The organism is Streptomyces niveiscabiei (assembly GCF_033794345.1).
Classification (GTDB): domain Bacteria; phylum Actinomycetota; class Actinomycetes; order Streptomycetales; family Streptomycetaceae; genus Streptomyces; species Streptomyces niveiscabiei.
This window is the reverse complement of sequence record NZ_JARAYJ010000050.1, coordinates 1-51,892: the sequence shown is the minus strand read 5'-3', so window position 1 is coordinate 51,892 and position 51,892 is coordinate 1. Positions and strand designations below refer to the sequence as shown.

Here is a 51,892-nt window from a genome sequence, read left to right as displayed (position 1 = left end):
CGCGCGGGGGACGGGGACCGCCTAGTGAGGGGGGAGGCGTTCAGCGAGTCCGGCTGGACCAACGCCGCCCGGGTCACTTTGCCGGGGCCCCCTATCTACTCCCCCAATAAGCTGTACGTGGGGGCGGGCCTCGACCCCGCCCGCCCGCCCGCGACCTGGAGCGCCTTCACCGACGACTGCGCCACGATCAGGAAGAGGACCGGCGTCGCGTGCGTCGCGCTCGGCAACAAGGAGGGCGCCGGCATCCAGTTCTTCCTCTCCGGCCTCGGCTCCGGCGCGCTCACCGGCCGGGAGTACGACGACTGGATCGCCGGGAAGCGGAACTGGACGTCCCCGCACGTGAAGCGGATCTTCGAGCTGTGGAAGGAGACCGACGCCGCCGGCCTCAACAACAAGGGGGCCAACTCGACGGCGATGTTCAACGACTCCTTCGCGCTCTTCTCCTCCGGCAAGGCGGCCCATGTCATCGGGCTGATGTCGGACGTCGGGCACTGGAAGGACTTCGGCGAGTTCCTCGACCCCGACGACATCGGCGTCATGCGGGCGCCGGTCATCACCCCGGGGGCGACACCGAGCCTGCCGTACGACGGCGGTATCGGCTACGCGGTCGCCAAGTGGACAACCGATCCGAAGCTCGCCGCCGACCTGGTCCGCTCGCTCACCTCGCGGGACGCGCTGGCGGCGTTCCACGCCGACGCGGGCGCCATCGTCTCCGACCCGTCCGTCAACGTGTCGAAGGGGGGCCCGGCCGTCTCCGCGATCGTCTCCGAGATCAAGAGCGGCAGGCCCGCCCTGCACGTGGCGCTCTCCGCGCGGACCCTCGATCTGATGGGGCGGCTGTCCCAGCAGTTGCTGAGCGGGTCGGTCACCGTCGACGAGGCGCTGAGGCAGCTCGCCGCGTCGGACCGGGAGGGCTGACCGGGTGCCGCTCGACGCCACGCCGCCCCCCGTCCGTCCGGCGCCGGCCGGGCGGACGGGGCCGTCGGACGCCGGGGGTGCGCGCCCGGCCGGCCGGGCGAGGTCCCGCCGCCCGAGGGCGGACCGCCTCGCGCCGTACGTCCTGGTCGCCCCGGCGGTGCTGGTGGTCGTCGCCCTGCGGCTGTACCCCCTGGTGCTCGGCGTCAACTTCTCCTTCACCGGGGACGGGGACCTCGACGGCGCCTCGGTCGGGCTGGACAACTACACGGCCCTCTTCGACGACCCGCTCTTCCGCGGCGCGCTGCGCAACACGGGGCTGCTGGTGCTGCTGCTGCCGGTGGCGGTCGCCGTTCCCGGGCTCCTCGCGACCTTCATCCACCTGCGCGTTCCGGGGCACCGGTTCTTCCGCGGCGCCTACTTCTTCCCCGCCGTGCTGTCACCGGTGATCGTCGGCGCGATCTTCAACCTGCTGCTGGCCTACGACGGCCCGGTCAACACGCTGCTGGACGATGTCGGTCTCGGCCGGGTCGACTGGCTCGGCGATCCGGACGTCGCGCTCTACACGGTCGTCGGGGTCCATGTCTGGGCGACGTTCGGGATGGCGCTGGTGGTGTTCCTCGCCGGGTTCGCGACGCTGGACTCCTCGCTGCTGGACGCGGCGCGCATCGACGGCGCGTCGGTGCCCCGGATCATCTGGCACGTGATCGTCCCGGGCCTGTCCCGCACCATCCAGTTCGTGTTCGTGACCACGATGATCGGAATGCTGACGTCGATGTTCGGACTGCTCTACGTGATGACCGGCGGCGGCCCGGGGGGCTCGACCTATCTGCCGGAGTACTACATCTGGATCCAGCAGGGCCAGCTGAACCGCCCGGCGCTCGCCTCGGCCGCGTCCACCGTGCTGTTCCTCGTCATGGTGGTGGTCGGGCTGCTCCAGGTCGGCGTGCTCAGCCGCTCCGGCAGGGCGGAGTGATGTCGGCCTCCCGGGCGGGCCGGTGGCTGGTCGCCGGGGCGATGGGGGTGCTCGCGCTGGCCACGGTCTATCCGCTGGTGTTCACCACGAACGTGGCGCTGAAGACACGGCACGACTACGTCCTCGACCGGTTCGCCCCCGCGCGCTCCCCGCGCCTGGACAACCTCGCCACCGCGTGGGACAGCGCCGGAATGGCACGCTACTTCGCCAACTCGCTGATCGTCGTCACGTGCGCGGTCGTCCTGCTGCTGCTGATCGGGTCGATGGCGGGCTTCGCCCTGGGCAGGCTGCGGTTCCGCGGGTCGCGGGCACTGTTCCTCGGCTGTCTCGCGGCCCTGTTCGTCCCGTTCCAGGTCATCATGGTGCCGCTCGCCCGGACGATGGCCGACCTCCGTCTCATCGACACCCATGCCGGGCTGGTCCTCGCCTATGTCGCGCAGTTCCTGCCGTTCACCGTCTTCCTGATGGCGAGCTACTACGCGCACGTCCCGGCCGAACTCGTCGACGCGGCCCGGGTCGACGGCAACACCCACTTCGGCGTCTACCGGCGGATCATGCTGCCGCTGGGCGCCCCGGCCCTGGTCTCGGTCGGCGTCCTGAACGCGCTGTTCTGCTGGAACGACGTCCTCATCGCCCTGCTGATCATGCCGTCGGCCGAGAACCGCACCCTGATGGTGGGGGTCACCTCGCTGCGCGGGCAGTACGCGGACGACATCCCCACGTTCGCCGCCGGTGTCCTGATCGCCGCCGTGCCGATGCTGCTGCTCTACCTCCTGTTCCAGCGTCACATCGCCGAAGGCGTCACCGCCGGTTCCACGAAGGGCTGACATGCGGATCACCGGATTTCGAACCCTGAACACGGTCCTGGACTGGGGGCGGCCGGTCGGTGACGCCAACGGCGTCTACGCCGACGGGCTCGTCCCCGTGCCGGTCGTCCTGGTGAGTACCGACGTGGGGATCACGGGCGTCGGTCTGGGGCCGTCCGCCGGCGCGGAGTCCGTCTTCGCGGCCCTCGACGGGGAGGACCCGCGCGCTGTCACGGCTCTGTACGACCGGATGCTGCGGCAGACGTTCAAGGCCGGGCACGCGGGCGTGGTGTTCGGCACCATCGGCGCGTTCGACACGGCGTTGTGGGACATCAAGGCCCAGGCCGCCGGGGAACCCCTGTGGCGTCTGCTGGGCGGCCGTGACCGGCGGGTGCCCGCGTACGCCTCGGGTCTGGACATCGGCCTCACCGACGCCGAACTCGCCGCCGTGTACCAGGCGTACGCGGAACGCGGTCTGCGCGCGGCCAAGCTGAAGGGCGGTCTGGACGTCGAACGGGACCGGCGGCGGCTGTCGCTGGTCCGCGAGGTCCTCGCCGACGCCGCCCGGGGAGCGCAGCCCGCGCTGATGCTCGACGCGAACGAGTCGTGGTCGCGCAAACAGGCCGTCCGCCACGTGTGCGCGCTGGAGCGCACCCTCGACCTCACCTGGGTCGAGGAGCCGGTCCGGCGCTGGGACGCCGAGGGGCTGGCCGTGGTCGGCCGGGGGATCCGGGCCTCGGTGGCCAGCGGCGAGAACCTCTCCGGCCTCGAACAGTTCCGGCCGCTGCTCGCCGCGGGGGCGGTCGACATCGTCCAGACGAGCGCGGTCTGGGGCATCACCCACTTCCTGCGGGTCGCCACCCTCGCCCACGCGCACGACCTGCCGGTCAGCTGCGTCGGCACCACCCCGGTCGGCCTCCTGCACGCGGCGACCGCCACCCCGAACCACCTCGCCGGCGAACTCCAGGACCTCCAGCCGCCGTTCGGCATCCACGTCGATCTGCACGTCGAGGGCGGCGAGTTCATCCTCGGCGACTCACCGGGCCTCGGCATCCGGGTCGACGAGGAGACGATCCGCGCAGCGGCCCCCCGCCCCACTCCCCCGGCCGCCGACGGCACAACCGTACGACCGGAATCCGCCGGCCGCCGCCTGCTCCCCACCCCGGACTCCACCCCCGGCCCACACCCGTCCACCCGCCGCCCCCTTCCGCTGCGCCGGACGGACGGGAGGCCCGCACGCAACGACACCGAGCCGATGATCTGACCGGGCGGCGACGGTACGGATGCGGGGCGCGGCGCTCCACGACGGTGGAGAGCGCCCCTGCCTTCAGCTGCCTTCAGCGCCGCGAGGGCGTCGAAGCCCTCGCGGTCCGACCCGGTCGTGGCCGGCCTACCGCCCGCCGGGCACCACCGTGTCCCTCTTCCCGCCCCGGAGGCCGAGGGCGACGAGGACGGCCGCCGCCAGGACGATCGTCGTTTCCACGGCAAGGACCGTGTGAAGGCCCGTCAGCAGGTCCGGCGAGGTGGTGGCGAGGACGCCGAGCAGCGGGATGCCGATGGTGATGCCGACCTGCTGGGTGGAGGTGACCAGGCCGGTCGCCAGGCCCTGTTCCTCGTCCGGTACTCCGGAGGTGACCGTCAGGCCGTAGGAGACGATCACGCCGAGGTGGCACACGCAGGCCAGCGAGACGGCGGCCGTGGCGAGCCACACCGACCAGGCGTGGGTGTCCAGGCCCAGCAGGGCGGCGGTCAGCACGCCCTGCCCGGCGAGCGAGCCGACCAGCGTGCGGCGGGCGCCGAAGCGGCCGACGACCTTGGGGGCGCAGGCCCCGGCGACCGCCGACAGCACGCCGGCCACGCCGAAGACCAGCCCTGTGCGGAAGGCGGACAGGCCCAGGGTCTCCTCGAAGTACAGGGTCAGGACGAACACCAGCGTCGACATCGTCGAGAACGTGACCAGACCGGCCGCGTTGCCCCATGCCACGGTGCGGCGGCGCAGCATCGGCAGGGAGACCAGCGGCGCCTCGGTGCGGGACTCGACGAGCACGAACACGGTGAGCAGTGCCAGGCCCGCGGCCAGGGCGGCGATGACGTCGGCGTGGCCGAAGCCGCGGTCGGCGGCCGTCGACAGGGCGTAGATCACCGACAGCAGGCCGCCGGTGACGGTGACGGCGCCGGGCACGTCCAGGCGCGGGCGCTGCGGGGTGCGGGACTCCGGCAGCAGGCCGGGGGCCAGGGGCAGGACGATCAGCGCGAAGAGGGTGAGCACGCCCATGGTGGAGCGCCAGCCCAGGACGTCGGTCAGGACGCCGCCGGCCACCATGCCGACGGTGAAGCCGAGCGAGAGCAGCGTGCCCGAGATGCCGAGCGCGCGGTCGCGGGCCGGGCCCTCCGGGAACGTCGTGGTGAGCAGGGACATCCCGGTCGGGACGATGGCCGCCGCGCCGATGCCCTGGAGGGCCCGGCCGGTGAGGAACGACGCCGGGTCCCAGGCGAAGGTCGCCAGCAGTGAGGCCGCCCCGAACAGGGCAAGTCCGCTCAGGAACAGCCGCCGGCGGCCGTACAGGTCGCCGATGCGGCCGAAGAGGAGCAGGAAGCCGCCGGAGGGCAGCGCGAACGCGGTGACCGCCCATTGCAGCGCCGACCGGCTCATGCCGAGGTCGGCGCCGAGGACGGGCAGCGCCACGTTCAGCACGGAGAAGTCGAGGGCCACCATGAACTGGGCGGCGCACAGGATGAACAGGACGAGTCTGTCGCGCGCCGGCAGCCGTGGGGTGCCGGTCGGTGCGGGTGCAGCTGCGGGGCCGGTCAGTGCGGGGTCGGCTGCGGGGCTGGTCGGTGCGGGGTCGAGAGTGGTGTCGGTCGCCATGCGCAAGAGCCTGCGGCCGGTGGAATAGCCGTGGGGAGCGGCAAGTTGTCCTGGTGGTCACACCACCAGTCACGAGGAGGACCGGCACATGCCCGTGGACGAGCCCAGGGCCTGGCGGCGCAGCGAACTGCGCGAGTTCCTGATGAGCCGCAGGGCCCGGGTCACCCCGGCCGAGGCCGGACTCCCGGACGGGGGCGCCCGCCGCCGCACCCCGGGGCTGCGCCGCGAGGAGGTCGCCGTCCTCGCGGGGGTCGGCGCCTCCTGGTACCAGTGGCTGGAACAGGGCCGGAACATCTCGGTCTCGCCGCAGGTCCTCGACTCCGTCGCCCGCGTCCTGCGGATGGGCAACGCCGAGCGCCGTCACCTCTACGTCCTCGCCGGGCTGAACCCGCCCGTGCCCGAGAGCGAGCCGGGCGGGCAGCGCGACAGCTGCGAGGGGCTCCAGCGGCTGATCGACACGTGGATGCCGTACCCGGCCCACATCATGGACCTCTACTACAACACCGTGCTGTTCAACGACGCCGCCGCGACCGTCCTCGGAATGCGCCCCGGCGTCACGCAGAACTGCCTCGTCGACTTCTTCACCGACTCGATGTACCGCTCCCGTTCAAGGAGCTGGGAGCAGAACGCCCGCACGGTCGTCGCCCAGTTCCGCGCCGCCTGCCTGGCCAGCCCCGACGACGAGGGCTTCCAGGCGGTCGCGGCCCAGCTCAAGGCGGCGAGCCCGGAGTTCGCCGCCCTGTGGGAGCTGCGGGACATCGAGGAGGCCGGGCAGATCCGCAAGGAGATGGACCACCCCCTGCTGGGGCTCCTGTGCTTCGAGTCCACCGTGATGAGACTTCCGGCCCGCCCGGACCTGTCGATCGTCCTCCACACCCCACTGAGCGAGGCGGACACCGCGAACAAACTGGAGTGGCTGGCATCCCCGGAGGGCCGGCGCGGCGCGATGTACCCCGTGGCCGGCTAGGGCCTGTCCGGCGGACAGCCGCCGCGCCCGGACGGCGTCCCGTCCATCCCGGCTCCGGCCGACGACGGCCCTGGGCCGGAGAAGCTCCTGTGTACCGCCCAACTGCACCAGATCCCACGTGACCTGCGTGGCCCCGTCACATCACCGAACACGACACCGAGCCCCCGCCGGCACCTTGTCGGGCCTACGAAGAGCGCCCGAGGGGTGCCGGCCGCTCCGGCGACGACATGAAGTGGCCCGGGGCTCGGTTGTCGAGGTCTCCGAGGAAACGGGCGCTCTCGATCTGGAGTCCTTGGCCCATCAGGCGGCCGACTACTGGCCGTCACCTCCGCGGAGGACAAGGATGCCAACCCCCGTCACCGCATAGCGGCAACTGCCGAGCGGGCGGGGCGAGTCTCGGCACGAACACAGGCCCCGAAGAAAACGATGACCGACAGCCGGACCCGCTCACGGAACGCACGCTGCCTGGCGTCCAGCCCTCCTGCGTTGTTGAGAGCCAGTTTCGCGGGAACCACAACTCAGCGATCCGCCAGCGGATTGAACCCCTCCGGGAAGCCCACTGCCGTCTCCAGGCCGAACGTGACCAGAGCTGCGAGCGCCAGAGGTGTGAACACCGGCCACCACACCCCCCTGATCAGCTCCTGTGCACGGCCCAGGGCCCGAAACATGCACACGCGGTCGTGGGCCATGATCGACGGAGCAAGCACATACAGCACCCCCAGCCAGGCCAAGAGCGGCGCGAGAGGAGTCAGCAGGACGGGGAACAGGAAGGCGGTCAGCAGGTAGCCGCCGACTGTGCCCGGTATCCGGGGCGCGCTCGCCCCCACGAGCCCGCGCACCGTGACCCGCTCGCGTCCAGCTGCGCCAGAGCGGCTCCAAGGCTCCCCCGGTCCCCAGGACCAGGCAGACGGCCAGGATGAGGGGAAGGAAAACGATCAGAACCATGTCCGTGACGTCGCTTGGATCAGCGCCGCCAAGAGCGGACGTCACGTCCGGCCCAGGACCCGGAGGGCACTGCCAAGGAACGTCCCCGGATGGAGCCAGGGTCCTGACATTGCCTCAGCTTCCTCCAGGCGTGCACCGTGACCGTCTTCTCCGTGTTCGGAGAGTTGGTCGCGGAGCTCGGTGGTCTGTTGTTCGAGGTGGTCGGTTTTGCGCTGAAGGGTGGCGGTGGCAGCGTCGAGGCCAGTGGCGCGAGGTGTCCTGGCCGCATGCTCCGTAAGGCGGATGTCGCGTTCGGTGGGGCTGGTCAGATCCCCGCGGGCACCACCGGTGGCAGGCAGGCAGCCGCTGCGGCGGTCACCGTGTGAGTGACGGTTCGTCGCGTGGGCCGGTCTCCTCGGGTGTCGCGTCGGTGGCGAGGCGTTGCTGGAGTCGCAGGTGGCGGAACTCGTAGTGGGCGCCGGAGCGGCGCAGTACGCCTCGGTGGTGGGCTTCTTCGAGGAAGGCCATGAGCCGCCAGGGTGCCCGTCCGGTCAGGGCCAGCCAGAGGCGGGCGACCCCGGTCCGGCCCCAGGCGCTGAGCGCGGGGGTGAGCGTGCCCATCATCACCCACACCTCGGTGTGCATGGTGCCCAGCGTGCTGTCGCGTCCCGTCGCGGCGATCAGCAGCAGGCAGACTCCCCCCGCGAGCACGGAGGCGATCGCGCTGCGGGCGAGCGCGGCGGCGCGGTCGGTGCGCAGGGTGCTGCGTGGGCCGACGGCGCGGATGGTGTCCGAGGGGGTGTTCAGGGCGCGGTAGACGCCGGAGGCGCAGCCGCCGATGGTGCCGACGAGCAGGCCGAACCCGACGAAGGGGATCAGCGTGTCGATCAGGACGTCGTCGGCGGGGCGCAATGCGAGCCATGCCCTGACGGGTCTCGGGAGGGCGAGGACCAGGTTGTGGGCGTCGACGGGCCGGCCGTGCCAGGTGACGGGGCGGCCGTCGCAGTCGACGACCCAGCGGTCGCCGTCCCGGTGGAGCCGCAACGTCCCTTCGAGGAGCTTCAGTCGCGCGTCGGAGGTGATGCGGGCTCCCTCCATGACGGCGAACGGCTCGGTGAGCGCCTTGCGTTCCACCAGCACGATCTTCTCCGCCGCGGCCGTGTGGACGGAGCGGCTCCCGGCGGCCTCCTGGTGGACCCACCCTCCGATCACCGTGCCGTTCGCGCGCGTCGGCGCCGAGCGGATCTCGTACGCGGCGAACGCGGCGGTGATGCCGCCGACGGCGACGGCGGCGGCGACCCCGATGAGCGTGCACGCGAGGAGCCCCCGCAGCAGCCCCTGCCGGAATCCCCGCAGTACGGCGGCCGGTCCGGCGTAGGCGGCTGCCGTCCGTTCGCCGCGCCGCCTCCCGGCGAGGCACAGCAGCAGCCCGGCCCCCAGGCAGGTGACGGCCGCGACCTGTGCGCCGGACCGGCCGACGAGGGCGAGACCGGCGAGGACGAGCACACCGCCCAGTACCCGGACCGCCGCCGGACCGCTCGGCGCGCCCGCCCACGGCAGGCCCAGCGGCAGGGGCCGCCGGGGCAGTCCGGCGACGGCGATCATCATGCACTGCACCAGCCCGAGGAAGCATCCGTTGAGGAACCAGGACGCTCTCGGCGTGATCGTCGCGCCGAGGCGGGGGCTGATCAGCGGCGGCACGAGCACGCCGACGGCCACGGCGACGACCGAGGCCGCCGCCGTCACGGTCAGGGCGAGTCGCACCAGCGTGCGCGGCCCCCGCGATGCCGCCGCTGTGGCGGGCAGCAGGAAGGCCAGCCCGAAGCACAGGCCCAGGAAGTCGCCCGCGAAGTTGACCAGGGCCGATGTCTTGGTGTCCCAGTCGGCGACCACGCCCGTCCCCGACTTGGCCAGCGGCACCAGCACCGCGGCCGTGGTCAGGAGTGCCAGCGCGGCCGGGCCGAGCACGCGCAGGGTCCTGGGCATCACTTCGGGCAGCTCCCACCACGCGAACCGCCAGACGCCCGGGGAGCCGTCTGCGGGCGCCAGGTCACAGGCGAGCCGGCGCAGCCAGCGGTGCGCCGCCTCCGGCCGCCAGCGCGGGTCCGCGTCGGCGAAGGCCGCCGGGACGAAGGCGTCCAGCAGATACCGCTCGATGTGTCCGGCCGTGGGGAAACGGACGAGGTCCGTCAGCTCGCCGGGGTCACGGGACACGTCCTCGTACACCGTGCGGGCCAGCGCCACCGTCAGCGGAGACGTCAGGGCCTCGGCGAGCGGAGCCGAGGGGCCGTCGAGGACCCCGGTCCATCGGGTGCGCCCGGTCGCGTCCGGGCGTGCGGCGCTCTCCAGGTACGTGCGCGCGGCGGCGTAGGACAGCGGTCGCAGCCGTACGACCGCGGCGGCCGTGAGGACGTCGTCGCGCGTGACCTGCTCCCATTCCGCGGTGCGGCAGGTCAGCAGGACCGGCAGCCGCTCGTCCAGCTCGCGGTTCAGGCACCGCAGGGCTTGTGCGCGCACCGGCCCGGGGAGTTCGTCGAAGCCGTCGAGGACAGGCAGGATCAGCCCGGCGTCCAGCAGTTCACGGGCCAGCGTCCGCTCCTCCCGTACGGTGGCGAGGGCCCGGTACTCGGCGGCGAGCCGCTCCTCCAGCCAGTGCCGCAGCCCGGTGGACCGGGGGTCCCAGTCCGCCAGCGCGAAGAGCACGGGAACGGGTTCGTCGGTCCGCCGGGCCGCGAGCGTGTCGCGGACGAACTCCACGGCGAGGACGGTCTTGCCCGAGCCCGGTTCGCCGAGCACGACCAGCCGCCCGGAGGGGAAGTGTCTGAACGCCTCCCTGAGGGGTTCCAGCGGCCGTTCGCCGTCGCGCGGCGCGGGCAGTGGCAGTCCGCCCCGGATGTTGCGTGCGTGGTCCGCGAGCGGCGGCCCCTCGTTCACCCAGGTCACGGCGAGCGGCGCGGGGTCCTGCAACCGGTGTTGCCGGGCCCGCGTGTCCCACTGCGCCGCGACCGCCTCGGCGAGCGCGTCCGCCGCTCTGCGCCGGCGGTCCGGGTCGTCCGGCGGTGCCTGGGTCGCCTCCCGCAGCAGGTCCAGCGCGAGGACCCCGACCGAGACGAACCCCGAGATCGCGGAGAGCCACATCGATGTCTCTTCGGGGCCGTCCCGCATCGCCAGGACGACGGCCAGCGCGACCAGGGCCACGCCGACCACTCCCAGCCCCGCCCGGCGCCACGCCCGTGGTCCACCCGATGACGTCCGCATGTCCGGCCCCTCATGCTCGCGATCCGTCCGTTCCCGTGAGAACGAGGCGCCTGACATCCGCGTACCGGGACCGGCGCAGGCGCGCGGAAGCACGGCGGAGCGTACTTGGGACATGACCTTCACCAGCACCTCGGAGCCGAACAGGGCGCTCGGACCCCGCGACGACGCCGGTCCAGCCCTGCTACGAGGACAACTTCGAGGCCGACTCGGACGAGAAGCGCACGACCACCGGTCGATGCTCCGCACCTTCGTCACCCCAGCGCCTGACGGCAGCCGCTCTCGCGCTGGCTGGCATCCTGATCGGCGGCAGCCCTGGCGGAGCACACCGTCGGCCAGTTCAACATGGCCGGCGGCAACGACGAGTACGGGCCGAGGGGCGACGAAGTGCCCGACGCCCTCGTCCGCAGCGTCGACGACCGCCGGCCCGCGTTCATGACGCTCTCCGAGACATGCCGCGACTGGAACGCGCGCCTGGAGAGCCAACTGCCCGACTACACCGTCGTGTTCCACCCGGTCACGAACGGAAGCGGCCAAGTCGCCCAGTGCAAGCACCCGTCCGACTTCGGCAACGCGGTGCTCTTCCGCGACGACCTGGGCTTCGACGCGGCCACAGCCGTGCCGCACGGCCTGGAGTCGCCCGCCGGCTACGAGCAGCGCGAGATGCTGTGCGTCCGCTCGGACAGCCGCCGGCTCGCCGTCTGTAGCGCCCATCTGACCGTCGGCGACGACCGCCCCCACCTCGACGCCCGGCGTCACGAGGCAGCGGTCGCCGCCCGGATCCTCGCCACCGAGTACGCCGGATACACCCGCTTCCTCGGCGGCGACCTCAACGACGACCCGCTCTCCGGAGCGACCGACAACTTCTACCACCCGGACTACCGGCGGGACGCACACGGCCAGTTCAAGGAGGTCGACAGCCCCTGCGGCAACGAGATGAAGGCGGGTTTCTGGATCCGGTCCCTGCCTCCTGTCTGGATCTGGTGCCGCTCGGGCGAGTCGACCCACAGCCAGGGAAAGATCGACTACCTGTTCGTCGAACCCTCCCTGCGCGTGACCTGGGCCGACGCCACCCACGCCACCTACTCCGACCACGACCCCCTGTGGGCCGGCATCGAGTTCTGACCAGACCGGGAGCGGACGTCCGGGAGCGGGTCAGTGGCTCCCGGACAGCTCGCCGCTGAGCTTCCCGTGGATGCGGGCGCTGGGCTGGTTGAGGCCGGTGATCTCGACGGTCTTGCCGCGCTGGGCGTACTTGGTCCCGATGGCATCGAGGGCGGCCACGGAGGAGGCGTCCCAGATGTGCGCCGCGCTCAGATCGATGACGACCTGCCGGGGATCGCCCGCGTAGTCGAACTGGCCGACGAGGTCGTTGGAGGAGGCGAAGAACAGCTCGCCGGTGACCCGGTAGACCACGCTCGTGCCGTCGGGGTCGGTGACGGCGGTGACCTCCGCGAGGTGGGCGACGTGCTTGGCGAAGATGACCATGGCGGTGACCGAGCCGACGACGACGCCGATCGCGAGGTTGTGGGTCGCGACGACGACCGCGACGGTGATCACCATGACGGCGATCTCCCCCGCGGGCATCCGCCTGAGGGTCCTCGGGGCGACGGAGTGCCAGTCGAACGTCGCGAAGGACACCATGACCATGACGGCGACCAGCGCGGCCATGGGAATGTCGGAGACCACCGGGCCGAACACGATGCACAGCACCATCAGGAACGCGCCCGCGAGGAAGGTCGACAGGCGGGTGCGGGCGCCGGACACCTTCACGTTGATCATCGTCTGGCCGATCATCGCGCAGCCGCCCATGCCGCCGAAGAACCCGGTGACGATGTTCGCGATGCCCTGACCGATCGACTCCCGCGTCTTGGAGGAGTGGGTGTCGGTGATGTCGTCGACGAGCTTGGCCGTCATCAGCGACTCCATCAGCCCGACCAGCGCCATCGCGAACGCGTACGGCGCGATCGTGGTCAGCGTGTCCAGGGTGAACGGCACGTCCGGCAGACCGGGCACCGGCAGCGAGGACGGCAGGTCGCCCTTGTCGCCGACGGTCGGGACGGCGATGGCGGCGGCGACGGTGATCACGGTCAGGACGACGATGGACACCAGCGGGGCCGGGATCACGGTGGTGACCTTCGGGAAGAACACCATCAGCGCCAGGCCGCCGACGATGAGCGGATAGACCGCCCAGGGCACGTTCCGCATCTCGGGGACCTGCGCCATGAAGATCAGGATCGCGAGCGAGTTGACGAAGCCGACCATCACCGAGCGCGGGATGAACCGCATCAGCTTCGCCACCCCGAGCACACCCAGGACGACCTGGAACACACCGGCCAGGATGACGGCGGCGACCAGGTGGCCGAGACCGTGCTCGCGGTTCAGCGGCGCGATGACCAGCGCGACGGCGCCGGTCGCGGCGGAGATCATCGCCCGGCGTCCGCCGACGACCGAGATGACGACGGCCATGGTGAAGGAGGCGAACAGACCGATCGCGGGATCGACCCCGGCGATGATCGAGAAGGAGATCGCCTCGGGGATCAGGGCGAGCGCGACGACCAGCCCGCCCAGCACCTCGGTGCGCCACACTTTCGGATCGCGCAGCCAGTCGGGCTTCAGGCCCCGCAGGCGTACGGCCGGGGACCCAGCGGCAGAAGAAGACAAGGAAGCAGGTACCTGTCGTGCTCGGGCGCACCCCGTTCGGCAGGCCGGGGCGCGCGGGAGGACGCGGGGAACCGGGCGGCGCCCCGCGGAGACGGCCCCTCAGCGGAGGCGGCCGGAAGACGAAAAAGGGGATCAGGTGAAGGGCCCGCGCGAGGACGCGGTCCCCGCCCGGATTCCGGGGCGAAGCATCACGGCGGGCAGGCGGCGGCGCCGGGCGTCATCAGCTCGCGCACGCGTCTCTCCTGCGGGAATCGGATCTTCGCCGGGGGCGGCATCGGCCCCGACACGGCAACAGCGAGGCGGGCAGACCGTCCTCACCGTCGGCAACTCTACCCTAACGTTAGAGTAGAGATCGGTGAGGCGTACGGGACGCACCCCACCCCGGTGCGGGCGCGAAGTTCGGGAAGCAGGAGCGTGGACGGCAAGCACATGCAGATCGGCGAGGTCGCCACGCGCACGGAGCTGTCGCTGCGCACCATCCGGCACTACGAGGAGACCGGCCTCGTCGTCCCCTCGGCCCGTTCCCAAGGGGGCTTCCGCCTCTACACCGAGACCGACGTACAGCGGCTCATGGTCATCCGCCGGATGAAGCCGCTCGGCTTCACCCTGGATCAGATGCGCGACCTGCTGGAGGCCACCGACCGCCTCGATGCCGACGACCGGCTGACCGAGACCGAGCGGGACGAACTGATCGCCCGGGTCCACGCCTTCGAGCAGGCCGCCACCGCGCGCGTCGCCGACCTGCGCAAGCAACTGGGCCGCGCCGAGGACTTCGCCACCACCCTGCGAACCCGCCTGGAGCGAGCCACCGCCCCCAGGGCCTGACGGGCGTCCGCCCCGTACTCAGAGCTGCGGGCCGGACCCCATCTGCGCCATGAACGTCTCCGGGTCGCTGTCGAAGCCGCGGAGCGCGGGCCGCAGCTCCCAGACGCCGGTCTCCTTGGTGAACTCCGCGACGATGGCGGCGGTAGAGCCAGCGAGTCCGGCGAAGTCGTCCTTCACGAGTTCGGTGTACCCCTCGACGACCAGGACCCCGGTGCCCGTGAGGTGGCCGAAGGTCTTGGGGCCGGTGGTCTGGTGGATGACCACGCCGACGACGACCCGGGCGAAGGAGGAGGCGAGGCGGTCGAGTTCGACGGTCATGGCCTCGACGTAGCCGAAGCCCTGCCCGGTCTGGCTGTGGCGGCTCATGTTGATCGTGCCGTCCGGGGAACGGCTGTCGTAGTGGACGACGTACACCGGTTTCCCGTACGGCGCGTCCGCGGAGTAGGTCGCGGCGACGATGTCGAGGTGGTGCGGGGGCTCTCCGAGGAGGCTGGGGTCCCACTTGAGCCGTATCTCGACCTTCTTCAGCCCTGTGCCGCTGTTCACCGGATGACTGCCTCTCCCGCCGCTGCCTGCTGCGGGGTGCTCCCCCGCATCTGGAGTATGGCTCTGCGCAGGCGCGTTAAAGCATCGTCAAGACAATCACCGTGAGGCCGGCGAGTTCCCGGACGTTCGCCAGCGAGAGCGGCGGCGATCATGCCCTGGTAGAGGGCGAGGACGACGTCGCTGACCCGGCCAGTGACGACGTCGACGGAGTCGCGGAAGCCGTAGCGGTCGTCGTACGCACCGAAGTCCCGGGCGAGCGCCCGGAGATTGGTGAGGGCCTCGTCGGGTGCCTGGGGAAGGGCGAGGAAGGAGGCGTGCGGGGTGACCACGGCGAGGCTGTTGTAGCCGTCCTCCTGCATGCCGATCGCGTAGTGGCCCTCCCAGACCCGTACGCCGTCCACGATGACGTACGCGTCTGCCGGTTCCTGCTCCTGGCCCATGCCGGGCAGCAGGGTGCGGTACAGGTGCCAGTAGTGGTCGGCGGGCAGGGAACCGTCGGCGATGCCGAGGTAGCTGGCCATGCGCGGTTCGGTGTTCAGGGCGCCGTAGTGGAAGCCGGTGGGTTCGCCGTTGCCGGGCTTGTCGGGCCAGTAGCCGCCGAGGAGTTGGCCGGGGCCCGCTACCGGATCGGCGGGGTCGTAGGGGGTGTAGAAGTACGACCAGTCGACGTTGTCGGAGGAGTGCGGTGATCCGTGGGCGCAGCGCGGGGTCCGCGTCGGCGGCGGTCTTGAGGGCGGCCTGACCCGGGGCCCGGCGGGCCGCGCCGCCGGCCAGGGCGCGCCGCGAACGATCGCGGTCATCGGCCCCAACGCCGACAGCCCGCAGGCCATGCTGGGCGACTGGGCGGGAGACTCCGGCCAGGTCGACTGGATGCCCGAAGGACATCCACGCGAGCTGGTGGAGACGGTGCTCGACGGATTCCGCGCCGTCGCACCCGCTGACTGGACGGTCACGCACGCACGCGGAGCCGACATCGAAGTGCTCGCCCCCGACCCCCGAGGGCCGCTCTCGCCCGACGGCCAGGCACGGCCGCCCGTTTTCACCCCCGCCCCCGTCGACCGGGCACAGCTCCGGCAGGCCGCCGACTACGCCGTCGCGGTCGTCGGGGACACCCTCGCCCTCACCGGCGAGGCGTGCTCGACGGCCACGCTCGATCTCCAAGGCGGCCAGATCGCCCTGCTCGACACGGTCGCCGCCACCGGCACACCGATGGTCGTCGCCCTGGTCCAGTCCAAGCCGAGCACCCTCCTGGACTCCGCCCTGAACGCGGCAGCGCTCATCGAGGGGCTCAACCCGGGGATGCGCGGTGGCCGCGCCATCGCCGAACTCGTCCTCGGGCTCATCGAGCCCAGCGGCCGTCTGCCGATCTCCTTCGCACGCCACGTCGGACAGCAGCCGGTCTTCTACAACCAGGTGCGGGGCCAGCACGGCGACCGCTACGCGGATCTCAGCCAGGAGCCCCTGTTCGCGTTCGGCGAGGGCCTCAGCTACACCGCCGTCACCTACTCCGCCCTCACTGTGCACGACTCCGACGTCCGCGCCGACGCCACCGTGCGCCTCACGAACACCGGGCACCGCCCCGCACGCCCGACAACCGCCGCGTGGTCGAACCCGGTGCGTTCTCACTGCGCGTCGGTCCCAGCTCACGGCCCGGGCAACAGCTGATCGCGGAATTCCGCATCCGTACGCCGGGATGCGGGTGACGGCCGGTGGGCACATCCGCCGGGAACCGCGGGCCAGCGGCCCTGTCCCACCGGTCGTCGGTTCAGCGTCGTTTTCCGGTCTCGGGGGCGATGGCGCCCTGGCTGGCGCGGCGCATGGCCTCGTACAGCGCGGCGTCGTCCGGTGGGTCGGGCAGTTGGCTGCGGGCCGGGGTCTGGAAGGACTGGATCATCCAGGCGACGAGGCGGCGCCAGGCGTCCGGGGCGGCGTCGCCGGTGGCGCTGAGGACTCCGGCGTTGGCCATCAGCAGCAGGACGAGGTCGCGGCTGGTGAAGTCCTCGCGCAGCCGCCCGCTGTCCTTGGCACGGCCGATGAGTTCGAGGAAGCCCTCGTACGCCCGGGCGTGGTACTGCTCCAGTTCCGGGACGCCGGGGAAGCTCATGGTCAGGACGTCGGCGAAGCCTCGGTCGGCGGCCTGCATCGCGCAGACGTTCAAGATGTAGCCGGTGAAGCCGTGCCAGGGGTCGGGGTCGGCCAGGGCCTCGGTGGTCGCCTGCGCGTACGCCTTCATGCGGTCGGCGAAGACCTCGGCAACAAGATCCTCCTTGCGGGGGAAGTGGCGGAAGAGGGTGGCGATCCCTACGCCGGCCTCCCGTGCGACCGAGGCCATCGACGCGTTCAGCCCGTCGCGCCCGAAGACCGTGCGTGCGGCGGCGACGATCCGCCCCCGGTTGCGCTCCGCGTCGCTGCGCTTGGGCTGACCTGCGGAATCGGCGGCGCCGGGCTGGGGGGCTCGGGGGCTCATGCGGGCCAGACTAGCAAACCGGAATGGCTTATCCGGTTCCCGTGCTACGGTGAACAACGAAACGGATAGGGCTTTCCGAAAAGGAAACGGATAGCCCTATCCACCTCCCTGACCCTGTTCACGAAAGGCTCCCCCCATGCCCACCATCGCCATCGTCGGCGCCGGCCCTCAGCTCGGCCTCGCCATCGCCCGCACGTACGGCACTCACGGCTACGACGTCGCGCTGATCGCCCGCGACCGGGCCAAGCTCGACGACCTCGCCGGGAAGCTGGCCGCCGAGGGCATCACCGCCGCCGCGTTCCCCGCCGACGTGCTCGACCGCGCCGCGCTCACCCAGGCGCTCGACGACGCGACCGCGCGCTTCGGCCGCATCGACGTCCTGGAGTACTCCCCGGTCGCCGGCCTCCAGACCGTCATGACCACCCCGGCCGCGACCGACCCGGCCGACGTGCAGCACGAGATGGAGTTCCAGCTCTACGGCGCCATCGCCGCCACCCGCGCGGTGCTGCCCGCCATGCGTGAGGCCGGCGCGGGCACCCTGCTGTTCACCACCGGCGCCGGCTCCGTCAACCCTGTGCCGCAGGTCGCCAACGTCAACGCCGCTGCTGCGGCCCTGCGCAACTGGGTGATCAACCTGCACAAGGAGCTGGACGGCACCGGCGTCCAGGCAGCGCACATCGGGATCGACGTGTCCATCGGCACGCCTGCCGTCCCCGGCTTCCCGACCGCCCAGCCAGAGGAGATCTCCCCGGTCTACTGGGACCTGCACACCACGAAGCGCGACCAGGCCGAGCTCGTCTTCAGCCTCTGACACCCATCGCCGTCGACACCTGCCGGGGGCGGCCCCGAAAGCATCCCTCGGGCCGCCCCCAAGCAGGTCGCGCCCTCGCCCTCTACCTCGTGGGCATGGCGGGCCGACCGCTACGGACCCTGGTCCACCTCACCGACGCCCTGCCGTCCTCCCCCGCGTCACCGCCGTCCGGCCGCCGTCAGAACGTGGCGATCGGGTTGACCGGGCTGCCGGACGTACCGGCGAAGCGGACCGGGGCGACGGCGAACTGGAAGTCCCACTGGCCGAGTTCGGCGGCTGTCGCCGCGCACGCCTCCAGGTCGCAGTTGTCCAGGAGCCACAGCCCCATCGCGACGAGGCCCACGGTGTGCACCGGCATCGCCAGGTCTTCGTACCCCGACGGCTGGACGTCCTGAGGGGTGTCGGCGGCGATCAGCGCGACCTGCCGTTCGCTCAGCCACGGCAGGCAGGACGCGTGCCAGCCGGCCTGCGTGACACCGGTGGTCGGGCCGGACTCGTGCCGGGACCGGCCGTAGCCGGTGCGCAGGAGTACCGCGTCGCCGGGCCGTACTCGCACTCCCTGGCGGCGCTCGGCCTCTTCGAGGTCCTCGGGGAAGACGCCCTGTCCCGGTTCCAGCCACGGCACATCGCGGACCTTCGCGATGTCCAGCAGGACGCCACGGGTGACGATCCCGTTCGCCGCCGCCGTGACGGCCGCCCACGCCGATCCCGTCTCGGCCCCGACCAGCGAGTGGGGCCGTCCGTTGTACATCGTGCCGTCCCAGTAGATGTGGCACGGCGAGTCGATGTGGGTGATGGTGTTGCCGTGGAACAGGAGGCCGAGCTTCTCGTTGGAGAAGCCCCAGTGCCGGTCGTTGCGGAATCCGGGCAGCGGCATGCTGTCCATACCCGGCATGTCGGCGGCGCACGGGCAGGTCGTCGTCGACCTCTCCATCTCCTCCGGTACGGCGATCTCCCATGCGCAGGACACGCTTCTGCCGTGGCGTACGGCCCGCGCCGCCGCCAGCCGGACGGCGTCGGTGATGTGGTTCAGCGTGCCGAGTTCGTCGTCGTCGCCCCACCGTCCCCAGTTCGACAGCGTGTCGAAGTAGGCGAGCACGTCGTCCCGTGTGGGGACCGGTCGCCCTGCCGTCGTCCCGGCTGCGGCTCCTCCGGTGGTGCGGTTCGGCTCCATGGTGATTCCTTACGTCGTTTCTCTGGGGTGGCTCGGAGTCTTCCGGCTATCGGGTGATCTCGTAGCGCAGAACCGCGATCCCGTTGTCGAACGAGGTGGCCTCGATCAGCTTCAGGTTCTGCCGGTCCTCGAAGACGCGCCGTCCCCTGCCGCGTGAGACGGGGCAGACCAGCAGGGTGACCTCGTCGACGAGTCCGGCTTTCAGCAGGGAGTCCATGAGGGTCAAGCTGCCCCACAGCCAGATGCCCTTGCCGCTTCGCTGTTTGAGTTCGCGGACGGTGGCGGCCGGGTCGCGCGTCACGGTCGCGGCGGGGAAGTCTCCCCAGGGCGCCTTCTCCAGGGTGGAGGAGGCGACGAACTTGGTGAGGCTGTTGAGCTTCTCACCGTATTCGCCCTGGTCCTCGGCGGTTGCCCAACCCGTGGACTGGGCGTAGGTGTTCGCGCCGAGGAGCAGTGTGTCGACCGCGTCGACGAAGCCCATCACGCGTTCCTTGAACGCCGTGTCGCTGGTTCGGGAGAAGGACTCGGCGGAGACGAAGCCGAGCCCGCCGTCCTCCTCGGCGGCGATGTTGTCGACGGTGACCCACTGCTGGACGATGAGCTTTCTCACGGCTGGCCGCGCCTTTCGTCTGTCGGTCGGATCTTCACAGGAGTGTGCCCATGCAGCCGCAGCCGTGGGCCGTGGCCGTGCCGGTCGTGGAGGGCGGTTCCGAGCCGGCCGCCTCCTCGATCTCCTTCAGCAGGCCCGCCCGCTCCCGCTGAGTGATCAGGCGTCCGTCGACGACCAGCGCGTGGATGCGCCTGGTGTTGCGGATGTCGGCGAGCGGGTCCGCGTCCAGGATCACCAGGTCGGCGAGCTTGCCGCGTTCCACCGTGCCCAGGTCGTGGCCCAGGCCGAACACCCGGGCCGGCTGCTCGGTGGCGGCCCGCAGGGCCTGCATGGGCGTCAGGCCCGCGTCGACGAGAAGCTCCAGTTCGTCGTGGAGCGCGAAGCCCGGCACGACGAACGGGTTGCCGGTGTCGGTGCCCGCGAGGATCCGTACGCCGCTGCGCCGCATCTCCCCCACGAGCCTCTTCTTGTGGTCGAAGATCTCACGGATGCGCCTCGCCCCCTCGGAGGTACGGCCGCCGGTCACCACGTCGGCGACCTCACGCCACCAGTCGGTCATCGAGGCGGGCAGGTACGTCCACTCGTCGGTCTCGTGGTTTCCTTCCGGCATCTCCAGGACGCGGTGGATGACGAGCGTGGGCACGACAGCGCCGCGCCCGCCGGCCAGTTCGGCGTACAACGCGTGCGCCCTGGCCCGGTCGTATCCGAGGACGGCCTTGTACTCCAGCGGATGCACCGCCGCGTACCAGTCGCGGTAGCGGTGGAAGCTGTCCTGGGTCGCGTCGACGGTGATCGCCGCCAGGCCCTCGCGGATCTCCTTCTCGTTCGCCGATGTCGCCAGCATCGGGGAGTCCATGTGCTCGAAGGTCAACTGCCCTGCCTTGACGGCTTCGGGAAGGGTGACCGTGTCCGGGCAGTGCCCGGCGAACGGGATCCGCAGGCGCCGCGCCTCGTCGGCGATCGTGAGATACGACTCGCGGTCGAGCCGCGAGTAGACCTTCACGAAGTCGGCGTTCTCCCGCTTCGCCCGCCGCACCGCCTCCCGCGCCTCCCCCGGGTTCGCGACTTCGATGAGGGAACCCGTGTCGTACGTGTGCAGCGAAGGGCGTCCGTCGACGATCGCGCTGCCGATGACCCACCGGGGGCCCAGCATCCGGCCGCTCTCGATCTCGTCCCGCCACTCGTGGTGCACGACTTCGCCGCGCATCTCCCGTACGGTCGTCACCCCGGCCAGTGCGTACAGCGGGGGCACCACCGCAGTCGGCCCGACGCTGTGGACGTGCGATTCGATCAGGCCCGGTATGACGTACTTGCCGGCGAGGTCCACCACCCGTGCACCGGGCGGGGTCTTGCCGACGGCGGTGATCCGCGCGCCGCTCACCACGACGGTCATGTCGCGCCGGGCCGGGGCGCCGGTCGCGTCGATCACCGTGGCACGGGTCAGCGCGAAGGACCCGTCGGGATCCGCGCTGGCCGGTCGTCCGGCGACCGTCGCTCCCCGCGCCGTCGCCGGCGCCACGGCCGTGGCCGCCAGGGCGGCACCGGCGAGGGTGACCGCCTTACCGAGCACCGCACGTCGCGACCGCACGCCGTCACTTTCACCGTGACGGCCGGCCGTTTTGCTGCTCTCGCTCATGTTCTCTGCCCCCTGTGCCGCGCGGACCTGTTCGGCCGTCCGGATGGCTCCGCTGCGACGGTCCACGTCCGGTTGATCGTGCGTACAACGTATCCGTATCCCGGCACGGCGACCAAGGAATGACCAAGCGTGGTGCGGGTTGTTCGGTGCCAGTTTCTCCACCGTCCTAGTACGGTAGAGGCGTTCCGGGCCGATCGCGGCGTCGGGAGTCGCAGTGCACTAGAACGGTTGGAGTTCACCGCATGGCCGCGTCGCTTCCTCCTCCTTATCTCCGGATCGCGGCGGAGATCCGCGAGCGCATCCTGTCGGGCGAGCTGGCGGCAGGGCAGCGGGTGCCGTCCACGCGGGAGATCGTCCGGGAGCACGGGGTGGCCATGGCCACGGCCGCCAAGGCGCTCGGCGCGCTGCGCGACCAGGGCTGGGTGCGGTCCGTGCCCGGCGGCGGGACGATCGTCCTCGAACGCCCGCCCGCCGAGGGCGGGCTTCCCGGCTCGGACGCCGCCGCCGCGGACAGCGCGGGTACGGCCGGGCCGAGCGCCCGGGGCACGGTCGAGCCGGGCTCGACGCGCGAGGTGGTGATCCGGGCGGCGATCCGGCTCGCGGACCGCGACGGGCTCAACGCGCTGACGATGCGTCGCCTGGCCGCGGACCTGGGCGTCGGCCCCATGTCGCTCTACCGCTACATCCCGGACAAGGAGGAACTCCTGCGCCTGATGGCGGACGTGGCGTTCGGCGAGGAGGAACCGCCCGAGCCCGGCCCGCCCGGCTGGCGCGCCAAGCTCGAACTGTCGGCCCGGCTGCAATGGCGCGCCTACCGCAGGCACCCGTGGCTGCCCACGATCATGCACAGCTCCCTCGTCCGCCCGCCGGCGGTGTTCAGCGGGATCCGGCTGGTCGACTGGGAGATCAGGGCCCTGGACGGACTCGGGCTCACCCCGTACGACAGGCTGCACACCGTGTTCGCGCTCGACGGCTACGTCGGCGGCATCGCCGCGAGCAACGCGCTGGAGGTGCAGGCCGAGCACGACACCGGGGTGACCGGGCAGGAGCGCATCGCCGCCGAGCGGGCACTGCACGCGGACATCTTCGGGTCCGGCCGCTTCCACGCCCTCGCGGCCTGCGTCCCCACCGACGCCACCACCGTCACCGGCCTCGACGAACTCTTCGAATTCGGTCTGCGCCACCAGCTCGACGGCATCGCGGCGATGCTGGCGAGAATCTCCTGAACCCGAACCGGCGGCGGGCCCGCGCTTCGTCGGCTGGGCGGCCGGTTCGCCGCCCCGGTGACCTCGTGCCATGGCGTGTCTCCTCCTCTCGCTGCCGTTCCTCGGAGTGGTTCAGGAAGGTTCGGCCACTGCCCGCAGAGCGGCCGGCTGCGGTGCGGCCGACGGCAGGCGCAGGGCTGGGCTGAGCAGCGCGGTCACGGCGAGCGACGCGCCCGCCATCGCGGCCATCACCGCGCCGGCGGGCAGGTATTGCGCGAGGAGTCCGGCCAGCGTGGCGCCGGCCGCCTGCATCGCCTTCATGCCGGTGACGTGCAGGCCCAGCGCCTGGCCGCGGACCTCCGCGCCGATGAGCGTCATCAGCCGTTCCTGGAGCAGCAGCGTGGACGCGAAGCCGATCGCGGCGACCGCGACGACGCCCGCGGCGGCCGGCGTGCCGAGCGGCAGCGCGAACAGCGGGTACGGCAGCGCGAGCAGGAACCGCAGCGGGGTGACGTACCGCCGCCGCGCCTGTGGCGACATGAACCGTCCGGCGATCAGGTCGCCGAGCAGCATGCCGGACGCCGCCGCGACGAACAGCGCGGCGGCGGACCGCGGCGCGTAGGGCACGAACAGTGCCTCGCAGCCCACCACCAGCCCGTTGGGCACCCACATCGCCAGGTAGACCGCCCGGCGGGCCGGGGTGGCGAGCAGGTGCCGGTTGACCTGCCAGGTGGCCGCGACGGACGGGCGGCCGGACACCCGTGCCGGACGGGCGCCGAGTCCCCGCCACAGGACCAGCGCCGCGCCGAAGGCGAGCGCCGCGCCGATGGCCAGCGTCGCGCGCGGCGACACCACCGCCAGCACGACGCCGCCGAGCGCGAAGCCGGCGATCTGCATCGCGCCGACCGAGATGTTGAGCACCGAGCGGCCCAGCACGTATCCGTCCGGCGGCACGATCTCGTCGAGCAGGCCGTACCGGACACCGCCGGCGACCGAGCCCACCAGGCCCAGTACCGCGATCACCGCGAACATCGCCCACAGCGGCATCCCGGGCAGGGCCAGCGCCAGGCCGCCCAGGCCCACGGCCAGCGCGGACAGTGTCAGCGCCGTGCGCGGTGGCACCCGGTCGGCCACCGACAGCAGCGTGGCCGCGCCGGCCAGTTCGGCGAAGGACGGCCCGAACATGCTCAGCGCGGCCATCAGCGGGGACTCCGTGCGGGCGTACACCAGCGTGGCGAGCGCCAGTCCGCTCAGCGTCGTCGAGGCGACCTGCGCGCAGGACGCCGCGAACAGCGGGGTGAACTCGGGTGTTCGGAACAGTTCTCGGTAGGTGCGCATGGCCGTGGACTCCCCTGTTCTCGTCCGCCGTCGGGCCGCCGGGCCTGGCTCTGCCGTCGTGGTCGGCCCGGTCGTCGAGCCCGTCTCGGCTCACCGGCCATGCTTCCGCCACGAGGTCTTATGCGTCTAATGCCAACTCCGGCGCGAATCCATCGATAACCTTGATGAATGCTCGACATCGTCCGGCTTCGCGTTCTCGCGGCGGTCGCCGCCCACGGCTCGGTCACCGAGGCGGCCAAGGCGTTGCACTACTCCCAGCCTTCGATCAGCCACCATCTGGCCCGGCTGGAGGCGGCGACCGGAGCCAAGCTGATCCAGCGCGCCGGGCGCGGCATCCGGCTCACGCCCGAAGGCGAACTGCTCGCCCGCCGCGCGGCGGAGATCGTCGCCCGGGTCGACGCGGCCGACGCCGAACTCGCCGCCCGGATCGGGCTGAAGACCGGCCGGGTCCGCGTCGCGGCCTTCAGCTCGGCCCTGAGCGTCCTGGTCCCGCCCGCGGCCGTGGCGCTGGCCCGCTCGTACCCGGACATCGAGCTGCACCTGGTCGACGCCCATCCCACGGTGGCCCTGCGGCTGCTGCGCGACGGCTCGGCCGACCTGGCGATCGTCCACCGCTACGACGACGCCGTGCCGCAGGACGGCATCCGCTACGCCCATCTCCTCGACGACCCGATGTACCTGCTCAGCCGGCACCCCGACCAGACGCTCGCCGACCATCGGGACACGGCGTGGATCGCCGGCTGCGAGAACTGCCGCGGTGAACTGCTCCGGTTCTGCGAAGCCGCCGGGTTCAGCCCGCGCATCGCCTACAGCAGCGACGACATCGTCGTCGAGCAGGCCCTCGTCGCCGCCGGGCTCGGAGTCACCACCATGCCCGGCCTCGCACTGCGCTCCCACCATGCGGCCGGGGTCGTCGCCAGCGAGCTGACCGGCTTCCGGCGCCGTATCCACCTCGCCACGTTCGGCGAACCCCCCGACCCGCCCGCGACGACCGCCTTCATCACCGCCCTGCGCGCCACCATCGCCGCCCACGGCTGAAAGGCCGGGACCTCGCCGGCTGCCCGCCTCGGCCGCGCAACCAGCCCGGCACCGGGAGCGGCAACAGGGTCTCCTGGATCTCGGCCGGTGGTCTCGGTGGTCAGCCGGGTGGGCTGCGGCGGGCGTGCAGCGCCAGTACCAGGCACAGTGCGGTCGCGGCGATGGCGAGGGAGGCGGGCAGGCGGGCCCAGGGGGTGTCCGCGACCGGCGCTTGGGCGGCGAGCAGGACGACGGCGGTCGCGGCGGCAGCGGCCAGTGCGGGGGTCGCCCGGGGGCGGCCGGGCGGTGCGGTGACGCCGGTGGTCCACGCGTCGGTGATGAGCAGGTAGGCGGGCAGCAGGGCGGCGATGCAGACGATCAGCCAGGCCGGCGGGCCGGTGGTCGCGGCGACCGCTATCGCCGCGGCCGGGAGCACGGTCGTCCTGCGGCGGGCTGCCACGGTCCGCCACCGCATGGACGTCGAGACGGGGCGGGCGTCGACCATCGGGGCGGCCCACCAGGCGGTCGCCGCCGCTCCCACGGCCAGCAGCCTGACCGGCAGGGACGCGTGCAGGACGGCCGGCGGGTCGCAGGCCGCGACGGCCAGGGCCGTGCCGAGGAGGCGGTCGGTGAGGCGGGAGGTGAGGCGTTCGGCGATCAGGGCAGTCCGGCTGCGGGCGGGGGCGGTCATCGGGTTCCCCCGTGGATGCGGGTGCGCAGCAGCGGCGCGAGGGTGAGGTCGAGGGTCTCGCCGGGCCGGTGGGCGACGACCGCGATGCCGCGTTCCATGAGGGCGAAGCGCATGGCGTCGCGGTCGGCCCGCCACAGCCGCAGCGCGAGTTCCCCCGCGCTGTCGCCGGGTTCGAGGACGGGCTCGCCGGCGGGGATCTCGACCACGACCATCGGGTTGGCCCGTCCGCGCACCTGGTGCAGGACGTCGAAGATCCGCCGGTCGGTCAGCGGCGTGAAGACGTACACCAGCGCGCCCTCGGGCAGCGCGGGCGGGGGCAGCGGGCCGAGTCCCTCCGTGCGGTGGACGGCGTCCTTGCGGACCTCCAGCACGCTCTCGACGATGCGGTAGAAGTACCCCTGGCCGCTGCCCGGCCGCAGCCAGCGGGTCACGCCGCCGACCGATACGACGCCGACCCGGTCGTGGGTGCGCAGATAGGCGCGGACCAGCCCGGCGGCGGCCCGGAAGGTCTCGTCGAGCGAGGACGTGCCGGTGACCGGGTCGACCACGTCGGCGAGTACGTCCAGCAGCACCACGGTGTCGGCGGCGCGCTCCGCGGCGAACTGGTGGACCTGGAGGGTGCCGCGGCGGGTGGTGGCCGGCCAATGGACCCGCCGCTGCCGTTCGCCGCGCACGTACGGGTGCACGCCGGTGACCTCGACGCCCTCGCCGCGCTGTACGGCGGTGTGCTCGCCGAGCCGTTGCGGCAGGCGGACCGGGATGGGTGTGAGGCTGGCGTGTTCGGGCAGCGGAAAGACGGCGATCTCACCGAGGTCGGCGCGTACGGTGCGCCGGACCAGCCCGCCGGGGTCGTAGACGTCGACGTCGACCGTGCCGAGGGTCCAGCGGCCCCAGCTCCGCGCGCTCAGGACGAGTTCGACGCGGTGCGGGCCGACCGCGAGGTGGTCGAGCCGGATGCGGTGGCCGAGGGCGACGCCGGGGTCCAGGCGGGCGGGTCCGCCGTCGTAGGACAGCGTGATGCGCACCGTCACCTGTTCGCCTTCGAAGCACCGCCGCGGCTCGACCTCGACCTCGGCCGTCACGTTCTCGGGACGCGGCCCGCTCGGCAGGGCGAGGGCGAGCAGCACCAGCGGTGCGGCGGCGAGGGCGAGGACCCAGGGGCGTCCGCTGAGGAGCGCGGCGGCCAGCGCGACGGCGGCCACCGTGCCCAGCCGCAGGGCGCGTTCACCGGCGCGCGGGCCGGGCGGGGGTGGCGGCGGGGCGTGGGCGGTCACGTCGTGGCGGCCGTCCAGGGCCCGTCGGACGGCGATGGCCGCTCTGCGGTCCGGCACGGGCTCGGTCATGACGCGATCGGTGTGCGCGGCAAGGTCTGCGGTGCCCGCACGGACTGCACGATCTCGCGCAGCACGTCGTCGCCGTCGATCTGGCGGACCCACAGTTCCGGTCTGAGGGTGACGCGGTGGGCGAGGGCCGGCACCGCCACGGACTTGACGTCCTCCGGGGTCACGTAGTCCCGCAGGTCCAGGACGGCGCGGGCGCGGGCGAGCTGCACCAGGGCCAGGCCGCCGCGCGGGGAGGCGCCGACCTGGATGTGGGGGTGGGCCCGGGTGGCGCGGACCAGGGCTACGGCGTACTCCAGCAGGTCGTCGTCGACCTCGACGCGTTCGACGGCGGCCCGCATGGCGAGTACCTCGTCCGGTCCGCTGAGCGTGCGCACCACGGGTTCGGGTGCCGCGCGGTCGACACGCGCACGGAGCATGCCGGCCTCCTCGGACGCCTCCAGGTAGCCCATGCGCACCCGCAGCAGGAACCGGTCGAGCTGGGCCTCGGGCAGGGTGTACGTGCCCTCGTACTCGATGGGGTTGGCGGTGGCGACGACCACGAAGGGATGCGGCAGCGGCCGGGTGCTTCCGTCGACGGACACCTGGGACTCGGCCATCGCCTCCAGGAGGGCGGCCTGGGTCTTGGGCGGGGTGCGGTTGATCTCGTCGGCGAGCAGCAGGTGGGTGAAGACCGGGCCGGGCCGGAAGACCATGTCGGCGGTGCGCTGGTCGTAGAACGGGGCTCCGGTGACGTCGGAGGGCAGCAGGTCGGGGGTGAACTGGATGCGGCGGAAGTCCAGGCCGAGGGCCGTGGCGAAGGAGCGTGCCAGGAGCGTCTTGCCGAGTCCCGGGAGGTCCTCGATGAGGACGTGGCCGCCGGCGAGGATGCCGAGCATCACCAGGGTCGGCGGTTCCGCCTTGCCGACCACGGCGGTGCGGATCTCTTCGAGGACGGCCGCGGCCCGTTCGCCCGCCTGCCGGGGAGTCAGGGCGGCGTGGTCCGGAAGGGGTTGCGGGCTGGTCACGGTCGGTTCCTCACGGGGTCGGGGTGTGCGGGCTGCGGGGCCGGTCACAGGGCTTCCAGCCGGTCGAGCAGGGACCGCAGGACGGGCTCGGGGAGTGCGGGCTGCGGGGCCGGTCACAGGGCTTCCAGCCGGTCGAGCAGGGACCGCAGGACGGGCTCGGGGAGTGTGGGCTGCGGCGCGGTCGCCCCGGGATCGATCCACGGCCACAGCTCGGCGCCCACCGTCGAGCGGGCCCGCCGCGGGTCCCGGTACATCTCCACGCCGTGCCGTTCGGCCAGCCGGGCGGCGAACAGCCGCTGCAACTGGGGCCGCATGACGGTGGCGAAGTGCTCTTCGTCGTCGCCCGCGATGCTGTCGGCCACGATGCGCCGCCATCCGCCGAGCGCCGGGGCCCGGCTGTCCAGCAGGCGCACCGGCTTGCGGTACCTGCTGTCCTGGGCGGCGACGCCCGCGGCATAGCACCCCAGGGCCAGCGCGAGTGCGGTGACGAGGGCGAGGCCGGTGGCGGCTGCGGCGAGGCCGTCGGCCAGGGCGAGCAGCGCTACGGCGGTGAGGGCGACGGCGGCCAGGACGGCCAGCGAGTGGCGTACCGAACCGGGCCTGCCCACCACGGAGTCGACGGTGGCCCGTGTCCGGGCGGGCAGCTTCACGAGGTGCCCGTCCCGGCGTCGGGTCCGGGTGTCCGCGAGCGCAGGGCGTCGGCGATCTCGGCGAGCGCGGTCGCGGCCCGGTCGCGGTGGCTGCCGTCCATCGGGTGCGTGGAGTAGCGGGCCTCGCGGAACAGCGCGGTGAGTACGTCGGCTGCCGCCCCGGTGGGCAGGCCGCCGGCGACGGCCCGCTCCAGCAGGTCCTGCGGGCTGTCCGAGGCGCGCCGGGTGACACCGGAGCCGGCGAGGGACTCCTCCATAGCGGCGTAGCAGGCGATGACGGCGGCCCGGGCGTCGGTGCCGTCCAGCAGGGCGCGACGCCCGGAGTCCACGGCCTGCGCCAGGCGCTGCGGCCCGTCGTCGGACCGCGTGTACGTCCCCGTCGCCTCGATCGCCGCCGGCCGGGTCAGGTGCCGCCACAGACGCAGCCCGGCGGTCACGACGGCCACGACGGCCACGACCAGCAGGGCGATACCGAGACCCAGCAGGATGCGCGTCAGCCCGAAGTGCAGGCCATGGCCCGCGTGTTCGGCCTGCTGTGCGGGGGGGGCGGGGTGGGGAGCGGGTCGTGCCGTTGGCCGGGAAGCGCTGTCGGCCCACGGCCGCCCTTTCGGCCCCTGCCGGAGGAACTGAACCGGTGCAGGACCACGACGAGGACGGGGACGATCAGCGTCGCGGCCAGCAGGGCACGGCTCACGCCGTTGGCCGTCCGCCGTTCCACCGCGCTCAGTTCCCCGGCGGCGCCGACCTTCTCCAGGTACTTGTCGCGCAGCGCCAAGCCGCCGAGCAGCGACGCCAGGGCGAGGCCGACCACGAGGGCCGGGTTGCCGCCGAGCGGTCCGCGTCCCTTGGCCAGCAGGTCCGTGTCGGGGCGCAGCAGCAGTGCGCCCAGGGCCGTTCCGCCCACGACCAGTACCGCCAACGCGGCCTGCGCGGCGCCGATCGTACGTTCCCGCCCCACCGCTCCACACCTCCCTTGTGATCATCAGCTTCGCATACCGGTCGGCGGAGTGTCAGGTGTCGGCGTTTCGGCCACTTCCCGCGCGCTGCTTCTCCGGCCCGGACCAGGGGCCGGGCCCTCGCGGGGTCCGCTGCCCAGGAGTTGGGGGCTTCCCGGCACGACCGAATGAGGTGTGTTCGCCATCGCGGCCGTGTCGTTGAACGTCATGGCTCTGCCGCGACGGCGCTGCCTGAAGCTGGGGCGCCGGAAGGACTCGCGGTGCCGCCCCGGCCAGGCTCGACCGACCGCCGTAGCGAAAGGCAAGAACATGCCCCCTCCCGCTCCGCCCTCGGCGCCCTACGGCGTGTCCCGGCACGCGGCGTGGCTCGGTGCCGCCGCGATCGTCACCGACGAGGCCGGACGGGTCCTGCTGGTGCGGCCCACCTACCGCGAGGACGACTCGTGGCTGCTGCCCGGAGGCGTCGTCGAACCCGGCGAGCATCCGCACGTCACCTGCCGGCGGGAGATCGCCGAGGAACTGGGCCTGCCGGACCTGCCCCTGTCGGCCGTGCTCGCCGTCCACTCCCTGTCCTCGCAGCACGCCGGTACTGCCTGCCCCGGGGAGGTCCGGTTCGTCTTCGACGGGGGAACCCTCACCGCCGGCCAGGCGGCGACGATCCGCCTGCCGCGCGAGGAACTGTCCGAGTACGCCTTCCTGGAGACCCGGGACGCGGTACGGCGCCTGCGCCCCCTGGACGGGCGGATCATGCTCGCCGCCTACCGGGCCCGGCTCGGAAACACCGCCACCGCGCACCTCGCCGACGGGCGGCACATCCTCGACGTCCCGGTGCTGGACCGCCATGACGTCCACGTCCGCTACCGGCCCTTGTGGGACAGCCCGCTCGACCACGGCCCCGTCCCCGAGGGGCTGCCCGTGCGGCAGGCCTGGGCGTGGTGCTTCGTCCCCGACGGGCGGGTCGTCGTCGTGGCCGACCCCGGCCCGCGAGGCGCGCTGCCGATGCTGCCCGGCGGCACCGTGGAAAGCACCGACGCGACACCCGAGGACACCCTCCACCGCGAAGCCGCCGAGGAGGCCCAGCTCACCCTGGCCGACCCGGTGCGAATTGGCTGGGTCCTCGACGAGACCGGCGAGGTCTACGGCGGCGTGGGCCCCAACGCCCGCCTCCGCTTGGCCGCCCGGGTCACCTCCGTCGGACCGGCGGCCCTCGACCCCGCCACCGGCCGCCCCTTCGCCCGCCTGCTCACCACCCCCGCCCAGGCAGCCGCCCTGCTGGGCTGGGGCCCGCCCGGAGCACACCAGGCCCGACTCGCGGCGCGGACGGCCCACGAACGCTGGGGCCTGCCCTCCCCTCGCCCATCCGCCGTCGAGGAGATCCCGGCGGAGGGGATGCCGCTGATCAGCGCCCGCCGGGCCTCCCCGTGAAGTCGAACCGCCGGTGATACGGCAGCCGTTCGGCACCGGCATCCACCCAGCCACCAGAACTACGACGTCCGGTTCCTCTTCCGCCTGCACACCGCGACCGAGGTGACGGTGATGCCGCAGGAAGAAGAGGCCGACGGCATCAAGGGGCGGCCCGTGGGCACGGTCACCTCCCCCTCCCTGCGCGACAAGCTGCGACCCACACGAACGCGGCCACCGTTCCCCCGCCCGGGGGCAGTTCCGAGGCCGTGACAGACAGACCGCATCGAACAGAGGCACACGTGCCTGACGACACCCGGCAGAAAGTCCCGGCCGTCCCGGCTCCGGTGACCGGAGGGCAACCCCGGGAGCACCACATGCACCTGCTCGGGCGCTACTACCGCCAAGTGGAAGCGGGCCGCAAGACCATCGAGGTGAGGGTGGCGACTCCCCAGAAGCGCGCTGTCGCAGTCGGGGACACGGTCGTCTTCCACGACCGCGACACCGGGCGGGAACTCGACGTCATCGTGCGGCGGATCACTCCGTACGCCTCCTTCGAGGAACTGCTCAGCTCGGAGGACACCGGACGCATCGACCCGGACGGGCCGCCGGGAGGCCTGCTCGCCGGGCTCCGTGGCATCTACTCGCCGGCCGAGGAAGCCCTCGGTGTCCTCGCGCTCGCCTTCGACCACCGCCCTGCCCGGCCCGGCCGCCCCCTGCCGATGACGCCCAGCGACTACGCGCAGACCGTCCCTCACCACACGGTGTACGGCTGCCTGTTCATCCGCGACGAACACGACCGGCCGATCCAGTTGCGCTCGGTCTACGGCTCACGGCCCTGGCAGTTCCCGGGCGGCAACCTCGACGCCGTGGGCGAGGACCCGCTACAGACGGCCCGGCGCGAGGCGGTCGAGGAGACGGGCCTCGAACTCGGTGCGGACGGGCCGAAGTTGATCCTGACGCACTTCCTGCACGCCGGCCCCCGCCAGCCGCTGAACAAGGTGGGGTTCGTCTTCGACGGAGGACGGCTCACCGCCGGCCAGCTCGACCGGATCCGCATCGACCCCGCCGAGCACGACATGTGGGCCGTCCACGACCTCGCGACCTGGCAGGAGCTGATGGAGCCGCGCGCCTATGCCCGCCTCGTCGCCGTCGAACGGGCCCGGCGCGGCGAGGGCCCCGCCTACCTGGTCACGCACACCTGACGGGACCGGGCGGCGGATGCGCCTGCGGACATGGTGCGAGTTCTTACGGACGTATGACGCGGCACCGAAGCCACTCCCGTCACGCCGGTCCCGCCCACCACACTGACCAGGACATGACGTCGGCGTACCTCGGACCTGACGAGCCGTCGTGGTTCGAGGCACCGCGCAGAAGCCCTCTTTCCTCTCCCGACACCACGGAGAAGTTCCATGCGACGCAACACGCACAAGCAATCGAGAAGGACACGGCAGGCCGTCGCCGCCGCGGCAGGTCTGGTGGTGGCGGCGGGCGGGCTGGTCGCGTTCAACGTGTACGCCTCCGCCCACGAGAGCGGCGATGACGCGGCGAACCGTGCCTCCGGGCAGGCGCCCCAGGTCCTGGCCGCCGGAGCCGCCAGTACGATCAGCTGTCCGGACGTGGGGGCGAGGCTGACCTCGGTCCCCGACCGGGCCAGGGCGCAGGTGGACAGGGAACTCGCGCTGCTCGACAGGCAGGTGTCCGAGGCGTACCAGCGGCTGCGGGGTTCGGCGAGGGCGATCCAGCAGGACAGCGGCTTCGCCGGCAACGCGATCATGGGCCCGCTGAAGGACAAGCGGCTGGCGACGATAGACCGGATCGCGATCGCCATCGGGAGGTCAGGTGCCCGGCCTCAGGGCCTCGAGTCCCTCGCCGCCTGCACGCTGCGGGCCGTCGGCGGCGGGGCCGGTCAGGGTGAGGGCGGCGGTGGCGGGCAACGCGGCAACGGCCCCGTGGCAGCCGACTTCGTGGACATCACCGGCGTCCGGCCGAACGTGAAGAACCCGCCGCGGCTGCGTGGCGCCTCCCAGGGGGTGTTCACGACCCGTTGCGGCGTCAACAAGAACAAGCTGTACAACTCCGACAACATCATCGTCGCCCCGGGTGTGACCAACGGCGCGCATCACACGCACGACTACGTCGGCAACCAGGACAACGACGCGTTCACCACGGACGAGGAGTTCGCCGCCGCCGCGACCAGCTGCCGCAATCAGGGCGACAAGTCGACGTACTACTGGCCGGTGCTGCGTGTGCAGGACGGTACGCGGGAGTTCGACGCCCAGCGGCTCGGCGGCGGCGCCGAAGGCAACACCGGGCGGATTCTGACCGCGTCGAAGGTCACGCTGGACTTCGTCGGCAGCCCGCGCGGCAAGGTCGTGGCGATGCCGAAGTTCCTGCGGATCATCACCGGTGACGCCAAGGCGTTCACCAACGGCACGGCCAACGCCAACGCCTCCTGGAGCTGCACGGGGTTCGAGAACCGGCAGCTGACGGACAAGTACCCGGTGTGCCCTCGCGGCAGCAGTCTGGTCCGCACGTCCAGGTTCCAGAGCTGCTGGGACGGGCGGAGCGTCGACAGCGCCAACCACCGCACGCACGTCGCGTTCGCCGACCCCCGCACCGGTGCCTGCCCGACCGGCTTCAAGGCCATCCCGCAGCTGGTCCAGCGCCTGGTCTACGACGTGGCCCCGCCGAGCCTGCGCGACAACGGGAAGTCCAGCCCGTTCTACGCCGTGGACGGCTTCCCGGAGCAGATGCACAAGCCGATCACGGATCACGGCGACTTCATCAACGTCTTCGACGAGCGCCTGATGCGGCGGATGGTGAAGTGCATCAACACCGGCCAGAAGTGCCGGTGAGGGCTCTCGGGGCGGCCACGACCGCGGCCTCCGTCACGCCCGCGAACGGTTCTCGGACCTGCGTCGGGTCCGGCCGGTTCAGGACAGGAAGCGGCCGTAGGGGCCGTTTCGTATCCCGTTCTTCTGCTGCTGGCTGAAGTGGCAGTTCGGGTAGTCGTAGAAGGAGGCCGACATCGGGGTGCCGTCGGTGAACGTGGAGTCGGGGAGGCCGAGGGCGTGGCCCAGTTCGTGGACCATGCCGCCGTACCACCGGTTCATCGGGCCGTTGACGCCGGCGGCGCCGTCGGCGTCGTGGCCGCTGAGGAGGACCCAGCCGCCGCCCCCTCCCCCGCCGGAGACACCCGCTTTCTCGGCGCTGGCCTCGCCGACGCACAGCCAGCGCTGGTCCGGCGCGCCGAGGCCGAATCTGGCCATCAGTTCCTGCTGCATGTTGAAGACGACCCACCAGTACGCGTCGCCGCCGTTCGGCGTGTTCTCGTACCAGCTCCGGGGGTGGTTGCCCTGGACCACTTCGACCACCGGGCTGTTCAGCCGGAACGTCACGCCGAGTTCCTGGCGGTAGAAGCGCTGTGCCTCCTGCATGACGGAGGTGATGCCGTTCGGGTAGCGGGAGTCGTTCGCCACGTCGGAGGGCTTGAGCCAGAACACCCGTACGGTCCCGGACGGCGGGTCCGCCGCTGCGGGCGCCGCCTGGGCGGTGCCGGTGAGCGCCCCGGAGCCGAGCGCCGCGATCCCGCCGGCCGCCGCGGCCAGCGCCGCGCGGCGTGTGAACGTGCATTCCTCCACCGGAAACCCTCCCTCACCGGGGCGCGGACATGACAAGTAGTCTGCCGAACAGGGTGCTGAATACCGGCCACCCCGTACAGGCGACTTCAAGCCGTAGGTGCCGGTTCCCCGGCCGCGTCGGACCCGGTGGGTGAGAGTGCGGCGAGGAGCCGCAGTTTCTCGTCGCTGTCGCTGTCCTTGTCGGGGTAGTAGACGACGAGGATGACGTCGTCGACGGGGAGTTTGTCGCGGTGGAGGCGGAGTTCGCCGACGACGGGGTGGTGGACCGTGGTCGTGCCTCCGTCGAGGCTCCTGACGTCGTGGCGGGCCCACAGGGTGCGGAACCGCTCGCTGGACAGCGCGAGTTCTCCGACGAGTTCGACGAACCGGGGGTTGTCGGTGTCGTCCCCGATGCTGGTGCGCAGGGCGGCGACGACATCGGCGGTGGCTCGCGTCCAGTCCTGGTGGAAGGCCCGTTCCTCGGGGTCGAGGAGGAGGGAGCGCAGCCGGTTGTGGCCGGGCCGCAGGCGAGGGGAGAGCGCGACGGCCGGGGGGTTGGAGGCCAGGACGTCGAACGCGCGGCCCTCGACGAACGCGGGGATCTGGAGGTGCGCGAGCAGCTCGTGCACCCGCGCCGGTACGTGTTCGGGCCGTTTGCGGCGCGGCGCCCTGGGGCGTGCCGCCGCGAGGCCGAGCAGGTAGGTCCGTTCGACGTCGTCGAGGTGCAGGACGCGCGCGAGGGAGGCGAGGACCTGCGGTGAGGGGTTCTTGTCGCGGCCCCGTTCCAGGCGCAGGTAGTAGTCGGGGCTGATGCCGGCGAGCAGGGCGACTTCCTCGCGGCGCAGGCCGGGCACGCGGCGGTTGCCGCCGGGCGGGAGTCCTGCCTGAGCCGGGGAGACCAGCTCACGCCGAGCGCGCAGGTAGCTGCCGAGGCGGTTGCCGGATTCCTCATCCTTCATGCCGCCACCGTAATGCGGTGCGTGTGCCTCAGCGGGGGCCCTGGCAGGACCAGGGAAGAGCGGGGCCCTGCCGCGCCCGGGTCGATGCCGCCGAGACTGCGACTGCACTATCGGGAAAGAGTCTGAAAGGCAGATCTCGTGGATCTCTCCAACCGCACCGTTCTCGTCGTCGGCGGCACCTCGGGCATCGGGCGCGAACTCGCCCGGCGGTTCGCCGCGGCAGGCAGCAGCGTGGCCGTCGGCGGACGCAACCCCCAGGCGCTCGCGGAGCTCGCCGCAGAAGGCTTCGCCACCGTCCGCATCGACGTCACCGACGACACCTCCGTCGCCTCCGCCCGTGACGCCGTGCTCGCCCGCTACCCCGCCCTGGACACCGTGGTGACGATGTCGGGCGTCATGCTCCTGGAGGACCTGCGCGACCCCGCGCACTTCGAGGCGACGGCGACGACGATCGGCACCAACCTGCTCGGCACCGTCCGGGTCGTCGACGCCTTCACCCCGCACCTGGTCCGGCGGGGTGCCGGCACCTTCGTCACCGTCACCTCCGGCATCGCCTTCCTGCCGTTCCCGCCCATGCCCAGTTACGCCGCCTCGAAGGCCGGGGTGCACGCCTACTCCGAGGCGCTGCGCGCGCAGCTCGACGGCACCGGTGTCGGCGTCGTCGAGCTCGTGCCCCCGGCGGTCGCCACGGCGGGCCAGGAGAAGGTGAACCCGCACGCGCTGCCGCTCGACGACTTCGCCACCGAGGTCATGCACCTGCTCTCGCAGGAGCCCACCCCGCACGAGATCCTCGTGCAGGGCGTCCTCATACACCGCTGGGCCGAACGCGACGGCACCTACGCCGACCTCGTCGCCCAGCGCTCCCGGGCCCTGGCCCTGCTCCCCGGCCGCCGCCCCTGACGGCCTCCTCGCGCGTCCCCGGCTCTACGGCAAGCGCCATCTGGGGCGTCGTGCGTACGTGGCCGCCCGCAGCGCCCATTCGACGGGGCCCTGGGGGTGGCGGCGCAACCACCAGGCGCTGGCGGCGAGTTGGGCGGCGTAGGTGAGCAGGGCCAGGGCCACGATGCCCAGGGCCGGCAGGTCGTCGGCGAGCGCGAAGCCGTAGCCGGTGTACAGGACCATGAACACGGCCGACTGCGCGATGTAGTTGGTGGCGGCCATGCGTCCGGCCGGGGCGAGGGCGGCGACCAGGTGGCGGCCGGCCCGGCCCCGGCAGAGGCGGACGACGGTGGCGACGTAGAAGGCGGTGACGAGGGTGTCGGTGACCGGGACCAGCGCTTGGACGAGGTCGGGGAGGCCGGCGTCGTACCGTTCGGAGATCGCGGCCCAGGCGGCGACCGGGCCGCCGACGAGCAGGCCGGTCACCTGGACCCGGCCGAGCCAGGGGCGCAGCGCGTCCGTGTCGGTCAGGAGGCGTCGCTTGCCGGCGGCGAAGCCGAACAGGAACAGCGCCAGCGCTTGGGGGCCCTGGCCGGGCCAGATGACCTCGGGGGCGAAGGCGGGTCCGACGGTGAGCTGGGTGTGGAGGGTGTCGTGGAAGCCGCCCAGGAAACCGGCGTCGCTGGTCTCCTCGAAGAACCAGCCGAGGTCGGTGCCGCCCTTGGGGAACAGGTCGAGCGTCCACAGGCTGTCCGCGAACAGGGCGGCCAGGATGCCGCAGCCGAAGGCCACGGCGATCACCGGCCGGACGTTGCGCAGCACGACGAGGACCACGCACAGCAGGGCGTACAGCGTGAGGATGTCGCCGAACCACAGCAGCGTCACGTGGATCGCCCCGAGGGCGAGGAGCGCGGCGCAGCGCCGCAACAGGCAGGGCAGCGCCGGCGCCCCGGCGCGTTCGACGGCTTCGAGTTGCAGCGTGAACGAGTAGCCGAACAGGAAGGAGAAGAGCAGGAAGAACTTGCCCAGGAACAGGCCGGTCACGACCGTCCAGACCGCCGAGTCGACCGGCCCGGTGAACGGCACGAACAGGCCGTCGCCGTCGACGCGGATCGCCACGAGGGTGCTCACGACCATGACGTTGGCCATGAGGATCCCCAGTAACGCGAACCCCCGCAGGGCGTCGACCTCGTCGATCCGTGGCACGTTCGGGCCGTTCCGCGCGGGGAGTTCGGTCGGCGGCGCAGGCGGTGGATTTGTCCCTCTTTCTGACATTCCAGAACGGTAGAGACGGCCCTACCGCCAGTCGTCACCCCGTGGGTCGACACCGCCGTAGCCCTGCCGAGTGAGGGGGTCAGACCTGAGGCGTACTTCTCCTGCCGGGCCGTGGCAGGGCGACTGCGCGCACGCAGGACGAGGACGGTACGCCAAGTCGGACCGTCAGACGCCTCCTCGCCCGCCGGGTTCGTGACCGCGCCGTCGGCGGGGAAGCCACCGGGCAGCTCCAGGTCCTTGCCGGTATCCGCGCCGTCGGCGTCACCGGCGACCACGTCACCGTGGCCACCCGGACCACGACCACGACCGCGCACTGGGTCGTCAACGCCGCGACCCCAGCCGTCCGGGACACCCCCCGGGACGCCCTCGACCTCATCGGCTCCCTCGTGGGCCATGGCCTCGCCGTCCGTGATCCCTTCGGCGGCCTCACCGTCCAGCCGGGCACCAACCGCCTCGTCGGCCCCGGACGGCACCCCGACCGGCGCCTCTACGCACTCGGTGACCTGACCCACGGCTCCCTGTACGTCACCTTCGGCATCCCGGTCCTCACCCCGCTCGCCGACCGGATCGCCCGCGCCATCGCCCACGACTACGAGGAGACCCCGGCGGGGCACCACCGTGCTTCGTGACGGCGTCGAGCGGGGTGCGGTCAGCGCGACGGGCCCGTGCCGTCCTGGTCCCAGTCCTCGTCGAGCGGGTCGCCCGGCAGCCACAGGCTGACCTGGGGGCGTCCCGGCTCGGCCTCCCAGGCGCCGCGGTCCGGGTTCCAGCGGAGCGTGGCCTCACGCAGTGCCTCGTCCGTGAAGTCGACGTGCTGGAGCGCGGCGAGCGCCGTGCCGTCGACGCGGGTGTCGACCGTGACGTGCACCTCGGTCTCACGATCGCCCAGGACGATGCGGCCCGGCCGGGGCGCCCGGCCACGCCCGAGCTGCCGGAGTGGCGGTGGGAGACGATCGCCGGCCCCGTGCTGACCGCCCTCGGGCACACGCCGCTGCCGAGGGTGTGGTGGGTGCCCGCCGGTCCCCTCGGCCTGCTGCCGCTGCACGCGGCCGGGGTGCGCGGCGGCCCGTCCGCCCTGGACCGTGTCGTCAGCTCCCACACGCCCACCGTCCGCGCCCTGCTGCACGCCCGGCGCCGGCCGGTGGCCGAGACCCGCACCCAGCTGGCCGACACCATGCGCCGCACCCCGGGCATGGCGGACCTCACCGGCACCGCCGCGGAGGCTTTCCAGCTCGCCGGCTACCGGCACGTCGTCGCGACCCTCTGGCCGGTCGACGACACCGTCGCCGCCATGGCCGCCCGCCGCTTCTGCCGCCTCCTCGGCGACTCCCCCACGGCCGACGGCGCCACGCACGCCCTGCACGAGACGACCTGTCGGCCGCGCGACCGCTTCCCCGGCGCCCCCGGCCTGTGGGCGCCTTTCGTGCACAGCGCCCCCTGACATCTCCGGCCGGGCACGTCCTGTCTAGGCGGGCTGTCCGATCTGGATGCCCCGGCCGTTGGTGGCCAGGTACACCGTGCCGGGTTCGCGGGGGTCTCCGGTGATGGCCTCGCCGAGCCAGCCCCACTGGTGCTGGTCGTCGTTGACGCGCCGCCAGCTCGCCGCGGCGTCGTCGGAGCGGTAGACGCCGGTGACGCCTTCGACGGTGGCGACCTGGTAGACGGAGAGGTAGGCGGCGCCGTCGGCCGCCGCGCCGAAGCCGAGGGTGTACGAGGCCTCGCAGCCCGCGAGCTTCGCGAAGGTCGCGCCGCCGTCGGTGGAGCGGTACAGCCCGTTGGCCTTGGCGCTGAGCCACAGGTCGCCGGAGCGTCCGGGCGCCGCGGCCACCTTGAACCCGGCGTCGCCGGAGGGGAGTCCGGTGGCCCGGGCCGTGAACGTCGCGCCCGCGTCGGTGCTGGCGTACAGCGTCCCCGTGCCGGTGTCGTACGCGTAGAGGACCGCGGGGTCGGCCGGGTCAGCGACCGGTGTGGCGCCGGCGGGGAAGGAGGGGACGTCCGCCCAGGTGGCGCCGTTGTCCGTGGAGCGCCGGGTCGGCTGTTTCGTACCGTCGCCGGGCACGAAGGACCACAGCAGCACGGTGCCGTCGGCGGTGACGGCGATGGGGCCCGACGCGTCCTTCGCGGCGGCCGGCTGGGAGGTGAAGGGGCTCCAGGTCTGTCCGCCGTCGTCGGAGTGGGCGCCGTTGCCGTTGTTCCCCACCCCCGTGCGGACCACGTAGGACGGCTTGGCGGCGGCCTGGGCGAGGCCCGTCGCGGTGACGAAGAGCGGGTTGGTCGCGAGGCCGCCGGCCGGTGAGGCCGTCAGCTGGTCGTGGTAGAGGGTCCCGATGTCCCGGGAACCGCTGAGCAGGTGGGCCTGGCCGGCGGGGGGCGAGATCAGGAAGAGCACCGCCGTCTCCTCCAGGCCGCGGATCTGCGGGGCCCAGTTCTTCAGGTCGCGGGTGCCGTAGAGGGTGGCGCCGGTGCCGTAGACGATGTGCTGGGAGTCGTAGGGGTCGATGGCGGTCATCTGGATCCACCACCCGAACGTCGGCGCGTCCTTGCCCCATTTGAGGAACGGGGTCTGCGAGACGTCCAGCCGGGCCCCGTCAGCGAGCGAGGTCCAGGTCCGGCCCCCGTCCGTGGTGCGGAACAGGGTGTCGCCCGACGACCAGCGGTTGTTGGTGGAGACGACGACGGTGCCGGTGTTCTGGGGATCGACGGCGGCGCCGCCGTACCCGAAGCCGTCGGAGCCCTGCGGCTTCACCGGGGTGACGTCGCTCCACGTGCCGGTGGTGACGGCCAGTTTGTGCACGCTTCCGTCCGACTGGCCGTTGGGGCCCGGGGCGTTCGCGTACGTCACGTACAGCTCCTTGGCGCGGCTGTCGTACGCGGCCCGCATCGGCATCTTCGCCTGCGGGCCGGCCGGCTGCCCGGGGACCGGTGCCCAGGTGCTGCCGCCGTCGCTGGTGCGGTACAGGGTGATCGCGTCCGAGGTGCCGTCGCCGTCGCCCCAGCCCGCGTAGAGGTCGCGTTCGGCGGCGACGAGGAGGGTGACGCCCTGGCCGGTGGGGTTCGGCCGGGGCGGGAAGCCGGTCGCGGAGGCCCAGGTCGCGCCCCGGTCCGTCGACGTGAGCAGGCCGTCGTGCCGGGTGCCCAGCCACAGGGTGTCGCCGTCGCGCGGGTCCACGAGGAGGCGTTCGCCCGTGCCCCGGCCGTCCTCGTTGGAGCCGAGCTTCACGGTGAGGTCGGTGCGGGTCCAGGTGGTCCCGCGGTCGTCGGAGCGCAGGAACGCGCCGTTGCCCGCCCACGGCTGGGTGTAGGTGCCGACGGCCAGGTAGAGGCTGTCCGGCCGCGCGGGGTCGATGGCCAGGGATTCGACGCCCAGCAGGTTCTGGTCGGCCTGGCTGATCCAGTCCAGCAGCGGGACCCAGCGGGCCGCGCCGTCGTCCCAGCGGTAGGCGCCGCCCATGTCGGTACGGGCGTAGGCCAGTCCCCGTACGGCGGGATGGAACACCACGCCGGTGACGAATCCGGTGCCGCCGATCACCACGTTGTCCCACCGGTAGGGCTGGGTGGCAGGTGCGGCCTTGCCCCTGGCGTCCACCGCCAGGGCGCTCCCCTGGAGGGCCGGAAGACCGATGAGCGCGGCACCGGCCGCGGCTCCGGCGAGGACGGAACGCCGGCTCGGATCGGACGGATGCATGTCGTACCTCAATCTGTGCAGCCGAGGGGGCCGGTCGCGGGAGAGCCACTGGCCGAGTCACACAACGATCACCGAAGGTGACATTAACTGCACGATGAGTAGCTACGCATGTGGTCGACGGCAAGGGGGTGGCGAGCGGGGCCGGCGCCAGGTCATATCGGCCGGGCTACCGGAGGGGCTGACGAAGGTCCGCAGCCGTATGGCGGTCCACACCGTCGCAGGATGTGAACGTTCCCACCCACCTCGAAGAGAAGCGGGAAAGGGCGCCTCAAACACCTTGCTCGACCGGAAATCAGGCTTCGCCGGAGTCCTTGACGGGGCAACTACCGATTCCTACTCTCCGTGGGAGCGTTCCCATGCAGCCGGAGCGAACCCAGGAAGGGACCGGCATGCGCGCAGCCCCGCACCCACCGCCCCGCACGCTCGCCGTCACCCCTCCCGACATCGTTGTCAGACATTCCGGCACCGTCCCGTCCCCGTCGTAAGGGAGTTCCCCATGAAAACCCCCACCCGCGCCGCACCCCGCGCGGCCGTCGTCATGGCCGCCCTTCTCGGCCTGTTCGCCCCGCTGCTCGGCCTCGGCACCCCGGCGCAGGCCGTACCCACCGGCTTCCGCGTGCAGAACGGACGGCTCCTCGAAGCCAACGGGAACGATTTCGTCATGCGGGGCGTCAACCACGCCCACACCTGGTACCCGGGGCAGATCAGCTCCATCGCCGCCATCAAGGCCAAGCGCGCCAACACCGTCCGCGTCGTCCTCGCCAACGGCGACCGCTGGGCCCGCAACAGCGCGGCCGACGTGGCGAACGTCGTCACCCAGTGCAAGCGCAGCCGGCTCATCTGCGTGCTGGAGGTCCACGACACCACCGGCTACGGCGACCAGAGCGGAGCGACCACCCTGGCCCGCGCCGCCGACTACTGGGTGAGCCTGAAGAGCACCCTGGCCGGCCAGGAGAGCTACGTCGTCATCAACATCGGCAACGAGCCGATCGGCAACAACAACGCCTCGCGGTGGACCGCCGACACCAAGGCGGCCATCCAGAAGCTGCGCGCCGCCGGGCTCGACCACACCCTCATGGTGGACGCGCCCAACTGGGGGCAGGACTGGTCGTTCACCATGCGGGACAACGCCGCGTCGGTCTTCGCGGCCGACCAGGACCGCAACACCGTCTTCTCGGTCCACATGTACGGCGTCTACAACACGGCCGCGAAGGTCAACGACTACCTGAACCGTTTCGTCGCCGCGAAACTCCCCGTCGTCGTGGGCGAGTTCGGCGACAACCACTCCGACGGCAACCCCGACGAGGACGCCGTCATGGCCGCGGCGCAGCGCCTCGGCATCGGCTACATCGGCTGGTCGTGGAGCGGCAACGGCAGCGATGTGCAGTACCTCGACATGGTGACCGGCTTCGACCCGAACCGGCTCAGCAACTGGGGCCGGCGCTTCTTCAACGGCGCGAACGGTGTCGCCGCCACCTCCCGGGAGGCCACGGTCTACGCCGGTGCCGCGAGCGCCGCCGCCCCGGCCGGGCGCTGATCCATGCGTGTCATGAGCGCGACAGATCTTGACCCGCAAGCGATCCAGCATCCGACCCGGCATCCCGCTGACACGACAAAGGCATGGAGGAACAGGACGATGCACCCGAGTACCAGGTTGCGGGCGGCCGTGGTCGCGGCCGTGACCGGTCTGACCGCCGCGCTCCTGGCGATCCAGCCGGCCTCGGCCCGGCCGGCGACCCCGGCGGACAGTCCGTATCAGCGGGGCCCCGACCCCACCGTGAGCAGCGTCGCGGCCCAGCGGGGCACGTTCGCCACCGCGGAGCTGACCGTGCCGCCCGGCAACGGCTTCAACGGCGGCAGGATCTACTACCCGACCGACACGAGCCTGGGCACCTGGGCCGCCGTGGCGGCCGTACCCGGCTACACCGCGAAGTGGGCGGCCGAGGGCGCCTGGATGGGGCCCTGGCTCGCCTCCTTCGGGTTCGTCGTCATCGGCATCGACACCAACAGCCCCAACGACCACGACACCGCCCGCGGCACCCAGCTGCTGGCTGCGCTGGACTACCTCACCCAGCGCAGCCCGGTCCGTGACCGCGTCGACCCCGGCCGGCTCGGCGTGATCGGACACTCCATGGGCGGCGGCGGTGCGATCAACGCGGCCGAACGGCGCCCGTCCCTCAAGGCCGCCCTGCCGCTGGCGCCCTTCTCGCCCTCGCAGAACCTCTCCACGCTCCGGGTCCCGACGATGATCATGGGTGCCCGGGACGACGGCACGGTCACGCCGTCGTATCTCAACGGGCTCCACGGCGGCATGCCGGCCGCCACGCCGAGCGCCTACATCGAGCTCACCAGCGGCGGCCACGGCTTCCCCACGTGGGGGAACTCCAACGTGACGCGCCGCACGATCCCCTGGCTCAAGATCTTCCACGACGGCGACACCCGGTACACGCGGTTCCTGTGCCCGCCGCTGCCCGACCGCACCGGCATCTCGCGGTCCCAGGTCACGTGCGGGTCCGTGCCCGGCTCGTCCCAGACCAACGGGACGCAGCTCCAGCTGTGGGACTGCCTGGACCAGGCCGGCCAGAAGTGGGCCCGCACGGACGCCAGGGAACTGCGCGTCCTCGGCGGCAAGTGCCTGGACGCCGAGGCGTCGGGAACCGCTCCCGGCACCCGGACCGTCCTGTGGACCTGCAACGGCGGCTCCAACCAGCGGTGGACGTGGCGGTGACGGAATCCTGAAACCGGCGACCGGGGTGAAGTGCCGCTCGGCGCCCGGCGCTTCGGCGCGCGCGGCGACCCCGGTCGTCTGTGAGTTTTCTGTGAAACTTGAAACTTCAGGCTTCCGATGGGTGGACGGGTACTGACAGGTTGAAGATCCAACTCGGCTGTCCTGTACGGCCGTTCACGCCCCTCTCCCCCACGAGGCATCCCATGACGAAAGCCTCCGCGCGAAGAACTCGCGCGACGCTCTTCGCGGCGACGGCGGGTCTCGCCCTGACCGTCACCCTGCTGCCCGGCGCCGCGAGCGCGGCCCTCCAGGATCCGGCGGACCCCGGCGGCGCCCCGGCGTCCCTGACGCCGCCGGCACCTTCGCAGCAGACCCTGATCCGGCAGGACGCGTCCCTCACGCAGGCCGAACAGCGGCCCGGTGTACGGGCGTTGGAGAAGCAGCTCGGCGCGCAGGGTGTGCTCGAACTCGACCCGGCCACCGGGACGGCACGTCAAGTGGCCCGGACGGACGGGTACTTGACGCCGCCCAGCACCGCAGGCGCGGAAACCGTGGCGCGGGACTATCTGCGGGCCCACCCGGACGTCTTCGGCCTGACCGCCGGTCAGGTCGGCGCCCTGAAGCTGCGCAAGCAGTACACGGACGTCGCCGGCATCCGGCACCTGTCGTTCGTCCAGGTCGTCGACGGCGTCCCGGTGTTCGGCAACGGCGTGAAGGCGAACGTCTCGCGCGACGGGCGCCTGATCAATGTGACCGGCTCCCCCGTGCGCGGCCTCCCGGCGAGCCTGGCGCCCGCCGGGATCAGCGCGGCGCAGGCCGAGCGCGCGGCCGTGCGGGACGTCGCCGGGGCGCGGGCGGTCGGCGCGGACGACGCCACCACCAAGCAGGTGGCGTTCGCGACGGGCGGCGGCACGGTGCGCCGCGCCTGGCGGACCGTCACCTCGCCCGCCGGCCACGCGATGTGGCTGCACGTCGTCGACGCGGACACCGGCCGGGTCCTGCACCGGCAGAGCCTGTCCTCGGACCTGCGCGGCCCCGGCGTGTCCGCGTCGGTGCCGGGCACCGGGCGGCCGGCGCCGTCCGCGCCCCGCGCTCTCCCGGTCACCGGGCAGGTGCTGGCCTGGGACCACGCTCCGGGAGACGTACGGGGCGGCCGGCAGTACCCGCGCGACCTGACCCTGCGGGGCTGGCTCCCGGCGGACGCGAAGACCCTCTCCGGGCCCGCCGCGCACGTCTACAGCGACGTCAACGACAACAACGAGGCGGACCCGGGCGAGGAGATCACGCCGGCCGCCGACGGGACGTTCGCCTTCCCCTTCAAGCCCTTCGCCGCGGACGGCTGCGGCACCCCGGTGCCGTGCTCGTGGGACGCGAAGACGCCGTACTCGTGGCGGACGAACCGCGAGCAGAACGCCGCGCAGGTCTTCTACTTCCTGTCGACGTTCCAGAACCACCTGCAAGCCGCCCCGATCGGCTTCACCCGCGCCGCCGGCAACTTCGACGGGCGCGACGGCGACGCCGTCGAGACCCACACCGACGACGGTGCGGCCGTACAGGACGGGCTGCCCGACAACGGCCACGTGAACAACGCCAACATGAACACGCCGCCGGACGGGCAGCCGCCCACGATGCAGCTGTTCCTGACCGCCCCCGAAGACGGCTACCCGATCGTCCAGGGCAACTGGGGCGACGACGCGGCCACCGTCTACCACGAGTACACGCACGGCCTGTCCAACCGGCTGGTCGTCGACGCCGACGGCGTCTCGACCCTCACCGGCATGCAGTCCGGCGCCATGGGCGAGGCGTGGAGCGACTGGTACGCCCTCGACTTCCTCACCTCCGAGGGACTGCGCCAGGACCGGCGGGACGTCGACGGCGAACTCGCGCTCGACCCGGCGGGCTGGATCGACCAGTCGCCCACCCGCTCCCAAGGGCTGGACTGCCCGGTGGGCTCCACCTCGCCCCGGTGTCCGGGAGACGGGAGCGCGGGGCCGGGCGGGTACACCTACGGCGACTACGGGAAGATCGGCAACGGTCCGGGGCCGCACGCCGACGGCGAGATCTGGGGCGAGACCCTCTGGGACCTGCGCACCGCGCTGGGCAGCGCGCTCACCCGGTCGCTGGTGACCCGCGCGATGGAGCTGTCGCCGGCCGACCCGAGCTTCCTCGACCAGCGCAACGCGATCCTCCAGGCCGACACCGTCGTCAACGGCGGACGCGCCCACGACCGCATCTGGCAGGTGTTCGCTGGCCGGGGCATGGGCTACTTCGCGGCGTCCTTCACGAGCTCCGACGTCAAGCCCGACGAGGACTTCTCCCTGCCGCCCGGCCCCGACGCCCCGCGCCGCGCGCTCGCCGGCACGGTCACCGACAGCGCGACCGGCGCGCCGGTCGCCGGGGTCACCGTCAGCGTCAGCGGCCACGCCTCCGGCTTCCCCGGCGCCGACCTGTCGGCCGTGACCGGGGCGGACGGCACGTACAGCATCCCGGGCGTCCCCGAGGGGACGTACCGCAAGGTGTACGCGAGCGGCGGCGGCTACGAGCCCGAGCTGCGCACCGTCACCCTCACCGGCGCCACGGCCGTCGACTGGCGGCTGCGCCGCGACTGGGCGGCCTCCTCCGGCGGGGCCTCGGTCACCGGCTTCAGCGGGCCCGACTTCGGGGACTCCGGCTGCGGTCCCGGTGGTCTGATCGACGGGTCGGCCGCCGTGTGGGGCTCGGAGGCGAAGGGCGGCACCGACGGCAAGGGCGTCGAGCCGGTGCACACCACGGTCCGGCTGCCCGCCGCCGTCGACATCACCGAGCTGCGTATCGACCCGACGGCCGGCTGCGGGGACGACCTCACGGCGTCCCTGGGCGACTACCGGATCGAGACGTCCGTGGACGGCACCTCCTGGGCCGTCGCCGCCGAGGGGCACTTCGGCCCGGCGGACACGGGCCGCCAGAACGCCGTGGCCCTCGCGGCCGGGACCGGCGAGAACGTCCGCCACGTCCGGCTGACCATGCTCGGCAACCAGGCCGCCGACCGCGGCGTCAGCTGCGCGGCCGACTCCGGCCCCTCGGGGTGCCGGTACCTCGACGCCACCGAACTCCTCGTCAACGGCGCCCCGCACAGCGCCTGACCGGAGCCTGCGGCGCCCGGTTCGCACCGGGCGCCGCAGGACCACGGGCCGGGCTCAGCCGGCGGTGAGGGTCGTCCACTTCTGGTTGGTGCCCCCGTGGCAGTCCCACAGCTGGAGCTGGGTGCCGTCGGCCGTGGCGGAGCCCGGGACGTCGAGGCAGCGGCCGGAGACGGGGTTGCGGTAGCCCCCGTTGTAGGGCTGCCAGACCTGGTTCGCGCCGCCGTGGCAGGTCCACAGGTGCGTCCTGGTGCCGTTGGCGGTGCCCGCGCCGACGGTGTCGAGGCACTTCCCGAGGGAGCGCAGGGTGCCGTCGGTGTAGGCGGACCAGGTCTGTTGCGGGCTGTTGCCGCAGCTCCAGGTCTGGACGGCGGTTCCGTCGGCGGTGTTCGCGCCGGCGACGTCCAGGCACTTGCCGGCGATGCCGGAGGACACGCGGGAGGGGGCCGGGGCGGGGTTCCTCAGCCAGCCGGCGTCGTCGGCGGCCCGGACGCTGCGGTGGAAGGCGGCGGCCATCTTCTCGTAGCCGGCGTCATTGGGGTGCAGGGCGTCGGCCAGGTCGGCCGGGGTCAGGGCGCTCATGTCCACGTACCCGACGTGCCGGCCCGCCGCCTGCGCCTCGTTCACGATCCGCGGGACGGCCTGGTTGTACGCGGCGCGGTACTGCTCCTCGGAGCCGCTGGTGGACACGACGAGGGAGGCCACGAGGACCGTCGCGTCGGGTGCGGCGGCGGTGATCCGGTCGACCAGCGACTTCAGCCGGGCGGTGGCCGTGGAGACCTGGTACGACCGGTCGAGGTCGTTCGTCCCGATCATCAGCGTCACGACGTTGGGCCGGTAGCGGGTGAGCGCGGCGTCGGTGAGATCGGCGATCTGGTGGATCAGGTAGCCGGAGTGGCCCTCGTTGTCGGGGTCGGACATCGAACCGGCTCGCCCGGTGCCGACGAAGTCCACCGGATGGCCGTCCGCCGCGAGCTTGTTGTACAGCGAACCGCGGTAGCCGTTGCCCGTGCTGCTGCCTACGCCCCAGGTGATCGAGTCGCCCATCGGCATCAGGCGCACGGGGGTGGTGGGGGCGGCGGAGGCGGGGGCCGCCGATCCGAACACGGCGGCGGCGAGCACGGCCGTCAGGAGAGCCCAGAACTTTCTCACAGAACGTCCTTTTCTCCGAGTGATCCGAGTGATCCGAGTGATCTGCGTGATCTGCGTGATCTGCGTGAGTCGGGTCGGTGAAGGGGGTCGGCTCACGGGGTGCTGAAGGGCCGGTCGTAGAGCTCCAGGCTCCGGATCGAGGCCCAGGTTCCGGAGGGCAGCCCGGTGACGGTCACCCGGACGTACCGGGCCTGCGTCCGGAAGGCGGAGACCTGTACCTGTGCGGTGCCGGTGGTGGCGGTCAGGTCGGCCAGGGTGGTCCAGGCGGCGTCGTCGGTGGAGCCCTCGATCCGGTAGCGGTAGTTCGTGTCCGGGAACTCCCAGGCGATCCGCGCTCCGGTCAGCTGCCTGCGCTCCCCCAGGTCCACCTTCAGCCACTCCCCGCTGCCGCCGCCGTCCGCGCACCAGCGGGTGGCAGTGGAGCCGTCGACGGCCTTCGCCGCGGTGTTGCCGTGGGCGCTCTCCTGGCTGCTCGCCGTGGCGGCCCGGCCGGCGGCGATGTCGGCGGGCTCCACGGAGCGGTCCAGCGTGACGCCGACGACGCTGTCCTCGGGGATGCGTGTGCGGTCGATGCCGGTGACGGTCACCGAGCCGTCGGGGCCGACGGTGTACGGCAGGCCGGTGCCCGTGGCGACGTCGAAGACGCGGGTGACCCGGGCGTCCCCGGTGGGCGGGGTGGTGAAGGCGGTGCCGGTGTGGCCGGGCAGCAGGTGGACGTAGAAGGTGTCGCCCCGGTAGGTGAAGCCGTGACGGCCGTCCACGGGCTGCCAGGGGCCGCCGCGCGTGCCGTAGACGGCCTCGCCGCAGGCCGTCAGGAAGGCGCCGACCCGGCGGACCGCCGCCGCCTGGTCGGCCGGTACCGCCCCGGTGCGGTCCGGGCCGACGTTCAGCAGGCAGGTCATGTTCCGCACCCAGGCGTTGACCAGGACGTCCATGATGGCGCCGAAGCCCATCACGGGCGCGCCGGCCGTGTAGCCCCAGGCGCCGCCGATGGTGAAGCACTTCTCCGTCACCTTCCCGGAGCGGATCGCGCCGGTCGGCACGGAACCGCCCTCCTCGCTGGCGTAGTCGCCGATCCAGCCGGAGCGCGAGGTGGTGACGATGTCGGGCTGGTGCTTGCGGACCAGCCCGGTCAGGCCGAGCGGTCTGCCGGTGGCGGGGTCGGTCTCGCTGTACGCGGCGTCCACGGGCCACTCGTTGGCGGGGTCGCGGAACTCGCCGGGTTCCCAGAAGAAGGCGGCGTCCGCGTCCGAGCCCTGCTGGCCGAGCCAGCCGCCGTCCCACCAGAGGTCGTCGATCGGGCCGTACCGGGTGACCAGCTCCTTGACCTGCTGGTACACCTCGTTCTTCATGATCCGCGCGTTCTCCTTGTGCGCGGGATCGGTGACGTAGCCCCATTTGTTGGGGAGGCAGCCCGTGCCGTGGACGTCGTAGTAGCCGGGGTAGCGCCAGCTCAGGGGCGAGTAGTAGAGGCCGACGCGCAGTCCGGCGTCGCGTACGGCGGAGACGTACCGGCCGATGAAGTCCTGCTGGAGCGGCGCCTGGCCGGAGTGCCAGGCGCTGGGGTGCGTGGACGGCCACAGGGCGAAGCCGTCGTGGTGGCGGGCGGTCAGGACGGTGTAGCGGGCGCCCATGTCCCTGGCCAGGCGCGCCCATGCGGCGGGGTCGTAGGCGTCGGCGGTGAACTGTGCGGGGCCCGGGTCGGTGACGTACCGGCGGTAGTTCTCCGGGGTGACGGCCGCGTTCTCCATGTACCACTCGCCCTTGGCCGGGCCGGCGTAGACGCCCCAGTGGAGGAACATGCCGAGTCTGGCGTCCTGCATCCAGCGGATCTTCTCGTCGGGCTGCTGCTCGACGCCGAGGTCCGGCCGGGGGATCCGCAGCGGGGGCAGGGGCAGCGGCTGCGGTGCGGCGGCGGCGCGGGCGGGGGGCGCCAGGGCCGGCGGCGCCACCGCGGCGGCCGTCACGGCGGCCACGCCGGTCAACGCCGTGCGGCGGCTGATCGGTTGGGACACGGCTCTCTCCTGTACTCCGGGCACTACCTCCGACATGGGATGTATTAGCGGGTGCACAGGAGGCAGTTGTCCATAACCGGGGCGGAAATCGCCTTGAAACAGCGGTTCTTGTGCGGCTCGTTTCCGCCCTGGGCATGATTGACATCGGATGTATCGGAGGGGGCGGGTGTCGTCACCAGCCTGTCGGCAGGCCGGCGAGGAAGGGGGTGAGCCGGTCGGCGATCAGGCGGTCGTCGTGGGCGGAGTAGTGCCAGTCGCAGCCGAGGAAGTCCAGGCCCGCGTCGTCGAGGAACCAGTACCGCACCCGGCTGTCCCCGGCGTCGTTGCGGGCCCGCACCACCTGCTGGACCTGGGCGGCGTACTGGCCGGCGCCCACCGCCACGATGGTGGTACCGGCGCCGTAGCGGGCGCGCAGCTTCTGGACGAAGTCGCCGTAGGCGGCGCGGTAGGCGGACGCGAGGCTGTCCGGTGTCCAGCGTTCCCCGGGGTTGATGGCGGTCGAGAAGTCGTTGGTGCCGAGGTTGACCACGACGACCTGGGGGCGCCAGGTGCCGGGGTTGTGCCAGACGTCGCCGGGCACGTTCAGCAGGGCGCGGTCGTAGTAGGTCCGGTAGCTGACGTCCGGCGACCCGCCGTTGTAGTTGCGCACCATGCCGAGGCCCGAGTAGCCGTTGACCTGGTAGTCGGCGCCGAGGCGCCGGGCGGTGAGGGCGCCGTAGCTCACGTCGGTGTTGGTGGTCCTGCGCACCTGGTCCCCGGTGCAGGTGCGGGAGGTCGAGAGGTTGCCGTAGCCGACCGTCAGGGAGTCGCCGATGAACTCGATCTGGCGGCTGCGGGCGGCGGGCCGGTCCAGGACGGCGCCGCCGGGCGCGGCGAGGAAGCCGCCGAAGGAACTGGTGGTCCAGGGAGTGTCGTTGCGTTTGACGAGGCGGACGGTGTGCGTGCCGTTCGCCAGGCCGTTGATCCAGCGGGTCGTCCTGCCGGGGGTGACGAGCGTGGCGACCGTGGTTCCGTCGATCTGGACGTCGTAGTCGGCGGCCGGGTCGTCGAGGACGACGCCCACGCCGGTACCGCTGACGCGTCCTTCGAAGTACACGCCGGGCCAGCTGTAGCGGAACGTGCCGCCCGCGTCCTGGACCCGTCCCGCCGTGTGCACCTGCGCGGGCGCCGCTGCGGCGTGCGCGCCGGCCGGCAACGCCGTCAGCAGGGCGGTCGCCGCCGCGAGCACCGCCGTCCGCATCCGGTGTCGCGGGCGCGGGGTCTTCGGGGCCTTCGAGGTGATGGTCATGTGGGGGGTCTCCTCGCTGTGGGGGGTGCCCCTATCTCTTTCGTCAAGGGGCGGGTCGGTTGATTGGTGATGTTTCAGGCGGCTTGGGGGACGGCTTGAGGTTCGAAGAACGTGCCGTC

At 72.4% G+C, this 51,892-nt stretch carries 45 protein-coding genes and 1 pseudogene; 21 read left to right on the top strand and 25 right to left on the bottom strand.

What is annotated here, in order from left to right:
* From PV682_RS39585 to PV682_RS39570, 4 genes are all read left to right on the top strand, one after another.
* Positions 1–918, top strand: a 918-nt coding sequence (locus PV682_RS39585; RefSeq protein ID WP_319737157.1) for an ABC transporter substrate-binding protein, incomplete at its 5' end; no start/stop codon positions are given.
* Between the two features lie 142 nt (positions 919–1,060).
* The gene (locus tag PV682_RS39580; RefSeq protein ID WP_319737158.1) at positions 1,061–1,891 is read left to right on the top strand and encodes a carbohydrate ABC transporter permease; all 831 of its coding nucleotides are present in this window, start codon (positions 1,061–1,063) and stop codon (positions 1,889–1,891) included.
* Complete coding sequence (locus tag PV682_RS39575; protein WP_319737156.1) at positions 1,891–2,718, top strand: carbohydrate ABC transporter permease; 828 nt, start codon at positions 1,891–1,893, stop codon at positions 2,716–2,718. The genes PV682_RS39580 and PV682_RS39575 overlap by 1 nt, the downstream gene beginning before the upstream one ends.
* A gap of 1 nt (position 2,719) precedes the next feature.
* Positions 2,720–3,961, top strand: coding sequence for a mandelate racemase/muconate lactonizing enzyme family protein (locus PV682_RS39570; RefSeq protein WP_319737155.1), 1,242 nt, complete (start codon positions 2,720–2,722; stop codon positions 3,959–3,961).
* A 126-nt stretch (positions 3,962–4,087) separates the two neighbouring features.
* On the opposite strand, the gene PV682_RS39565 is transcribed toward PV682_RS39570, so the two are convergent.
* Entirely contained in the window at positions 4,088–5,566 is a 1,479-nt protein-coding gene (locus PV682_RS39565) for an MFS transporter (RefSeq protein WP_319737154.1), read from the bottom strand.
* Between the two features lie 88 nt (positions 5,567–5,654).
* Between PV682_RS39565 and PV682_RS39560 the strand changes: the two genes are divergently transcribed.
* Positions 5,655–6,533 (top strand): helix-turn-helix transcriptional regulator, encoded by an 879-nt coding sequence (locus PV682_RS39560; protein ID WP_319737152.1) that lies wholly within the window; start codon positions 5,655–5,657, stop codon positions 6,531–6,533.
* Positions 6,534–7,051: 518 nt separating this feature from the next.
* On the opposite strand, the gene PV682_RS39555 is transcribed toward PV682_RS39560, so the two are convergent.
* Positions 7,052–7,372 (bottom strand): hypothetical protein, encoded by a 321-nt coding sequence (locus PV682_RS39555; protein WP_319737150.1) that lies wholly within the window; start codon positions 7,370–7,372, stop codon positions 7,052–7,054.
* A 243-nt stretch (positions 7,373–7,615) separates the two neighbouring features.
* Here PV682_RS39555 and PV682_RS39550 point away from each other — a divergent pair, with 243 nt between their 5' ends.
* Positions 7,616–7,843, top strand: a complete 228-nt coding sequence (locus tag PV682_RS39550; RefSeq protein ID WP_319737148.1) for a hypothetical protein — start codon at positions 7,616–7,618, stop codon at positions 7,841–7,843.
* On the opposite strand, the gene PV682_RS39545 is transcribed toward PV682_RS39550, so the two are convergent.
* Entirely contained in the window at positions 7,833–10,715 is a 2,883-nt protein-coding gene (locus tag PV682_RS39545; RefSeq protein WP_319737147.1) for an NACHT domain-containing protein, read from the bottom strand. The genes PV682_RS39550 and PV682_RS39545 overlap by 11 nt on opposite strands.
* Before the next feature lie 342 nt (positions 10,716–11,057).
* Between PV682_RS39545 and PV682_RS39540 the strand changes: the two genes are divergently transcribed.
* Positions 11,058–11,837 carry an endonuclease/exonuclease/phosphatase family protein gene (locus PV682_RS39540; protein ID WP_319737146.1) on the top strand — a complete coding sequence of 260 codons (780 nt, stop codon included), beginning with the start codon at positions 11,058–11,060 and terminating at the stop codon, positions 11,835–11,837.
* 30 nt (positions 11,838–11,867) lie between these two features.
* Here the strand turns inward: PV682_RS39540 and PV682_RS39535 are convergent, their stop codons facing one another.
* On the bottom strand, positions 11,868–13,376 hold the full coding sequence (locus PV682_RS39535) for a SulP family inorganic anion transporter (protein ID WP_319737144.1): 1,509 nt from the start codon (positions 13,374–13,376) through the stop codon (positions 11,868–11,870).
* Positions 13,377–13,790: 414 nt separating this feature from the next.
* Here PV682_RS39535 and PV682_RS39530 point away from each other — a divergent pair, with 414 nt between their 5' ends.
* Complete coding sequence (locus tag PV682_RS39530; RefSeq protein ID WP_319737142.1) at positions 13,791–14,201, top strand: MerR family transcriptional regulator; 411 nt, start codon at positions 13,791–13,793, stop codon at positions 14,199–14,201.
* A gap of 18 nt (positions 14,202–14,219) precedes the next feature.
* On the opposite strand, the gene PV682_RS39525 is transcribed toward PV682_RS39530, so the two are convergent.
* Together PV682_RS39525 and PV682_RS39520 are read right to left on the bottom strand one after the other, a co-directional pair.
* A complete protein-coding gene (locus tag PV682_RS39525) occupies positions 14,220–14,747 on the bottom strand; it encodes a TerD family protein (RefSeq protein ID WP_319737138.1) in 528 nt (175 codons plus the stop codon).
* A gap of 116 nt (positions 14,748–14,863) precedes the next feature.
* Positions 14,864–15,479: pseudogene (locus PV682_RS39520) on the bottom strand (glucoamylase family protein); the annotation flags it as partial.
* A gap of 96 nt (positions 15,480–15,575) precedes the next feature.
* On the opposite strand from PV682_RS39520, the gene PV682_RS39515 reads away from it, so the two are divergent.
* Positions 15,576–16,412 carry a glycoside hydrolase family 3 C-terminal domain-containing protein gene (locus PV682_RS39515; protein WP_456154983.1) on the top strand — a complete coding sequence of 279 codons (837 nt, stop codon included), beginning with the start codon at positions 15,576–15,578 and terminating at the stop codon, positions 16,410–16,412.
* 100 nt (positions 16,413–16,512) lie between these two features.
* On the opposite strand, the gene PV682_RS39510 is transcribed toward PV682_RS39515, so the two are convergent.
* Entirely contained in the window at positions 16,513–17,214 is a 702-nt protein-coding gene (locus tag PV682_RS39510) for a TetR/AcrR family transcriptional regulator (protein WP_319737137.1), read from the bottom strand.
* Between the two features lie 136 nt (positions 17,215–17,350).
* On the opposite strand from PV682_RS39510, the gene PV682_RS39505 reads away from it, so the two are divergent.
* Positions 17,351–18,025 (top strand): SDR family NAD(P)-dependent oxidoreductase, encoded by a 675-nt coding sequence (locus PV682_RS39505; RefSeq protein WP_319737134.1) that lies wholly within the window; start codon positions 17,351–17,353, stop codon positions 18,023–18,025.
* A gap of 178 nt (positions 18,026–18,203) precedes the next feature.
* On the opposite strand, the gene PV682_RS39500 is transcribed toward PV682_RS39505, so the two are convergent.
* The 3 genes from PV682_RS39500 to PV682_RS39490 are packed head-to-tail and all read right to left on the bottom strand — an operon-like array spanning position 18,204 to position 21,397.
* Entirely contained in the window at positions 18,204–19,199 is a 996-nt protein-coding gene (locus PV682_RS39500) for a cyclase family protein (protein WP_319737131.1), read from the bottom strand.
* A gap of 46 nt (positions 19,200–19,245) precedes the next feature.
* The gene (locus PV682_RS39495; RefSeq protein ID WP_319737130.1) at positions 19,246–19,809 is read right to left on the bottom strand and encodes a dihydrofolate reductase family protein; all 564 of its coding nucleotides are present in this window, start codon (positions 19,807–19,809) and stop codon (positions 19,246–19,248) included.
* A gap of 34 nt (positions 19,810–19,843) precedes the next feature.
* Positions 19,844–21,397, bottom strand: coding sequence for an amidohydrolase family protein (locus tag PV682_RS39490; RefSeq protein WP_319737128.1), 1,554 nt, complete (start codon positions 21,395–21,397; stop codon positions 19,844–19,846).
* A 290-nt stretch (positions 21,398–21,687) separates the two neighbouring features.
* Between PV682_RS39490 and PV682_RS39485 the strand changes: the two genes are divergently transcribed.
* Complete coding sequence (locus PV682_RS39485) at positions 21,688–22,671, top strand: GntR family transcriptional regulator (protein WP_319737126.1); 984 nt, start codon at positions 21,688–21,690, stop codon at positions 22,669–22,671.
* 111 nt (positions 22,672–22,782) lie between these two features.
* On the opposite strand, the gene PV682_RS39480 is transcribed toward PV682_RS39485, so the two are convergent.
* Complete coding sequence (locus PV682_RS39480; RefSeq protein WP_319737124.1) at positions 22,783–23,988, bottom strand: MFS transporter; 1,206 nt, start codon at positions 23,986–23,988, stop codon at positions 22,783–22,785.
* 168 nt (positions 23,989–24,156) lie between these two features.
* Between PV682_RS39480 and PV682_RS39475 the strand changes: the two genes are divergently transcribed.
* Positions 24,157–25,026: a LysR family transcriptional regulator gene (locus PV682_RS39475; protein ID WP_319737122.1), complete on the top strand. Its 870-nt coding sequence runs from the start codon at positions 24,157–24,159 to the stop codon at positions 25,024–25,026.
* 100 nt (positions 25,027–25,126) lie between these two features.
* On the opposite strand, the gene PV682_RS39470 is transcribed toward PV682_RS39475, so the two are convergent.
* The 6 genes from PV682_RS39470 to PV682_RS39445 all read right to left on the bottom strand — a co-directional run bounded on the left by PV682_RS39470 (position 25,127) and on the right by PV682_RS39445 (position 29,651).
* Positions 25,127–25,696, bottom strand: a complete 570-nt coding sequence (locus PV682_RS39470) for a hypothetical protein (protein ID WP_319737119.1) — start codon at positions 25,694–25,696, stop codon at positions 25,127–25,129.
* Complete coding sequence (locus PV682_RS39465; protein WP_319737116.1) at positions 25,693–27,039, bottom strand: DUF58 domain-containing protein; 1,347 nt, start codon at positions 27,037–27,039, stop codon at positions 25,693–25,695. Before PV682_RS39465 ends, PV682_RS39470 begins: the two co-directional genes overlap by 4 nt.
* Positions 27,036–28,043, bottom strand: coding sequence for an AAA family ATPase (locus tag PV682_RS39460; protein ID WP_319737114.1), 1,008 nt, complete (start codon positions 28,041–28,043; stop codon positions 27,036–27,038). Before PV682_RS39460 ends, PV682_RS39465 begins: the two co-directional genes overlap by 4 nt.
* A 113-nt stretch (positions 28,044–28,156) precedes the next feature.
* Positions 28,157–28,693: a hypothetical protein gene (locus tag PV682_RS39455; RefSeq protein ID WP_319737113.1), complete on the bottom strand. Its 537-nt coding sequence runs from the start codon at positions 28,691–28,693 to the stop codon at positions 28,157–28,159.
* Positions 28,690–29,148 (bottom strand): DUF4129 domain-containing protein, encoded by a 459-nt coding sequence (locus PV682_RS39450; protein WP_319737111.1) that lies wholly within the window; start codon positions 29,146–29,148, stop codon positions 28,690–28,692. The genes PV682_RS39455 and PV682_RS39450 overlap by 4 nt, the downstream gene beginning before the upstream one ends.
* 38 nt (positions 29,149–29,186) lie before the next feature.
* Positions 29,187–29,651 carry a hypothetical protein gene (locus tag PV682_RS39445; RefSeq protein WP_319737109.1) on the bottom strand — a complete coding sequence of 155 codons (465 nt, stop codon included), beginning with the start codon at positions 29,649–29,651 and terminating at the stop codon, positions 29,187–29,189.
* A gap of 307 nt (positions 29,652–29,958) precedes the next feature.
* Here PV682_RS39445 and PV682_RS39440 point away from each other — a divergent pair, with 307 nt between their 5' ends.
* The 3 genes from PV682_RS39440 to PV682_RS39430 all read left to right on the top strand — a co-directional run bounded on the left by PV682_RS39440 (position 29,959) and on the right by PV682_RS39430 (position 33,908).
* Positions 29,959–31,074, top strand: coding sequence for an NUDIX hydrolase (locus tag PV682_RS39440; protein WP_319737108.1), 1,116 nt, complete (start codon positions 29,959–29,961; stop codon positions 31,072–31,074).
* 278 nt (positions 31,075–31,352) lie between these two features.
* Complete coding sequence (locus PV682_RS39435) at positions 31,353–32,255, top strand: NUDIX domain-containing protein (RefSeq protein ID WP_319737107.1); 903 nt, start codon at positions 31,353–31,355, stop codon at positions 32,253–32,255.
* Between the two features lie 207 nt (positions 32,256–32,462).
* Positions 32,463–33,908 (top strand): DUF1996 domain-containing protein, encoded by a 1,446-nt coding sequence (locus tag PV682_RS39430; protein ID WP_319737105.1) that lies wholly within the window; start codon positions 32,463–32,465, stop codon positions 33,906–33,908.
* A gap of 78 nt (positions 33,909–33,986) precedes the next feature.
* Here the strand turns inward: PV682_RS39430 and PV682_RS39425 are convergent, their stop codons facing one another.
* Complete coding sequence (locus PV682_RS39425; protein ID WP_319737104.1) at positions 33,987–34,694, bottom strand: hypothetical protein; 708 nt, start codon at positions 34,692–34,694, stop codon at positions 33,987–33,989.
* Positions 34,695–34,780: 86 nt separating this feature from the next.
* A complete protein-coding gene (locus tag PV682_RS39420; RefSeq protein WP_319737102.1) occupies positions 34,781–35,632 on the bottom strand; it encodes a helix-turn-helix transcriptional regulator in 852 nt (283 codons plus the stop codon).
* A gap of 138 nt (positions 35,633–35,770) precedes the next feature.
* On the opposite strand from PV682_RS39420, the gene PV682_RS39415 reads away from it, so the two are divergent.
* Positions 35,771–36,532, top strand: coding sequence for an SDR family oxidoreductase (locus PV682_RS39415; protein ID WP_319737101.1), 762 nt, complete (start codon positions 35,771–35,773; stop codon positions 36,530–36,532).
* A gap of 24 nt (positions 36,533–36,556) precedes the next feature.
* On the opposite strand, the gene PV682_RS39410 is transcribed toward PV682_RS39415, so the two are convergent.
* Complete coding sequence (locus PV682_RS39410; protein WP_319737100.1) at positions 36,557–37,717, bottom strand: DUF418 domain-containing protein; 1,161 nt, start codon at positions 37,715–37,717, stop codon at positions 36,557–36,559.
* A 350-nt stretch (positions 37,718–38,067) separates the two neighbouring features.
* Between PV682_RS39410 and PV682_RS39405 the strand changes: the two genes are divergently transcribed.
* Entirely contained in the window at positions 38,068–38,415 is a 348-nt protein-coding gene (locus tag PV682_RS39405) for an FAD/NAD(P)-binding protein (protein WP_319737098.1), read from the top strand.
* A 20-nt stretch (positions 38,416–38,435) separates the two neighbouring features.
* On the opposite strand, the gene PV682_RS39400 is transcribed toward PV682_RS39405, so the two are convergent.
* Positions 38,436–38,654, bottom strand: coding sequence for a hypothetical protein (locus PV682_RS39400; protein WP_319737096.1), 219 nt, complete (start codon positions 38,652–38,654; stop codon positions 38,436–38,438).
* On the opposite strand from PV682_RS39400, the gene PV682_RS39395 reads away from it, so the two are divergent.
* Positions 38,649–39,227, top strand: a complete 579-nt coding sequence (locus PV682_RS39395; RefSeq protein ID WP_319737095.1) for a CHAT domain-containing protein — start codon at positions 38,649–38,651, stop codon at positions 39,225–39,227. The two genes, PV682_RS39400 and PV682_RS39395, sit on opposite strands and share 6 nt — an antisense overlap.
* Before the next feature lie 24 nt (positions 39,228–39,251).
* Here PV682_RS39395 and PV682_RS39390 read toward each other — a convergent pair whose 3' ends face one another.
* On the bottom strand, positions 39,252–41,471 hold the full coding sequence (locus tag PV682_RS39390; protein ID WP_319737092.1) for a WD40/YVTN/BNR-like repeat-containing protein: 2,220 nt from the start codon (positions 41,469–41,471) through the stop codon (positions 39,252–39,254).
* 496 nt (positions 41,472–41,967) lie between these two features.
* Here PV682_RS39390 and PV682_RS39385 point away from each other — a divergent pair, with 496 nt between their 5' ends.
* The 3 genes from PV682_RS39385 (at position 41,968) to PV682_RS39375 (ending at position 47,321) form a co-directional block, all read left to right on the top strand.
* The gene (locus PV682_RS39385; RefSeq protein ID WP_319737090.1) at positions 41,968–43,008 is read left to right on the top strand and encodes a glycoside hydrolase family 5 protein; all 1,041 of its coding nucleotides are present in this window, start codon (positions 41,968–41,970) and stop codon (positions 43,006–43,008) included.
* A 99-nt stretch (positions 43,009–43,107) separates the two neighbouring features.
* The gene (locus tag PV682_RS39380; protein ID WP_319737089.1) at positions 43,108–44,199 is read left to right on the top strand and encodes a poly(ethylene terephthalate) hydrolase family protein; all 1,092 of its coding nucleotides are present in this window, start codon (positions 43,108–43,110) and stop codon (positions 44,197–44,199) included.
* A gap of 203 nt (positions 44,200–44,402) precedes the next feature.
* On the top strand, positions 44,403–47,321 hold the full coding sequence (locus PV682_RS39375) for a M36 family metallopeptidase (RefSeq protein ID WP_319737087.1): 2,919 nt from the start codon (positions 44,403–44,405) through the stop codon (positions 47,319–47,321).
* A gap of 54 nt (positions 47,322–47,375) precedes the next feature.
* On the opposite strand, the gene PV682_RS39370 is transcribed toward PV682_RS39375, so the two are convergent.
* The 3 genes from PV682_RS39370 to PV682_RS39360 all read right to left on the bottom strand — a co-directional run bounded on the left by PV682_RS39370 (position 47,376) and on the right by PV682_RS39360 (position 51,773).
* Positions 47,376–48,470, bottom strand: a complete 1,095-nt coding sequence (locus tag PV682_RS39370) for a ricin-type beta-trefoil lectin domain protein (RefSeq protein WP_319737085.1) — start codon at positions 48,468–48,470, stop codon at positions 47,376–47,378.
* A 92-nt stretch (positions 48,471–48,562) separates the two neighbouring features.
* Complete coding sequence (locus PV682_RS39365) at positions 48,563–50,485, bottom strand: alpha-L-fucosidase (RefSeq protein WP_319737083.1); 1,923 nt, start codon at positions 50,483–50,485, stop codon at positions 48,563–48,565.
* 172 nt (positions 50,486–50,657) lie between these two features.
* Positions 50,658–51,773 carry an SGNH/GDSL hydrolase family protein gene (locus PV682_RS39360; RefSeq protein ID WP_319737082.1) on the bottom strand — a complete coding sequence of 372 codons (1,116 nt, stop codon included), beginning with the start codon at positions 51,771–51,773 and terminating at the stop codon, positions 50,658–50,660.
* Between the last annotated feature and the right edge of the window lie 119 nt (positions 51,774–51,892).

What these genes read in the sequence shown, in the direction of transcription:
- PV682_RS39515 (WP_456154983.1), top strand. Translation starts at nt 15,576, where the DNA reads ATGCTGGGCGACTGGGCGGGAGACTCCGGCCAGGTCGACTGGATGCCC.
- PV682_RS39385 (WP_319737090.1), top strand. Translation starts at nt 41,968, where the DNA reads ATGAAAACCCCCACCCGCGCCGCACCCCGCGCGGCCGTCGTCATGGCC.
- PV682_RS39380 (WP_319737089.1), top strand. Translation starts at nt 43,108, where the DNA reads ATGCACCCGAGTACCAGGTTGCGGGCGGCCGTGGTCGCGGCCGTGACC.
- PV682_RS39505 (WP_319737134.1), top strand. Translation starts at nt 17,351, where the DNA reads ATGCCCACCATCGCCATCGTCGGCGCCGGCCCTCAGCTCGGCCTCGCC.
- PV682_RS39390 (WP_319737092.1), bottom strand. Translation starts at nt 41,471, where the DNA reads ATGCATCCGTCCGATCCGAGCCGGCGTTCCGTCCTCGCCGGAGCCGCG.
- PV682_RS39465 (WP_319737116.1), bottom strand. Translation starts at nt 27,039, where the DNA reads ATGACCGAGCCCGTGCCGGACCGCAGAGCGGCCATCGCCGTCCGACGG.
- PV682_RS39470 (WP_319737119.1), bottom strand. Translation starts at nt 25,696, where the DNA reads ATGACCGCCCCCGCCCGCAGCCGGACTGCCCTGATCGCCGAACGCCTC.
- PV682_RS39430 (WP_319737105.1), top strand. Translation starts at nt 32,463, where the DNA reads ATGCGACGCAACACGCACAAGCAATCGAGAAGGACACGGCAGGCCGTC.
- PV682_RS39475 (WP_319737122.1), top strand. Translation starts at nt 24,157, where the DNA reads ATGCTCGACATCGTCCGGCTTCGCGTTCTCGCGGCGGTCGCCGCCCAC.
- PV682_RS39485 (WP_319737126.1), top strand. Translation starts at nt 21,688, where the DNA reads ATGGCCGCGTCGCTTCCTCCTCCTTATCTCCGGATCGCGGCGGAGATC.
- PV682_RS39565 (WP_319737154.1), bottom strand. Translation starts at nt 5,566, where the DNA reads ATGGCGACCGACACCACTCTCGACCCCGCACCGACCAGCCCCGCAGCC.
- PV682_RS39510 (WP_319737137.1), bottom strand. Translation starts at nt 17,214, where the DNA reads ATGAGCCCCCGAGCCCCCCAGCCCGGCGCCGCCGATTCCGCAGGTCAG.
- PV682_RS39570 (WP_319737155.1), top strand. Translation starts at nt 2,720, where the DNA reads ATGCGGATCACCGGATTTCGAACCCTGAACACGGTCCTGGACTGGGGG.
- PV682_RS39560 (WP_319737152.1), top strand. Translation starts at nt 5,655, where the DNA reads ATGCCCGTGGACGAGCCCAGGGCCTGGCGGCGCAGCGAACTGCGCGAG.
- PV682_RS39500 (WP_319737131.1), bottom strand. Translation starts at nt 19,199, where the DNA reads ATGGAGCCGAACCGCACCACCGGAGGAGCCGCAGCCGGGACGACGGCA.
- PV682_RS39360 (WP_319737082.1), bottom strand. Translation starts at nt 51,773, where the DNA reads ATGACCATCACCTCGAAGGCCCCGAAGACCCCGCGCCCGCGACACCGG.
- PV682_RS39375 (WP_319737087.1), top strand. Translation starts at nt 44,403, where the DNA reads ATGACGAAAGCCTCCGCGCGAAGAACTCGCGCGACGCTCTTCGCGGCG.
- PV682_RS39540 (WP_319737146.1), top strand. Translation starts at nt 11,058, where the DNA reads ATGGCCGGCGGCAACGACGAGTACGGGCCGAGGGGCGACGAAGTGCCC.
- PV682_RS39545 (WP_319737147.1), bottom strand. Translation starts at nt 10,715, where the DNA reads ATGCGGACGTCATCGGGTGGACCACGGGCGTGGCGCCGGGCGGGGCTG.
- PV682_RS39575 (WP_319737156.1), top strand. Translation starts at nt 1,891, where the DNA reads ATGTCGGCCTCCCGGGCGGGCCGGTGGCTGGTCGCCGGGGCGATGGGG.
- PV682_RS39440 (WP_319737108.1), top strand. Translation starts at nt 29,959, where the DNA reads ATGCCCCCTCCCGCTCCGCCCTCGGCGCCCTACGGCGTGTCCCGGCAC.
- PV682_RS39420 (WP_319737102.1), bottom strand. Translation starts at nt 35,632, where the DNA reads ATGAAGGATGAGGAATCCGGCAACCGCCTCGGCAGCTACCTGCGCGCT.
- PV682_RS39480 (WP_319737124.1), bottom strand. Translation starts at nt 23,988, where the DNA reads ATGCGCACCTACCGAGAACTGTTCCGAACACCCGAGTTCACCCCGCTG.